The sequence below is a fragment of the Pseudomonas songnenensis genome (assembly GCF_003696315.1).
Taxonomy (GTDB): domain Bacteria; phylum Pseudomonadota; class Gammaproteobacteria; order Pseudomonadales; family Pseudomonadaceae; genus Stutzerimonas; species Stutzerimonas songnenensis.
Map to the genome: position 1 here is coordinate 1 of NZ_RFFN01000011.1, position 57,414 is coordinate 57,414.

The window sequence follows — 57,414 nt, forward strand, 5'->3', positions numbered from 1 at the left end:
TGAGCGAGAACGACGGCTTGCGCACATCGTCGCCGTCGGTCTTCAAGGTGATCTTGTCGCTGAGGCCGGCGATGTCCTGCAGCAGGCTCAGCAGCTCCCGGGATTTCTCGCCGTCATCGAGGGACGCGACGATCTCGAAGGGCTGGCTGACCTTCTCCAGGTAGGCTTTCAACTGGGTCTTGAGATTGGTGTCCAACATGAGCAGCGGTACCCCGTTCGGAATTCAGGAAATAAAACGCCCGGACGGTTCGCGTCCAGGCGTTGGGTTGCCAGAGGGCGGTGAACAGCCCTCCGGCACGCAGGGCAGATAGGCGAAAGCCTTAGATCTTGCCGACCAGGTCCAGCGAAGGAGCCAGGGTCTTCTCGCCCTCTTTCCACTTGGCCGGGCAGACTTCACCCGGGTGAGCGGCGGTGTACTGAGCGGCCTTCAGCTTGCGCAGGGTCTCGGACACGTCACGAGCGATCTCGTTGGAGTGGATCTCGACGGTTTTGATCACGCCTTCCGGGTTGATCAGGAAGGTGCCACGCAGCGCCAGACCTTCTTCTTCGATGTGCACACCGAAAGCGCGGGTCAGCTGGTGAGTCGGGTCGCCGATCAGCGGGAACTGCGCCTTGCCAACGGCAGGGGACGTTTCGTGCCAGACCTTGTGCGAGAAATGGGTATCGGTGGTGACGATGTACACCTCGGTACCGGCCTTCTGGAATTCGGCGTAGCTGTTGGCAGCGTCTTCGATTTCAGTCGGGCAGTTGAAGGTAAAGGCAGCCGGCATGAAGATCAGCACGGACCACTTGCCCTTCAGGGATTCTTCGGTGACTTCGATGAACTTGCCATTGTGGAAGGCATTGACTTTGAAGGGTTGAACTTGAGTGTTGATCAGCGACATCTGCTAACTCCTTTAGGGGGTTCAGAAACTTAACGGGGCCTACGATAACGCAGTCAGCAGCATACCGTTAATTGATTAAGGGCATGGCCGCGATTGCTTTCATCTATCGAAGACACACTTATCGGGTTTACAGCAGCATCGCCAGTGACCTGCATCAGCGCCAGCGGTTCAATCCGGCCAGAACGCTCGAATCGCAGCGACACCCTGCGCACCGGCCTGGCGTGCCGCGGACAGGTCGGATGCCTGAAGTCCGCCCAACAGGTAGGCCGGTCGGTCGAAGCCTAGCAGTAAATCCGCGACCTGCGGCCAGCCCAACGGTGAGGCATCCGGATGGCTGGCGGTCGCCAGCACTGGCGACAACGTGACGAAATCTACTCCCAATGCGGCCGCCAGCGCCAGCTCCTCGGCATCGTGACAGGACGCCGCCAACCAGCGATTCATCGCGATCGGTCGTTCCCGCCCAGCCTGCTCTCGCAGCTGCTCAGCGGTCAGATGCCAGCCAGCCTCGGGATAGTCGCACGCCCACTGTAGCGGGCCCTTGAGCATCAGCTGAGCCCGCCCCTCGCACAAGGCCAGCGCCTGCTCTGCCATTGCACGGTAGTCGGCAGGCGGTAGCGACGGCACACGCAGCTGGATCAGCCGAATGCCGTCATCCAGCGCTCGCATGAGCCCATCGAGCAATCGTTGCGGGGCGATGCCATCCGGCGTTATCAGGTAGCGGTGCGGCAAGCGCGCAGCCGCGACGATCGGCTGGTTCGCAGCCGGGAAGCTGTAGCTCGTCAATTGATCCGCCGTCACCCACATCAGCGGCTGGCCTTCCGCCCCATGGGGTTCACCGGTAAACGCCTGCACCTCCCAGACATCGAGCAGCACCTGCTTGTCCGGATAATCGTGGCGCACCTGGATCAACGGCTGCGCCGCGGTAACGACGATGCCCAGTTCCTCCTGCAGCTCGCGCGCCAGCGCCGCCTCGACGCGCTCATCAGCCTCGACCTTGCCGCCTGGGAACTCCCACAACCCACCCTGGTGCTTGTCGAGCGGGCGCTTGGCGATCAGCACGCGCGCGTCGGCGCCACGAATGACGGCTGCGGCTACATGGATTCGTTTCACTTTCGCACGTCCTGCAGAGCACTCTGATGCCAGCGCTGAAAAGCCGGCCACTGATGAATCGTCTCGACGTAGCTCGCTGCAACCGCCGGCAATGCCACTCGATAGCTTCGCAGGCGCGACGCCACCGGGGCATAGAACGCATCAGCGATGCCTGGTTGGCCAAACAGATAATCACCGCTCTGGCCAAAGCGCTCGCGGCAATCGCTCCAGATGGCGCAGATTCGCTCAACATCTGCCCGCACTGCCTCGGGTAACTCGGGCAAGGCCTGATCGCGCGCCATATCCATCGGCAGATGACTGCGCAGCGCCTGAAAACCGCTGTGCATCTCCGCGCAGATACTTCGCGCCAATGCGCGCGCGTAGCGCTCGCGTGGCCAGAGGTGTGCATTGGGGAACTGCTCGGCAAGGTATTCGGCGATTGCCAGCGAATCCCACACCGGGCCGTCCTCGGTCAGCAGCACCGGCACCTTGCCGGTCGGCGAGTAAGCCAGCAGCCGGGCTCGGCTGTCCGGCCGATAGAGCGAGACCGGAACCTGTGCGCACGCAGCGCCGGACAGTTCTACTGCCAGGGCGGCGCGCAGCGACCAGGATGAGTAGTTCTTGTCGCCGATTACCAATTGCAGAGCCATGACCGATGCACCTCGAGTGGCCTTCGGAAGAGTCAGCGGACGTTAAAGCGCGGCAAGCGGAAATGGCAAATTCCCGTTGCACATGGGGCCATGCGCAACGGGAATGGCTAAGGGCAGGGTTCGATCAGGTCCGGTACTCGGCGTTGATCTTCACGTACTCGTGGGACAGGTCGGTGGTCCAGATGGTCTCGCTGCAATCTCCACGTCCGAGCTCGATACGGATGGTGATTTCCTCACGGGCCATTACTGCCGCGCCCTGCTCTTCCGTGTAGCTGGGCGAGCGCCCGCCCTGGCTGGCGATGCAGACCTCGCCGAGGAACACATCGATCTTGCTCACGTCCAGGTTCGGCACGCCCGCGTAGCCGACCGCAGCGAGAATGCGGCCCCAGTTCGGGTCGGAGGCGAACAGCGCGGTCTTGATCAGCGGCGAGTGCGCGACGGCGTAGGCGACGTCCAGGCACTCCTGATGATTGCCACCGCCGTTGACCTGCACCGTGACGAACTTGGTCGCACCTTCGCCATCGCGGACGATGGCCTGGGCCACTTCCATGAAGACGTCCAGCACCGCCTGCCTGAGCTTGCCGAACAGCTCGCCGGTGGCTTCGGTGATCTCCGGCAGCGCCGCCTGGCCGGTGGCGATCAGCATGCAGCAATCGTTGGTGGAAGTATCACCATCGATGGTGATGCGGTTGAACGACTTGTTCGCCGCATCGCGCACCAGATCCTGCAGCACGCTGCCGGCCACCTTGGCATCGGTGGCGATATAGCCAAGCATGGTCGCCATGTTCGGCCGGATCATCCCCGCGCCCTTGCTGATACCGGTGACGGTCACCGTCACGCCATCGTGCTGGAACTGACGGCTGGCACCCTTGGGCAGCGTATCGGTGGTCATGATGCCGGTCGCGGCCTCGGCCCAGTGGTCCGGCGACAGATCATCGAGTGCAGCCTGCAGCGCCGCTTCGATCTTCTGCACCGGCAGCGGCTCGCCGATCACGCCAGTCGAGAAAGGCAGCACGGCGGTCTCGTCGACGCCGGTAATGGCAGCGAGGGCCGCGCAGGTATGCCGCGCATCAGCCAGGCCCTGCGGCCCGGTTCCGGCATTGGCATTACCGGTGTTGGTCAGCAGATAACGCACCAGCCCGTGCATACGCTCGCGGGTCACGATGACCGGAGCGGCGCAGAAGGCATTGGTGGTGGTAACCCCGGCGACACGCGAGCCCTCGGCACAGCGCATGATCACCACATCCTTGCGGCCCGGTCGCTTGATGCCCGCCGAAGCAATGCCGAGTTCGAAACCGGGTACCGGGTGCAGCGTGGGTAAAGGACCAAGACCGACAGCCATGGATGCGCTCCTTCAGACAATAAATGGCCAACAGGCCGAGAAAAGAGATTGCGACAAAAACGCCGCGAGCGGCAGAAGCCGGTCGCGGCGCGGACTCATCAGGCGAGGTCGGACTTACTGAACCTGCCCGTGGCAATGCTTGTACTTCTTGCCCGATCCGCATGGGCAAGGCTCGTTGCGGCCGATCTTCGGCTCGGTACGCACCGGAGTCGCGGCGACGTCGGCCTGGCCTTCAACCTCGGGCTCCTCCTCCGGCTGATCCAGCGCCGACACCTCGGCGTGCTGGAATTGCATGCGCTTGGCCAGCTCTTCGGCTTCGCGACGCAGGCGGGCTTCCTCTTCGGCCGGATCTTCGCGACGCACCTGAACGTGGGACAGCACGCGAATGCTGTCACGCTTGATGGATTCGAGGAGGTCCTGGAACAGCGTGAAGGACTCGCGCTTGTATTCCTGCTTCGGGTTCTTCTGCGCGTAGCCACGCAGGTGGATGCCGTGACGCAGGTGGTCCATGGTCGACAGGTGGTCTTTCCACAGGTCATCCAGCACACGCAGCACGATCTGCTTCTCGAAGGAACGCAGCGCCTCGGCGCCAGCCAGCTCTTCCTTCTCGTTGTAGGCGGCCAGCAGCGCTTCGAGAATCCGCTCGCGCAGGGTTTCTTCGTAGAGCTTCTCATCCTCGTCGAGCCACTGCTGGACCGGCAGGCGCGTACCGAAATCGCTGTAGAGCACCGCTTCCAGGCCCGGAATATCCCACTGTTCCGGCAGCGACTGCGGCGGAATGTGCGCGCTGATCGCGGCGTCCAGCGCTTCCTGGCGGAATTCGGCGATGGTCTGGCCGATTTCATCGGCGGCGAGCAGGCTGTTGCGCATGTGATAGATCACCTTGCGCTGCTCGTTGGCCACGTCGTCGTACTCGAGCAGCTGCTTGCGCATGTCGAAGTTGCGGCCTTCGACCTTGCGCTGCGCCTTTTCGATGGCATTGGTGACCATGCGGTGCTCGATGGCCTCGCCGGACTCCATGCCCAGTGCCTTCATGAAGTTCTTCACCCGGTCGGAGGCGAAGATGCGCATCAGGCTGTCTTCCAGCGACAGGTAGAAACGGCTCGAACCCGGATCGCCCTGACGACCGGCACGACCGCGCAACTGATTGTCGATACGACGGGATTCATGACGCTCGGAGGCGATCACATGCAGGCCGCCCGCTTCGAGGACCTGCTGGTGACGCTTCTGCCAATCCGCCTTGATCTGCGCGACCTGTTCTTCGGTCGGGTTCTCCAGGGCTGCGACTTCCACTTCCCAGTTGCCGCCCAACAGGATGTCGGTACCACGACCGGCCATGTTGGTGGCGATGGTCACGGCCCCGGGGCGGCCAGCCTGGGCGATGATCTCGGCTTCCTTGTCGTGGTGCTTGGCATTGAGCACCTTGTGCTCGAAACCTTCCTTCTCCAGCAGACGGGACACGTACTCGGAGGACTCGATCGTGGCCGTACCTACCAGCACCGGACGCCCCTGCTCGCGGCACTCCTTGATGTCCGCGATGATCGCGGCGAACTTCTCTTCCTGGGTCAGATAGACCAGGTCGTTGAAGTCCTTGCGCGCCAGCGGGCGGTTGGTCGGAATGACCACCACCGGCAGGTTGTAGATCTGCTGGAACTCGAACGCTTCGGTGTCCGCAGTACCCGTCATGCCGGAGAGTTTCTTGTACAGGCGGAAGTAGTTCTGGAACGTGGTGGAGGCCAGGGTCTGGCTCTCCGGCTGAATCTGCAGGCCTTCCTTCGCTTCGATGGCCTGGTGCAGGCCTTCGGAAAGACGACGGCCCGGCATGGTACGACCAGTGTGCTCGTCGATCAGCAGCACCTGATTGTTCTGCACGATGTATTCGACGTTGCGATGGAACAGCTTGTGCGCACGCAGGCCTGCATACACATGAGTCAGCAGACCGAGGTTGTGCGCGGAGTAGAGGCTCTCGCCCTCGGCGAGCAAACCAGCCTGGGTCAGCAACTCCTCGATGTACTGGTGGCCCGCCTCGTTCAGTTCGACCTGACGGGTTTTCTCATCGATGGAGAAATGCCCTTCCTGGGTAACGACGCCCTCTTCTTCCTCGATGTGCTGGGTAAGACGAGGAATGAGCAGGTTGATCTGCTGGTATAGCTTGGAGCTGTCCTCAGCCTGACCGGAGATGATCAGCGGCGTACGCGCCTCGTCGATCAGGATGGAGTCGACTTCGTCGATCACGGCGAAATTGAGTTCGCGCTGGTTCTTCTCCTGCAGGCTGAAGGCCATGTTGTCACGCAGGTAGTCGAAGCCGAACTCGTTGTTGGTGCCATAGGTGATATCGGCGGCGTAGGCAGCGCGCTTTTCTTCCGGCGGCTGGAACGGCGTGACGATACCGACCGAAAGGCCGAGGAATTCGTACAGCGGGCGCATCCAGTTGGCGTCGCGGCGGGCCAGGTAGTCGTTGACCGTGACCACATGCACACCCTTGCCAGCCAGTGCGTTGAGGTACACAGCCAGGGTAGCGACCAGCGTCTTGCCTTCACCGGTGCGCATCTCGGCGATACGGCCTTCGTGCAGGGTCATGCCACCAATCAGCTGCACATCGAAGTGACGCATGCCCATGACACGCTTGCCGGCTTCACGACAGACAGCGAATGCTTCGGGGAGGATCTGATCGAGGGTTTCGCCTTTCTCGAGACGGGCCTTGAACTCTTCGGTCTTGCTGCGCAGTTGCTCGTCGGAGAGCGACAGCATCTGCTCTTCGAGTGCATTGACGGACTGAACCGCCTTGAGCATGCGTTTGACCTCACGCTCATTCTTGCTTCCAAAGAGTTTCTTCAATAAAGGCGCAAACATATCGACAAAGACTTCCATGCTGGGGATGGAGGCACGTCCGCGGGGTCACGGTAACGTGCAAAGCGGCCATTCTACTCGGAAACGACACTGAGGAAAGGTGCCTAACCACGCAGCGCTGCGACGCAACAGCTGTGCTTGGACGCGACCATTGGGTCGATTTCACCAGCCATAACAGCGTTGGCAGATGCGTTTTCCCGGGCTGAAATACGGCTCAGCACAACGCCATGAGGACAAGGGCACACTATGGGCTTCTGCTACCATGGCCACTCTACCTCTGCTCTGTGGACCATCATGGCCTTCCGTCCGTCGCCGGCCCGAGTTCCGGCCTCTCTGCTGCGTGAAGCGAAGCCGCTCCGAGCGTTGTTCGGAGAAGCCCTTCGCCTCGACCGCCTGCAACAGCTGCTGGAAAGCCAGCTGCAGCCAGCCGCACGTGAGCACTGTCGCGTGGCGTCCTGGCGCGAGGGATGCCTTCTGCTGATCGTCACCGATGGCCACTGGGCGACGCGGCTGCGCTACCAGCAAAGGCGACTGCAGCGCCAACTCGAGATGCTCGAAGAGTTTGCCGGGCTGACACGCATTCAATTCAAGGTGCAACCGCCACCGCCACCAAGGCACACCCCGGCTCGCACGCAACCGCTTTCGAGCAGTGCAGCCAACAGCATCCAGGCCGCAGCCGATGGCATCCGTGATCCCAAGCTGCGGGCCGCCCTGGAACGCCTGGCCAGCCGTAGCAAAAAGGAAGGCTGACATCCTGCTACAAATGCTTGCCGCATCGTTGCACGGAGCCCACCTGCACGGGGTAGCATGGACTGCGTCGCAAAGGAGGACTGCCATGCTGTTTAGCCACCTGTCCGGCAGTACCCAATCATGCTGATTGGCGCCCTGCTCATTCTGACTTGGCTTGTATTGCTGATTCGCTACCCGCTCAGGGCAGTGCCCATTTCGCTGGGCGCCGTACTTGGCCTTGCGCTGGTGGCAGGCTGGGTGCTCTGGCAAGAACATCGGGAAGAGCAACTGCTCGCCCGCCTCGAAATTCAGCTGATTCACGACCCCCAGCGCTGCCCGGCCGCGCAGCCGCTGCATGTGCGGCTGCACAACAACACCGGCAAGAAACTGCAGAGCCTGCAGTGGGAAGTGGCGGCCTACTCGCCCGGCTCACGCACCAACTTGGCCCGACGCGCCTATGACGCTCCAACGTACCAGGGGCCCGGTGACTTGCAGCCTGGAGCCAGCTGGGAGTCATGCTTGCCATTACCGCTGCTGCGTAGCGGTTATCGCGCAGCTACCCTGGAATTTCAGGCTGAACGCTTGCAGGGGCATTTCACAAACTGATCCTGCGGCTCTGCCAATCGCCCACTATCAATCTTCGCTCCGCCCGCTTATGCTGTACAAATAAACAGTATCAATCTGCCAATGACCGAGGTGGTAAATGGCCGTCGAAGTGGTGTACCGCAGCAGTCGGGACCTGGAGCGTTTGTTCATGGATAAAGCCGAAGCCGATCGTCATGACAAGATGCTGGAGCTTGCCGAAGCCCTGGCCGCCGTTCTGCAGCAAGCGTCTCCATCGCTGAGCGAAAAACAGGCCGAAGATATCGGGATCTACATGGCCCGGCATCGCGAACTGTTCGCCAAGGCCTTCAAGAGCAGCCCCGAAGCGCTCGCGGAACTGACTGCGCAGGCATGAGGCGCAGATTGCCGATCACCTGCGATGTTTCGAGGCAGCTTGGAACGTTTCGCTTGGGAAACTTGTCACCGCCTCCCCGGGTCCATTGCTGGCAACCCCTCAAACAGGTATCAGGTAATGACGAGTCCATTTCAGAAGATCAGCGATGTGTTTCGTCCCCGCTATAACGTCAACTTCAGCATCGAGAAGCCGGACGGCAGCATTCTGTTGACCCTCACCGGCGCGGAAGGCGTCGCGGTAAAACGCTATATCAGTGCCGACCAGTGGCGCGACCAACAGCAGCTGCAGCGTCTGATCACCAGCCTGCAAGTCAGCCTTGCCATCGAACGCGGCGACCAGATTTCACCGAGGATGGCCCGCGGAGGTTTCCACCCGTCCCCTGTGTAATGCCATCGACCTGACTGCCTGCAGGTTGCCGCCGCTCACTCCCAGCCCCATCCGAAAAACAACAATAAGAACTCATTTTTCGCCTGCCGGCCGCAAGACCAGCAGCGCATCGCTGCGCCTGGCGCGCTCTATGCCAGGTGCAGCGACAAATGCCTCCAGCCGGTTAGTTAAGCGTCGCTCACAACCACGCAAGCGCCTTCGCCTTCGCCACTGCCTGGGTACGACGGGCTACCCCGAGCTTAGTGTTGATCCTGCGCGCATGCGTCTTCACGGTATGCAGCGATATGAACAGTTGCTCGGCAATCTCCTGGTTCGAACAGCCCTGAGCGATCAGGCGCAAGACCGTCAGTTCGCGATTGCTGAGCACCGTTTCGTCCGGTGCCGGCAACACCATTTCAGGTTCGCGCTCATATCTCAGCAGTCGCTGCCGTAGCGACTCGCCCCTGAGCGCGGGGAGCATGGCGGCCAGCCATTGCGGCTGACGGTAGTGCAGCTCATACAACGGCTTTACCAGATGCTGCCGTGCAGCCTCCCCTAGCGCCAGACGCACTTCCAACTCCGCCTCGACCGTCTGACCATCGGCGTGTAGCGCCTCCGCCAGGCTGAAACGGCACTCGCATGCCAGGCCCAACCGCTGGGACTGCAGATTCTGTTCGACCTGCTCGCGGAGCGCGGCGATGGCCCTTGCTGGCTGCCCATCGAGCATATCGATCACAGCAAGATAACGGCGGACCCTTGGCAGCAGCTCGTAAAAGCCGGACGGCGACAGGTAGCCCTGCCCTTCGTACAGTTCCAGTACCTGACACAGTGCACTGCGCGCTTTGCGCAGCTCCCCCTGGTGCAACCAGGCCACCCCATTTATCAACGGCAGGATGCCGCGGAATCGCGCCTCCGGCACATGCCGCCATTGCGACAAGCGCTCAGCATCGCGCAACCAATGGTAGGCACAGGCGAACTCATGATTACGTGCGGCAAGCTCGGCGAGCCCGACGTAGCCAAAGAAACAATAGGAGTCGCCGCAGGTTTCAGTCTCGGACTTACCGAGCTGATAGGCCTCCTGCGCCGGCTCATCCAGCCCCTGATAGGCCAGCAGATGCCCTTGCAGCAACTGCAGCCGACCAATAAGAGGACTATGCTGAACCGATTCACGCAGTGCCTGCAGCGCCTCGTTCAGCACCCCCACCGCGCGCTCGAACTCACCAGTCAACTCCAGCAGCTGAATGCGATCGACGCTGAGCATCACTTCGTAAAGCACGCTGCCCTTTAGCCGCGCGAGCTTCATTCCTTCGCTGTTGTAGTGCTGAGCAAGCTCCAGCTCGCCCTCGGCCATCGCCTGCTGAGTCAGAACCTGATAGCACAGCACGCGTTGGGCCCATGCGTGGTCGGATAGCACCTCAAGCGCCTGCAGACAGTTCTGCCGCGCCTCGGGCTCACCCCGCAACCGGGCAAGGAACCCGCGAAGCGCCTGCCATTGCGCCAGCAGCTGCGCCTGCCGGCGCGCATCGGGCTGCGGAAAGAACTTGGTCAGCTCAGCCAGACAGTCATCCACTTCATCGAGACGCGCCGAAATGATCAGCGCCCATCCCTGCAAGACAATCAGGCGCGTAGTACTGGCAAACAGGTCCTGAGGCAACTCGCTTCGCCATTTCAAGAAACGGGACACGTTGTCCCCGATCAGCAGCTGTTCCTGTCCGTAACGCTGCAGATAATTCGCTGCCACTTCCGGCTGCCCCGCCCACAGCGCGTGCTCCACCGCTTCACGCATTTCGCCGCGACTGGCGAACCACTGGCAGGCACGCAGGTGTACCTGGGTCGGCACGGTGTTTTCACTGGAGCGTTGCAACATCTGCGCGAGCGGCTTCCACAACCGAAACCACTCGCCACAATTATCGATCTGCCGGATAAACAACTGACGGGTCTTGAGAACATCGACAATCTCGCGACCGATGCCGTCAAGTACATGATCGCAAAGTTCTGCAGAGAAACGAGGCATTCGCGCCAATGCCAGCAAAGCACGGCGCACCTCATCAGTCAGCCCGACCATCACTTCACGCTTAACGTAATCACGAAGCAGCGGGGTCCCGGCAACGAGCCGTTCGCGCAAGGCCTGTTCATCGGCATTCAGCAACATCAGACAGACGCCAGCGGGCCATCCCTCCATGCCGCGCTGCAACTGCTGAAAACTCTCGGGAGACAATGTAAGCCGATGCACCCTGAGTATCTGGTCGAGCTCCTCGGCAGTGAATGCCAGCGCCTCGGCCTCTAATTCAAACAGATGCCCTTGCAGCAGCAGCCTTGGCAACTTCCACGCCGGCTGGCGCCGGCTCGAGACCCACCAACTGACAGGTGCCGGCCCCATGTCCAGCAGCATGTCGAGGCATGCATCCAGCGCGGGGCAGTCATCGCGGGGATAATCATCGAGCATGATCCACAATGGCTGGCCGACGCGCCGCAACAAAGCAAGCATGTCATTCTCGGAGCCCGCCTCTTTGCAAGCCGGCTCACCCAGCGCAGCGCACAATTGCTCGTAAAGCATGTGAACCGTGCTCATGCGACCGCCTAGATCCAGCCACACCAAGCGCGTACCGGGCGGTACCAGCCGAGCGCATTCGCTCATCAGCACGGTCTTACCGAACCCTGCCGGCGCGCAGATCAGCCGCAGGCGACAATCTGTATCAAGCAAAGCCTGAACCAGTCGTGGCCGCCCGACATGCAGCGGAGGCAGCCGTGGGATCGATGCGTGTTGCCCCGCGGCGTTGGCCTCTGTGCTGAGCGCATCAGGAATGAAGCGTACGGACATGGCAACGGTTCTCTTGTTCTAGTCAGTCCATTGAAACACAGCGCGATGCATGTCAGGCGCTACGCTCGATAGTGGCCCCACAAGCCCCAACGCCGTCGCTGTAGAAGTCGGGCTACCGATGGCACGGCACCCCAGTAACACAAGGCCCGGAAGAGAAATTATCATCCACCGGTTCGCAGCAAAAAAAAAGGCGGCCAACTTGGCCGCCTTATTCACCCGCTAAATGCAGCTAAATCAGCGCACCCCAGCGTTGCGCAACGCAGCCGGCGTGAAGTCACGAGCGGATGCGCGGTAGCCGTACTCGTGAGGCTTCTCTTCATTGCTCATGCCGATCGCAATATAGCGGCCGGAAATGATGTCGTAGAGCGCCTCGAAGGCATAAGCCGGCACTTTGTGCTGGTAGTACTGCAGCGAATGGGCCTCACCGACACGCCAGAGCTGACCACGACCGTCATACAGCTCCGACTGAACGATGGTCCAGCTGTCTTCGTCGACGAAGAAGCGACGCTTGGCGTAGATGTTGCGCTCGCCGCTCTTGAGCGTGGCTTCGATCTCCCAGACGCGATGAAGCTCGTAACGCGCCAGGTCCTGATTGACGTGGCCAGCCTTGATGACGTCCTTGTATTTCAGATCGCTGGATGCAATTTCATAGCTGTTATAGGGGATGAACAGCTCTTTCTTGCCGACCAGCTTCCAGTCATAGCGATCCGGCGCGCCGCTGAACATGTCGAAGTTATCGGTGGTGCGCATGCCGTCCGAAGCGGTACCCGGGCCGTCATAGGCGACCTGCGGCGCGCGGCGAACACGACGCTGGCCAGCGTTGTAGATCCAGGCCTGCCGCGGCTCCTTCACCTGATCCAGCGAGTCGTGCACCAGCAGCACGTTACCCGCCAGGCGAGACGGGGCGGTCACACGCTGCTTGAAGAACAGCAGCGCGTTCTTGGCGCGCTCCGGGTCCAGATCGGTCATACCCAGCGGGAACGCCACCTCGTCCTCGAAATGGACCATGGTGTAGCTGCCGTTGGTTTGCGGAGTAGCCTGGACGATATTGCGCCGCACGTTGCCACCGCGATAACGGGTGATGTGGTTCCACACCACTTCCAGCCCGTTTTTCGGGATCGGGAACGCGTAGTAGCGGCTGTCGGTGAAATTGGCGATACCGTTGCCACCCTCGACAAGTTCGGTATTTACCGCGCTCTTCTTCGCAGCTTCGTAGATCTCATCCGGTACGGCGACCGAGCGATGGGTGGGGAATACGCGGATTTTGTAGGTTTCCGGATACCGCTTGAACATGGCCATCTGACCCGCGGTCAGCTTGTCCTTGTACTGCTCGGCGTTCTGCGCGGTGATAACGAACTTCGGCTGCTCGTCCTTGAAGGGATTGGTCAGATGCCCATTCTTCAGCGGAGCCGCGTCGGCCTTGAGACCGCCAGTCCACTCGGGAATGCTCCCATCGGCGTTACCCGCCTTTTCCGCACCCAGCGGGGTCAGCGAGGTACCAAGCTTGGCCGCTTCCTCAGGGGAAACGGCAGCCATCACACTGCTTGCGAGCAGAGAGAAGGCCAAGACACTGAATAGCTTTCTTGTTGTTTTCATACGATTCCAGTTCCTCTTGATCTTGTTATACGGCCGGAGGCCATGCCTACCGCTATCGTCCGACCGGCGCTTCCTCGCCGGTCGGACGCCAGGCTGCTCTCCTTAGAAGTTCACGCCGACGCTGAACGCGAGGAAGTCGCGATCAACCAGTGTGTTGTAATCGCCGCCGAAGAAGTCGGTGTAGGACAGGCTGGCGGTGTAGGTGTTCTGGTACTCGGCGTCCAGGCCAATGCTGACGGCCTTGGAGCCTTCGTTGAACAGACCGTTCGGGCCGTAACCGTCGACGTCGTGGGAGAAGGACAGGTTCGGCTTGAGGTTGATACCAGCGAAGACATTGCTGTAATCAGCAATGGCGCGGAGGCGATAACCCCAAGCGTCCTTGGTTACGAAACCATGGTTACCGTATTCCGGCGTATCCAGACCAAAAATCGAATCGCGCCCATAGCGCAACTCGCTTTTACTCTCTAGACCGCCTACATGCACGTACCCAAGCTCACCGACAACAGTCACCCGATCCGACCCCAGGACTTGGTCGAAGAAGTGCGTAAACGAAGTTTGGAACTGTGTAATTTCTTTACGGTTATATCCACGATGCATCTGCCCTGCTTGGGCCAGAGCACCCTCCAAGTCGCCCGTTCCGAGAGACCCACCGATCCCAGCTGCTAGGAGCCCCGTCAAATATGTTCCGTTCAACTGTAGCGGTGCATTCGGGCGATAGCTAAGCTCGCCTGCCCATGCAGTGCCGGTAGGCAGGGTAGTGGAGAAACTTGCACCGTATAGGCGAATATCCTCTGGATAGTCTACAAAGTATTCGCCATTGCTTAGCAGCACTGGAAGGCCTAATGCGGAAAAAGCACTCCCGCTTGGAGTTCCTGGAACAGGGAACGGGGTGCCAGGCACTACCGGCTGCGGCAGAACAGCAAGATCTGCTAGCTGTTGGATAGTTTGGGCGCCTGCATTACGATAGCTAACAAACGGGCTCCGACTATGGTAATTCATGAAATACAAGCCGTATTCTGTAGAGTCACCAAGCCAGCGGAACGCAAATCCGTATTGCCCCGAATCCCTAGCATCGTTATCGCTGCCTCGCCTTACCCGAACACCCTCAGGCCCAACGTTCAAGCCCAAGTCCGCATAACTCGGGTAATAACCATTCGGATACAATCCGGCGAGCGCATCGTTCAACTGATCAATTATCGCCCCGTTAGCGATTAAAGCGTCGCGCGTCCCGCCTGGAAGAATGTCATATCCAGTGCAGCCGTCAGCGAGAAAGTCTGCACCAGAAAAGAAGGTTCCGCAGTTATCTGCGATCGTCTGGTCCCATTCGAGTTGATAGAAGGCTTCCATACTGAGCCGATCAGTTAGGCTCTGAGAAAGATAAAGCATGTTAACGGGTATAAGACCTTCTTTAATTTCTGCACCAGGCCTGCGAAAGGCGGCCGCATCTAGCGGGTTTATCGAGTTTATACTGTTACCGATAAAAGTACTTTCGCCCCAACTAACTACTTGCTTACCTACGCGAACGGTACCCGGCAAATCACCAGCCACATAGTTGTGATAAACAAACGCATCCAGGATCTGCGCACCAGACGACTGAGCGGCCTCTTTACGATTACTATCGCTAACATCCTTATGCAGCCGACTTTCGTCCTTGAGTTCGAAGTCGTACCAATACTTACCGCGAATGAACGCACCGCTATCGCGATAGCGAAGCTCAAGATCGTGCACACCTTTAAAGATCTTTGAGAAAGTTTCGCCACGCTTGAAGTTCAGGCGGCCGTCATCGCCAGTTTGGGTATAGCCTGTTCCGCCGTTAGCATTACCCACAAGATCCATATCCGGCTTATCCATAGCCCAGCTGGCACCGATGGACATGGACGAGTCGAATTGCCCTTCGATCTCGCCGATATTGAAGTTCACAGCGTATGCCGGGGCAGCGATGCTCAGCGCGACGGCGAGAGCTAGAGACTTCGGCTGGAAGATTCCTTGCCTTGTTGTTTTTGTCATGAGGCGCTCCTGGTTGGTTCGAAGTGCGTCAACCCTACCCAGACGCCGAGGGAGGGTTAAGCGCACTAAGGTTTGATTTAGCTTGTAATCCTTTAGTGTTAATAGCCTTTCCAGCAGTGGCTTTCAGCGTGATTGGCCTTGGCCATGCGTATTAAGGTCCTCCAGAGCTTAGCCGCGATTGCCAGGGCCGCAAAGCCCGTCGCAGAGCCTTCGCCACCATGGGCGCAAAGATTTGTCGGCCAGTTATCCTAAAGTGCAATTCACGCGAGCGATAAGGCTTTCGAAATCTGCCGAATATGGCCCCCGGGGCTGAGACACAGCGACGCCAATCGCATCCATGGATGCACCTCATGCAATAAGAGGCGATGCGCATAGAGCGTTACCGCAAAGGAAAGATGAGACGAAAGGAAACAGGCGAGACGGGCGCCAGCGGTTACAACCGCAACCTGCGCCAAGGATCAGTCGGTCAAAGCCGCTAGGAGCCAGCCCAGACCCGCAAACTGCGACGTTGCGTCACAGCCCAGCATGCGCATTGCTGGAGGGGTGCATGGCTCGACGAGGGAGCCATGCCAGATATCCCGTTTACAGCCCTTTTACTGCGTAGATGCCCGGTGCGTTACGCCAGTAGCCTTTGTAATCCATGCCGTAGCCGAAAATGTAGCGATCGATGCAGCTCAGGCCAACGTAATCAGCTTTCAGATCAGGGCGCGCCTTGCGCTGGTGGTCCTTGTCGATAAGCACGGCGGTATGCACCGCGGAAGCCCCGGCGTGGCGACAGAAATCAATGATCGCGCCCAGCGTATGCCCCTCATCCAGAATGTCATCGATGATCAGCACGTCGCGATCGATGAAGGATATCTCCGGCTTGGCCTTCCAGAACAGCTCGCCACCGCTGGTTTCGTTGCGGTACCGAGTCGCATGCAGGTACGACAGCTCCAGTGGGAAATTCAGTTTCGGCACCAGCTTGCCGGAGAAGATCAGGCCGCCGTTCATGACACAGAAAACCACCGGATTGCGATCCGCCAGCTCTCCGTTGATGGTTTCCGCGACCTTGGTGATCGCGGCTTCCACTTGCTCTTCGGTGTAAAGGCAGTCTGCCTCGGCCATGACTTGGCGGATATGCGCGAGATCGACGGACATGATGCGATTCCCCTCAGAATGATGAGTGTTAGAGCGCCAGATGACACCGGCAGCCCAAGCGGTTGAATCGCCGTACCTGAACAGCGAAAAACCTGACCGAACAGCCGATTTTCAGCCGTCCGAGAAAGGGCGTGGAAGATACCCACCCGCGCCGCGCGCAGCAAGTCAGGCGGCTGGATGACGCGCGAATAGCCGCTGACCCAGCGATGCTTTAATCTAAGCCGGTTTATTTGCCCGCCGGAGCCCACAATGCCCATTCGAGAGATCCGCCACCCGCTGATCCGCCACAAGCTCGGCCTCATGCGCCGCGCCGATATCAGCACCAAGAACTTCCGTGAACTGGCTCAGGAAGTGGGCTCGATCCTCACTTATGAAGCAACGTCTGACCTGCCACTGGAACACTACAACATCGACGGCTGGTGCGGCCCGGTGCAGGTCGAGAAAATCTCCGGCAAGAAGATTACCGTCGTACCCATCCTGCGTGCAGGCATCGGCATGCTCGACGGCGTGCTCAGTCTGATTCCGGGCGCCAAGGTCAGTGCAGTAGGCATCGCCCGTAACGAGGAAACGCTGCAGGCGCAGACCTATCTGGAAAAACTGGTTCCGGAAATTGAACAACGCCTGGCCATCATTATCGATCCGATGCTCGCCACCGGCGGCTCGATGGTCGCCACGATCGATATGCTGAAAAAGGCCGGCTGCAAGGAGATTCGTGCGCTGGTGCTAGTCGCTGCTCCGGAAGGTATCGCCGCCGTGGAGAAAGCACATCCCGACGTGCTGATTTTCACCGCGTCTGTCGATGAGCGTCTCGACGAGCACGGCTACATCGTCCCCGGCCTGGGCGATGCAGGCGACAAGATCTTCGGCACCAAGCAGAAGGACATCTGAGCATGTCGCATACCGACGAGCCGCTTGGCCGGCAGGTACTGGCCGGCGCACAGATGCTATTCGTCGCCTTCGGCGCCCTGGTGCTGATGCCGCTGATCACCGGCATGGACCCCAACGTGGCCCTGTTCACCGCGGGCCTTGGAACACTGTTGTTCCAGGTGATCACACGGCGCCAGGTGCCGGTCTTCCTGGCATCAAGCTTCGCCTTCATCGCGCCGATCATTGCCGCGAAGGGTGAGTTCGGCCTGCCAGCCGTCATGGGTGGCGTGGTCGCCGCGGGCCTTGTCTACATGCTGCTCGGCTTCGCTGTTCGGCTGAAAGGGCCAGGCTTCATCGATCGCCTGCTGCCGCCGGTGGTGATCGCGCCAGTGATCATTTCCATCGGCCTGGCGCTGTCCCCTGTGGCCGTGAACATGGCCATGGGCAAGGCTGGCGACGGCAGCGCACAGTTGATTCCGTACCAGACGGCGATGCTCATTTCGATGCCGGCGCTGGTCACTACCTTGCTCGTGGCCGTGCTGGGCAAAGGGCTGTTCCGTCTGGTGCCGATCCTCGCGGGCGTTGCAGTCGGCTACGGACTGTCCTTCGCCTTCGGCGTAGTCGATACCAGCGGAATCGCTGCAGCGCCCTGGCTGGCCATGCCGAATTTCGTGACACCCGAATTCAACATCGGCGCAATTCTGTTCATGGTTCCGGTCGCACTGGCGCCAGCCATCGAGCATATCGGTGGCGTGGTGGCCATCGGCAGCGTGACCGGTAACAACTACGTCAAGAAACCCGGCCTGCACCGCACGCTGCTGGGCGACGGAGTAGCCACCTCCGCGGCAGGACTGTTCGGCGGCCCGCCTAACACGACCTACGCCGAGGTGACCGGCGCGGTGATGCTGACCAAGAACTACAACCCGAAGATCATGACCTGGGCTGCCGTGTTCGCCATCGCCCTGGCCTTTATCGGCAAATTCGGCGCAGGCCTGCTCAGCATCCCGGTACCGGTGATGGGCGGCATCCTCTGCCTGCTGTTCGGGTCAATCGCAGTAGTCGGCCTGAGCACACTGATTCGCCATCAGGTCGACCTCTCCGAGGCTCGCAACCTGATCATCGTCTCGGTGACGTTGGTGTTCGGCATCGGCGGTATGGCCATCGGCTACGGTGAGTTCACCCTCTCGGGTATTTCGCTGTGCGCCATCATCGCCTTGCTGCTCAATCTGCTGCTTCCGGGCGGTGAAGGCTGGCGCAACAAGCAGCTGAACGAAGAGCTGTGAAAGATGCGGCACCGGCCCAGCGCTGGTGCTGCCGTTCGCCATCTAGTGCACGTCCGGCTGGACGTATCGACTAGACTGGCGCAATGAACGACTCGACTATCCCCCACCAGCAACTCGAAGACACCTCGGTGAGCTGCGCTACCTGCGCGGCGTGCTGCTGTCGGCTCGAAGTGTTGCTGTTCAGCGATACCGGCGTCCCTGAACGCTTTATCGATACCGACAGCTGGGGCGGCGAAGTCATGCTTCGACTGGAGGATGGCTGGTGCGCTGCGCTGGATCGCGACAGCATGCGCTGCACGATCTATGAGAATCGCCCCCTGATCTGCAGAGAGTTCGAACTGGGCTCGGAAGATTGCCACGAAGAGCGCAAGGGCAGCGCCACGGCGTATGTCTGAGGTCGCCTCAAGCAGGATTACAGCAGGGCCGGCGAAAGCCCTGCAGTACTGAAACGGTCTCGCTTAGAACGCCATCCGATAATGCAGGGCGTAGCTTTCGACCCCATCGTTCGGCTTCTTGATGCCGGCATTGGAGTAGTGGATCGCACGCACTCCGACTTCATGGCCGCCCGCGAAACGCAGGCCGGCGCCGATCCGGTCCTCGAACTGGAACGACGAACCCAGGCGGTTGCCTTCAACCTCGGTATTCTCGAACGCCGCGACGCCGATGCCTGCCTCGACATACGGCTTGACCGACTCACCCGCGAACTCGTAGACGAAGACCGGAGCCAGCGAAATACTGTGGTTGCTCGACGACTCGTCACCTGCCCAGTAGGTGTAACCGGCGTCCCAGTAGCCAGTCAGCCGACCCACGCTGGTCTGGAACCAGCTCCTGTTGAAGTCGAATTGCGCACCCAACCGATAGGTCATGGTCGACTCGTCGGTCTGGCCGACAGCAACAGTGAAGTCCACCGCGTGGGCAGTTGCCATTTGCCCCACCGAAAGCGCGGCCACTGCAGCCAGGGAAAACAGTTTTTTCATGGGAACATCCTTATAAAAAACACTGCGTTTGTTTGGTTGTTTATTGCCAGCATCAGTTGAGAAACCCGGCCGCGTTGGGAGTTCCTAGCCAGGAAAGAACTCGACCTCGGCGTTTTCACCCCAAAGTATAGGCAGCACGCGGGCCATTCGCCGCGGATCGCCACTGCTATAGAAACGTTGCGTGGCTTCCCCACTGGCAAGCAGATGGCGCTCCGCCAGCATCTCTTTCAAGTGTCGCGCGACAGCAGCCCCGGTATCAATAAGACGCACGTCACTAGGCAGCAGTTGCTTCAACAACGGGCGAACAAACGGGTAATGAGTGCAGCCCAGGATCAGCGTGTCGCACCCCTGCGCCAGCAGCGGCTCGACCCAGCCGAGTAGCATGGCGCGGGTTTCGGCGCTACCCAGCTCGCCAGCCTCTATACGCTCGACCAGGCCGGGACACGGTTGGGTGATGACACGCACATCGGCAGCGAAGCGATCGAGCAACGCTGCGAACCTTGCACTCTTCAGCGTCCCGGTTGTGGCAAGTACGCCGACGACGCCGCTGCGCGTGGCCTGAGCGGCCGGCTTGACAGCCGGCTCCATGGCGATGATCGGCATCAGCGGGTAACACTGGCGCAGCTCGGCGACCCCCGCAGCGGTTGCGGTATTGCACGCTACCACCAGCGCCTTTGCGCCCTGCTCGACAAGAAAAGCCGCGATGACGCGGCAGCGCTCCCGGATGTACTCCGGACTCTTTTCGCCGTACGGCACATGCGCGCTATCAGCCAGGTAGAGCAGCGACTCATGCGGAAGACACTGGCGGATCTCGCGCAGCACGGAGAGCCCACCCACGCCAGAATCGAATACACCGACGGGCGCGTTACAGTCAGTCACGACCACACACCGCGCAATGCGGGTCCCGCTTGACGCGCAGCTCGCGGAATCGGCTGCTCAAGGCATCGATCAAGAGCAGCCGGCCAATCAGCGGCTCACCGAAACCGGCCAGCAATTTGAGCGCCTCCAGCGCCTGCAGACTGCCAACCATCCCCACTAACGGGCCGATCACGCCGGCCTCACTACAGGTAAGTTCGGCTTCGCTGCCGTGCCCGTACAGGCAGTGATAACACGGGCTGGTTTCGACGCGAGGATCGAATACCGACAGCTGTCCCTCCAGACGGATCGCCGCGCCACTGACCAGCGGCTTCCTGGCCTTCACGCAGGCAGCGTTGACCGCCTCGCGAATCCCGAAGTTGTCCGTGCAATCGAGTACCAGATCGACGCGAGCAACTGCCGCATCCAGCGAGTCGGCGTCCAGCCCGCTGCGGTGAGGAATCAGACGCACATTCGGATTCAGCGCCTGCAGCCGGGCCATGGCCGAGTCGACCTTGTGCAGCCCAAGCGACGGGGTATCGTGGGCGATCTGCCGCTGCAGGTTGGTGAGGTCCAGCGTATCGAAGTCGGCCAGATGCAGTTCGCCGACCCCTGCGGCCGAGAGATACAACGCCACCGGCGAACCGAGGCCGCCGAGGCCGACGATCAGCACCCGGCTCTGCTTAAGGCGCAGCTGCCCATCGATATCCACCTGCTTGAGCAGGATCTGCCGGCTGTAGCGCAGCAGCTCTTCGTCACTCAGCATCCAGCACCTCACGAAACAGAATCATGGCAGGCGGCCAAGGCTGATGCGCTCATACCCACTCAGATCGAGCCGGCTCTGCACATCTGCGAAACCATGGTGAACCAGCAGCGCGCGAACCGCTTCACCCTGATCGTAGCCATGCTCAAGCAGCAGCCAGCCACCGGGGTGCAGGTGTGTCGAAGCCTGGCTGATGATCAAGCGAATGTCGTCCAGTCCATCCGCGCCTGCTACCAGCGCACTCTGCGGCTCGAAACGTACATCACCTTGCTGCAGATGCGGGTCGCTGGCCGGGATGTAGGGAGGATTGCTGACGATCATCTCGAAACGCTCAGCGCCCAGCGCCGCGAACCAGTCACTAACGGAGAATGCGGCATTGCCCAGCCCGAGACGCAGCCGATTGCGCTCGGCCAGCGCTACAGCCGCCTCGACCCGGTCCACACCGCAGACCTCCCAGCTCGGCCGCTCGACTGCCAGTGCCAGCGCGATTGCGCCGGTGCCAGTACCCAGATCAAGCACCCGAGCCGGGGTGGCGGGGAGCAGTTGCAGCGCGGTTTCGACAAGCAACTCGGTGTCCGGCCGTGGAATCAGCGTATCCGCTGCCACTTCCAGCTCCAGACTCCAGAAGCCCTGACGCCCGAGGATATAGGCAACCGGCTCCCCCTGCCGACGCCGCGCCAGATCGGCGGCGAAGCGTTCGGCGCAGTCAGCCGGCACCTCACGCTCGGGCCAGGTGCGCAGATAGCTGGTGGACTTGCCCAGCGCGGCAGCGAGCAACCACTCGGCATCCAGCCTGGCGCTCGGCGAATCCGGCAGATCGGCACTGTGCAGCAGGGACTCGATGGTAGGCATGGGGTGCTCGTGAATGTGGCCAGCGTAAAGCCAGGATGGGAAATCAGTCGCCCAGCGCGGCCAGCTGATCGGCCTGATATTCCTGCAGCAAGGGCTCGATGACCTGCTCCACGGAGCCTGCGATCACCTCGTTGAGCGAATACAGCGTCAGGTTGACCCGATGATCGGTGACCCGGCCCTGGGGGAAATTGTAGGTCCGGATACGCTCGGAGCGATCGCCGGAGCCAACCAGCAGCTTGCGCGTCTCGGAGATTTCCTTGTGCGCCGCGGCGTCCTGCCGATCCTGCAGCTTGGCGGCGAGCCAGGCCATGGCCTTGGCGCGGTTCTTGTGCTGCGAACGCTCTTCCTGACACTCGACGACGATGCCAGTCGGCAGGTGAGTGATGCGGATCGCCGAGTCGGTCTTGTTGACGTGCTGCCCGCCGGCACCGGAGGAGCGATAGGTGTCGATACGCAGCTCGGCCGGGTTGATCTCCACCGCTGCCTGCTCATCCGGCTCGGGCAGAACCGCGACGGTGCACGCCGAGGTATGGATACGCCCCTGCGACTCGGTTTCCGGCACACGCTGCACACGGTGCGCGCCGGACTCGAACTTGAGCTTGGCGTAGACGTTGTCGCCCTCGACGCGGGAAATGACTTCCTTGTAGCCGCCGTGCTCGCCCTCGCTTTCGGAGAGGATCTCGACGCGCCAGCCCTGCTTCTCGGCATAGCGCGAATACATGCGGAACAGATCACCGGCGAAGATCGCCGCCTCGTCGCCGCCAGTACCGGCACGAATTTCGAGGAACACGTTGCGCCCGTCGTTGGGGTCCTTGGGCAGCAGCATGCGCTGCAGATTGGCTTCCAGGGTTTCGAGCTGGGCCTTGGCTTCGCCGACCTCTTCTTCGGCCATCTCGCGCAGGTCCGGATCGCTGTCCTTGAGCAGCGCCTGGGCGCCCTCGAGGTCCTGCTGGACCTTGCACAGCTGGCGATAGGCGACGATCACCGGCTCGACTTCGGCGTATTCGCGGGAGTAGGCGCGAAAACGGGTCTGGTCGCTGATGACTTCGGCATCGCCAAGTAGTGCGGTGAGTTCTTCGAAACGGTCCTGCAGGATGTCCAGCTTGTTGAGCAGTGAAGCTTTCATGGTTTTTCCGTGCCCTCGTGCAGGGCGAAGAGTTCCTGGGCCATGCTCAGCGCCTCGACGCGGCCCTCGGCGGAGAGTTTCTTCAGCTGCACGCTCGGGGCATGCAGCAGCTTGTTGGTCAGTCCGCGGGCGAGCTGGGCGAGCACATCCTCGGCACTGCCGCCATTGGCGAGCAGGCGCTGGGCCTTGCTCAGCTCGTCGTCGCGAATTCGCTCGGCATGCTGCCGATAGGCCTTGAGCACGTCGACCGCGGCGAGTTCACGCAGGCGCTGCATGAAGTCTTCGGTGCCCGCGGCGACCAGTTCCTCGGCGGCCTGGGCGGCGCCCTGGCGGCTCTTGAGGTTCTCCGCAACCACCTCGTGCAGGTCATCGACGGTATACAGATAAACGTCGTCCAACTCGCCGACCTGCGACTCGATATCCCGCGGCACCGCGATATCGACCATGAACATCGGTTTGTGCTTGCGCCGCTTCAGCGCCTGCTCCACCGCACCCTTGCCGAGGATCGGCAACTGACTGGCGGTAGAACTGATGACGATGTCGCTGTTGTGCAATTCGTCGGGGATGTCGGCAAGCAGGATCGCCTGCGCGCCCAGTTCCGCCGCCAGTGCGCTGGCGCGTTCGAGGGTGCGATTGGCAACGACGATCTTCTTCACGCCCTGCTCGTGCAGGTGGCGCGCCACCAGCGTGATGGTCTCACCTGCGCCGATCAGCAGCGCCTGACTGCGCTGCAGATTGCTGAAGATCTGTCGGGCCAGGCTGACCGCGGCGAACGCGACGGAAACCGGGTTCTCGCCGATGGCGGTGTCGGTGCGAACGGTTTTTGCGGTGCTGAATGTCGCCTGGAACAGGCGGCCAAGCAGCGGGCCGACACTGCCGGCTTCCCGCGCGACGGCATAGGCAGACTTCATCTGCCCGAGAATCTGCGGCTCACCCAGCACCAGCGAGTCGAGCCCCGAGGCGACCCGCATCATGTGGCGTACGGCCTGATCGTCGACATGCACATAGGCGCATGCCTTGAGTTCTTCGAGGCTGAGACGATGATAATTGGCCAGCCAGGCCAGCACGGCATCGGCTTCGACCTGATCCTGTTGCAGGTAAAGTTCGCTGCGATTACAGGTCGAGAGGATCGCCGCCTCACGGGTCGGCGTAACGCGACACAGCTGGCGCAAGGCCTCGACCATCTGGTCGGGCGTGAAGGCTACGCGCTCGCGGACGTCCACCGAAGCGGTCTTGTGATTGATGCCAAGCGCGAGGAAAGCCATGCAGAATCGCTGATTGATAACAGAGCGCGCAATTCTCCTACTTCGTCAGATGGAGAACAACCATTGCCCTCGATTGTCGGATGCGATTGGTAGGGCCACTGCCTGCCGAACCGGCCCGCGCGCGCCCAACAGGGGCCATGGGCTTGACCTGCGGCTTGTGTCATCATGCCGCGACCGCATACAGCCGTACATTTCCCCTATGAAAAGACTCGCCGCACTTGCCGCCCTGCTGTTGATCGGCGGCTGCCAGACCTTCACGCAGCAAGCACCCGAAAGCAGCCCGCCGGTCGAGGACGCTGCGCCGGAGAGCTCCGTCAGCGACGCGGCAGAGTATGGCTCGTTCAGCCGCCAGTCCCTCTATGCGCTGCTGGTTGCAGAGCTGGCCGGCCAGCGCAATCGCTTCGATATCGCCTTGGGCAACTACGTCCAGCAAGCCCATGCGACTCAGGATGCGGGCGTCGCCGAACGCGGTTTCCGCATCGCCGAATACCTCGGCGCGGAGCAGGCCGCGCTGGACACAGCGATGATCTGGGCGCGCAACGCCCCGCAAAGCCTCGATGCCCAGCGCGCCGCTGCCGTGCAGCTGGCCCGCGCCGGTCGCTACGAGGAATCCATGGAGTTCATGGAAAAGGTTTTGCAGGGCCAGGGCGATACGCACTTCGATTTCCTTGCACTTTCGGCATCGGAAACCGATCCGGACACCCGCGCCGGCCTTCTGCAAAGCTTCGACAAACTGCTGCTCAAGCACCCGGACAACCCTCAGCTGACATTCGGCAAAGCCGTTCTGCTACAGCAGGACGATCGCAGCGAAGAGGCCCTTAGCCTGCTGCAGAAGCAGCCGGCCAAGCAGCGGCAGATCCCCTCGATCCTGCTTGAAGCGCGCCTGCTGCACAGCCTGCAGCGCAGCGATGAGGCGCTGCCGCTGCTCGAGAAAAGCCTGCGCCAGCATCCCGAGGACAAGCGCCTGCGCCTGACCTATGCACGCCTGCTGGTCGAGCAGGAACGCCTGGAAGACGCCATGGGCGAGTTCGCCACCCTGGTCCAGCAGCATCCGGCCGATGACGATCTGCGCTTTTCCATGGCGCTGGTCTGCATGGAAGCCGAAGCCTGGCGTGAGGCCACCGTCTACCTGGAAGAGTTGATCGAGCGCGGCAGCCATGTCGACGCGGCCTATTTCAATCTCGGCCGTGCCTACCAGGCCATGGGGCGAAACGCCAAGGCCCTGGATGCGCTGGCCCAGGTCGGCCCAGGCAATGAATACCTGCCGGCGAAGCTACTGCAGAGCCAGCTGCTGTACTCCGCCAAGCGCGACCAGGAAGCCTCTGCGGTCCTCGCCGACGCACGCCAGCAGCAGCCCGACTACGCCATTCAGCTGTACCTGATCGAGATCGAAGCGCTCTCGGAACACAATCGCATCGAGCAGGCATGGAAACTGGCAGAGCAGGCACTCGAAGACTTCCCCGACGATCTCAACCTGCTCTATACCCGCGCCATGCTTGCGGAAAAGCGCGGCGATCTGGCCCAGCTGGAACGCGACCTGCGCTTCATCATCGAGCGCGAACCGGACAATGCCATGGCTCTGAATGCACTCGGCTACACCCTGGCCGATCGTACCAACCGCCATGACGAGGCCCTGCAGCTGATCGAGCAGGCCTACCAGCTGAATCCGGATGACCCGGCAATTCTCGACAGCCTCGGCTGGGTCAACTTCCGCCTGGGCAACCTGACCGAGGCAGAAGCCTTGCTGCGCAAGGCCCTGCAGCGCTTCCCCGACCATGAGGTAGCGGCACATCTGGGTGAAGTGCTGTGGACCAGGGGTGAACGCAGCGAGGCCCGCGCGGTCTGGACCAAGGCACTCAAAGCACAACCCGACAGCGAGATCTTGCGCGAAACGCTCAAGCGGCTGACCGGCTCGGAGAAGCCCTGACCCATGTCCCTGCTGAAAAAACTCGTCGCCCCCTGCCTGGCCCTCCTACTCGCCGGCTGCGCCGGCATGGGCCCGCAGGAGTCGGTCGAAGGCCCCGGCAACGCCGCCGCCTGGAAAGAACACCGCAGCCAACTCGAGACGCTCGACGGCTGGCAGATCAGCGGCAAGATCGGCATTCGCGCGCCGCAGGAATCAGGCAGCGGCACGCTGTTCTGGCTGCAACGTCAGGACTATTTCGACATTCGCCTGTCTGGCCCGCTAGGTCGTGGCGCCACGCGACTCACCGGCCGGCCGGATGCCGTGTCGCTGGAAGTTGCCGGCCAGGGCCGCTTCGAAGCGGAGTCCCCGGAAGCTCTGGTCGAAGCGCAACTCGGCTGGCAGTTGCCGGTCTCCCACCTGCTCTGGTGGGTGCGCGGACTGCCGGCACCGGACAGTCGCAGTCGCCTGAGTCTGGATAGCGACAGCCGTCTGGCACGCCTGGAGCAGGACGGCTGGCAGGTCGAGTATCTGGCCTATGCCGAACACAACGGCTTCGTCCTGCCCGAACGCATCCGCCTGCAAGGCCGCGACTTGCAGATCACCCTGGTGGTCAAGGACTGGCAACCGAGACAGCTGGGCCGCTGAATGCAGACACTCACCCTGCCGGCACCGGCCAAGCTCAATCTGATGCTGCACATCACCGGCCGCCGCGCCGATGGCTATCACGAATTGCAGACGCTGTTCCAGTTTCTCGACCATGGCGACGAACTCAGCTTCAGCCTGCGGGCTGACGGCGAAATCCGCCTGCATACCGAACTGCCGGGGGTCGATCACGACAGCAACCTGATCGTTCGCGCGGCACGCCTGCTCCAGCGCGAGAGCGGCTGCCCACTGGGTGCCGACATCCGCCTGCTCAAGCGCCTGCCCATGGGTGGCGGCATCGGCGGCGGCAGCTCCGACGCCGCGACCACCCTCCTCGGTCTCGACTACCTGTGGAACCTGCACCTCGGCGAAGAATGCCTCGCCGAGCTGGGACTCAGCCTGGGCGCCGACGTACCGGTATTCGTCCGCGGCCGCGCGGCATTTGCGGAGGGGGTTGGCGAGCGCCTGCAACCGGTCGATTTACCCGAGCCTTGGTTCCTCGTAATCGCGCCGCAAGTCTCTGTTAGTACAGCGGAAATATTTGCCGACCCAGAGTTGACACGTAATACCTCGGCCATTACAGTTCGCAGCCTTCTTGCAGGGGGCGGTCATAACGACTGCCAGCCGGTCGTCGAGAAGCGTTATCCAGAAGTTCGTAACGCTTTGAGCTTGTTGAACAAATTCGTTCCGGCAAGGATGACTGGCACTGGAGCTTGTGTGTTTGGGAGCTTCCCAAACGAAGGCGAGGCTGATAAAGTCCGCCGCCAACTTCCAGACACTTTGCCAAGTTTCGTGGCGCGCGGTCGTAACGTTTCGATGTTGCACCGATGCCTTGAGAAACTGGCGCAGGAAGTAAGTGCGTAGCACACAGGTTGTACGATACAGGGGCGTCGCCAAGCGGTAAGGCACCAGGTTTTGATCCTGGCATGCGTTGGTTCGAATCCAGCCGCCCCTGCCATAACCTCCCAAGGTTCGTATGATCGAAAGCGCACTGGATATATAGAAGTTGACCCTACAGGGGCGGCGCCAAGCGGTAAGGCCCCAGGTTTTGATCCTGGCATGCGTTGGTTCGAATCCAGCCGCCCCTGCCATACACTTGAAGCTGTTCAAGAGCTTGCCTTTTGAACAGCTTTTTATTCATCGGACCCACCCTCAGGCAGGTACTGCGCGTGTCCAAGATGATGGTCTTCACGGGGAACGCCAACCCCGACCTGGCCCGGCGTGTCGTACGTCAGCTGCATATCCCCCTCGGTGATGCCTACGTCGGAAAGTTCTCCGACGGCGAAATCAGTGTCGAGATCAACGAGAACGTTCGTGGTAAGGACGTCTTTCTGATCCAGCCGACCTGTGCTCCGACCAACGACAATCTGATGGAACTGGTGGTACTGGCCGATGCCTTCCGCCGCTCCTCGGCGTCGCGAATCACCGCCGTGATCCCCTACTTCGGTTATGCCCGCCAGGATCGTCGCCCGCGCTCTGCGCGTGTACCGATCAGCGCCAAGGTCGTGGCCGACATGCTCGACGTCGTTGGCGTCAACCGTGTTCTGACCGTCGACCTGCACGCCGACCAGATCCAGGGCTTCTTCGATATGCCGGTAGACAACATCTACGGCTCGCCGGTACTGGTCGACGACATTCAGGCTCAGCGCTTCGAAAACCTGATGATCGTTTCCCCGGACATCGGTGGTGTGGTCCGCGCCCGTGCCGTGGCCAAGTCCCTCGGTGTGGATCTGGCGATCATCGACAAGCGTCGGCCGAAGGCCAACCAGTCCGAAGTCATGCACATCATTGGTGATATCGAAGGCCGTACCTGCATCCTCGTCGATGACATGGTCGATACCGCCGGTACCCTGTGCCATGCAGCCAAGGCACTGAAGGATCATGGCGCTGCCAAGGTCTACGCCTACTGCACACACCCGATCCTGTCCGGCCGCGCCATCGAGAACATCGAAGGTTCGGTGCTCGACGAGCTAGTGGTGACCAACACCATTCCGCTGTCGGCAGCCGCACAGTCGTGTACCCGAATTCGCCAACTGGACATCGCGCCAGTGGTGGCTGAAGCGGTTCGCCGCATCAGCAATGCCGAATCGATCAGCGCGATGTTCCGCTAAGCGAAAGCTACGCAAATCGCACTGAACGTAATGTGCCCCGCCTCGCGCGGGGCTTTTTGCCCAACAGCCCGAGCGCTGGTCGCAAGCGCGACAGGTAATGTTGCTACTGGAGAATCACCATGAACGATTTCACTCTGAATGCCCAAGTGCGTTCCGACCTGGGGAAAGGTGCGAGCCGCCGCCTGCGTCGTAACGCCGCCCTGGTTCCGGCCGTCATCTACGGTGGCGACAAGGCCCCGCAGTCCATCAGCATCCTGGCCAAGGATTTCGCCAAGCTGCTGGAGAACGAGGCTTCCTTCAGCCACGTTCTGAACCTGAACGTCGACGGCCAGAACGAATCCGTTCTGATCAAGGCGCTGCAGCGTCACCCGGCCAAGAGCTACGTGCTGCACGCCGACTTCGTTCGCGTCGTTGCCGGCCACAAGCTGACCGCTACCGTTCCCCTGCACTTCATCAACCAGGAATCTTCCATTGGCGTGAAGAAGCAAGGCGGCGAGATCCTGCACAACCTGAACGAAGTCGAAGTTTCCTGCCTGCCGCAAGACCTGCCGGAATTCATCGAAGTCGACATGGCCAACGTCGAAGTTGGTCAGGTTCTGCACATGACCGACATCAAACTGCCGAAAGGCGTTGAGCTGGTCGCCCTGGCCCACGGCAGCGACCTGCCGGTTGCCAACGTTCACGCTCCGCGCGTGAGCAAGGAAGACGCTCCGAAAGAAGAAGGCGCTGCCGAGTAATCCACTCGCATAGCCAAAGAAGAGGCCCCCGTCGTGACTGCCGTAAAACTGATCGTCGGCCTGGGAAATCCAGGCCCTGAATACGACCAGACCCGGCATAACGCGGGGGCTCTTTTCGTTGAGCGTCTGGCTGCCCGCGAGGGCGTCTCGCTCAGTAACGATCGCAAGTACTTCGGCCTGGTCGGCAAGTTCAGCCATCAGGGCGAAGATGTCCGCCTGCTCATCCCCACCACCTACATGAACCGCAGCGGTCAGGCGGTGGCGGCACTGGCCGGCTTTTTCCGAATTCCCCCCGAGTCCATCCTGGTCGCCCATGATGAACTCGACATGCCCCCCGGCGTCGCCAAGCTCAAGCAGGGCGGTGGTCATGGCGGGCACAACGGGCTGCGCGACATCATCGCCAAGCTCGGCAATCAGAACAGCTTTCATCGCCTGCGCCTGGGTATCGGCCATCCGGGCCACGCCAGCCTGGTCAGCGGTTACGTGCTGGGACGTGCGCCGCAGGCCGAGCGCGAAAAGCTCGACGCCAGCATCGACTTCGCGCTCGACGTCGTGCCGGAAATCCTTACCGGCGACTGGACCCGCGCGATGCAGCGCCTGCACAGTCAGAAGGCCTGAACCTAACTCCGAGGCAAGATCACCATGGGATTCAACTGCGGCATCGTCGGTCTGCCCAACGTCGGCAAGTCCACCCTGTTCAACGCCCTGACCAAATCCGGCATCGCGGCGGAGAACTTCCCGTTCTGCACCATCGAGCCGAACAGCGGCATCGTGCCGATGCCTGATCCGCGTCTCGACGCGCTGGCGGCCATCGTCAAGCCGGAGCGGGTGATCCCGACCACCATGGAGTTCGTCGACATCGCCGGCCTGGTGGCAGGCGCCTCGAAGGGTGAAGGTCTGGGCAACAAATTTCTCGCCAACATCCGCGAGACCGACGCCATCGCCCACGTCGTGCGCTGCTTCGAAGACGAGAATGTCATCCACGTCGCCAACAGCGTCGATCCCAAGCGCGACATCGAGATCATCGACCTCGAGCTGATCATGGCCGACCTCGACAGCTGCGAGAAGCAGCTGCAGCGCGTCGCCCGTACCGCCAAGGGCGGCGACAAGGAAGCGGTTGCGCAGAAGGGTCTGCTGGAAAAGCTGATCCCGCACCTCACCGAAGGCAAGCCGGCGCGCAGCCTGCTGAAGCACTTCAGCGACGAGGAGAAGCGTCTGACCAAGACCTTCCACCTGCTGACCACCAAACCGGTGATGTACATCGCCAACGTCGCCGAAGATGGCTTCGAGAACAACCCGCATCTGGACGTGGTCAACGCCATTGCCGAGGAAGAAGGCGCCATCGTCGTGCCGGTCTGCAACAAGATCGAGGCCGAAATCGCCGAACTGGACGATCTGGAAGAGATGCAGATGTTCCTCGAGACCATGGGCATGGACGAGCCGGGCCTGAACCGTGTGATCCGCGCCGGTTACGAGCTGCTCAATCTGCAGACCTACTTCACCGCCGGGGTGAAGGAAGTCCGTGCCTGGACCGTTCGCATCGGCGCCACCGCCCCGCAGGCGGCAGCGGTGATCCACACCGATTTCGAGAAGGGCTTCATCCGCGCCGAGGTCATCGCGTATGACGACTTCATCCAGTACAAGGGCGAAGCCGGCGCCAAGGAAGCCGGCAAGTGGCGCCTGGAAGGCAAGGAGTACATCGTCAAGGACGGCGACGTAATGCACTTCCGCTTCAACGTCTGAGTCCGTCAGGCACTCGGCAAAAGGCCCCGACTCGTCGGGGCCTTTTCGTTTCCGGTAGGCAAAGCTCTGGAGCTACAGCGGTCCCGGATCGGGGATCGGCTCGGGCGGTGGCGCGACTTTCTCCAGCTGTTCGAGCACTTCTTCCGGCAGCTCATCCGGGCCGTCCAGTTCGGTGTCGCTCTCGGCATCGTCCAGATCGTTGAGCGGCGATTCGTCGGCCCGCCACGGCCAGAGCGGCGGCGAGGGTTGGCGCGATTCGATACCAGGCATGATGGTGTCCTCTCGAGGGGTCTGCAGGTTAGGCACGCATCTGACCGCCGGGTTCGGAAGGCAAGACACCGCCCGGCGTAATCCGGGCGGTGTCGTACCGGGTCGCTACTTGAAGTTGCGCTTTACCAGCCGTTCCAGCCAGCCGACGATGCCGGAGCGGAACAGCAGCACGCAGAGCACGAAGATCACCCCGAGAATGACGTGCACCCACTCCCCCAGCGGACCGTTGGACAGCGAGCTCTGCAGCGTCACCACCACGGTGGCGCCGACCAGCGGCCCGAGGATGGTGCCGACGCCGCCGAGCAGGGTCATCAGGATGACCTCACCAGACATGTGCCAGTGCGCATCGGTCAGCGAGGCCAGCTGGAACACCACGGTCTTGGTCGCGCCGGCCAGGCCGGCAAGCGCCGCGGAGATCACGAACGCCAGCAGCTTGTGCCGGTCGACGTTGTAGCCGAGCGATACCGCGCGCGGCTCGTTCTCGCGGATGGCCTTGAGCACCTGGCCGTACGGTGAGTGAATGGTGCGCTGGATGATGGCGAAGCCGAGGACGAACACCGCCAGCACGAAGTAGTACATCGCCATGTTGTTCTTCATATCGACCAGGCCGAACAGATGCCCGCGCGGCACGCCCTGCAACCCGTTTTCGCCACCGGTGAACGGCGCCTGGACGAAGACGAAGAACACCAGCTGCGCCAGCGCCAGGGTGATCATGGCGAAGTAGATGCCCTGCCTGCGGATCGCCAGCATGCCGAACAGCGCACCGAGCACCGTCGAGGCCAGGGTGCCGGCGAGGATGCCCAGCTCGGTGCTGAGCCCACTGTAGCTGCTCAGCATGTAACCGGTGATGTAGCCGCCGGTGGCGAAGAACGCCGCATGGCCGAAGGACAGCAGTCCCGCGTAGCCCAGCAGCAGATTGAAGGCGCAGGCGAACAGGGCGAAGCACAGCAGCTTCATCAGGAACACCGGGTACACCGCCAGCGGCGCCAACAGCGCGATCACCAGCAGCACCGCATAGAAGATCTTCTGCCGCCGCGCGGCCGCGTGCCTGCGCTCGCGTACCACGCTGGCCTGCCGCACCGCTGCGGCCTGCACGTTTGCCGGATTCGTCATGCTCATGCCTCCTTACCAAAGAGTCCCGCAGGACGAATGAGCAGCACCGCCACCATGACCAGGAACACCACGGTATTGGCCGCTTCCGGATAGAACACCTTGGTCAGCCCCTCGATCAGACCCATGGCGATACCGGTGATGATGGCGCCGAGGATCGAGCCCATGCCGCCGATCACCACCACGGCGAACACCACGATCAGCAGGTTCGAACCCATGCCCGGAGTCACCGCGTAGATCGGTGCCGCCAGCACGCCGGCGAAGGCCGCCAGGGCCACGCCGTAGCCATAGGTCAGGGTCACCAGCAGCGGCACGTTGATGCCGAAGCCCTGCATCAGTTTCGGGTTCTCGGTGCCGGCGCGCAGGTAGGAACCCAGCCGCGTGCGCTCGATCACGTACCAGGTCGCCAGGCACACCACCAGCGCGGCGACGATCACCCAGGCGCGGTAAGTCGGCAGGAACATGAAGCCGAGATTGAAGCCGCCACGCAGCAGCTCCGGCATCGGATAGGACGAGCCGGACACGCCGAACAGCTTGACGAAGCTGCCCTCGACGATCAGCGCCAGGCCGAAGGTCAGCAGCAACCCGTAGAGGTGATCCTCACCGGCGATGCGCCGCAGCAGGCCGCGCTCGATGGCCATGCCCAGGCAGCCCACTACCAACGGCGCCAGCACCAGCGCGAACCAGTAGCTTACGCCCAGGTAGTTCAGCCCGAGGAACGCCACGAAGGCGCCCAGCATGTACTGTGCGCCATGGGCGAAGTTGATGATGCGCAGCAGGCCGAAGATGATCGCCAGGCCCAGGCTCAGCAGCGCGTAGAACGCCCCGTTGATCAGGCCGAGCAGCAGCTGCCCGAGCAGCACGCTCAGGGGTACGCCGAATACGAGAGTCATGGTTCACCACCCAAAGGAAGTCCGTGGCACCCGGCCGTTGCCGACCGGGTGATGGCGCGGATCAGCCGGTCAGTCCTTGGCGACCAGCTTGGTGCATTGGGTTTCGGCGATCGGCCGGTAGGCCTGCTCGCCAGGAATGGTCCGGACGATCTTGTACAGATCCCACTCGCCGGTGGATTCGGCCGGCGTCTTGACCTGCACCAGGTACATGTCATGCACCATGCGGCCGTCCTCGCGGATGCGACCGTCCGTAGCGAACATGTCGTTGACCGGCGTTCTGGCCATCTGCGCACGTACCGCGACGGTCTCGTCGGTGCCGGCGGTCTTCACCGCGTTCAGGTAGTGCGTGGTCGCCGAGTAGATACCGGCGTGCACCATGGTCGGCATGCGTTTGGTGCGCTCGTAGTAGCGCTGGGCCCAGGCGCGGGTGTCATCATTCATGTCCCAGTACCAGCCGGTGGTCAGCATCAGGCCCTGCGTCACATCCAGGCCCATGGCGTGGATGTCGTTGAGGAACACCACCATGCCGGCGAGCTTCTGCCCGGACTGGGTAACGCCGAACTCGCTGGCAGTCTTCAGCGAGTTGACCGTATCGGCGCCGGCGTTGGCCAGGGCGATCACCTCCGCGCCGGAGCCCTGGGCCTGCAGCATGTAGGAGGAGAAATCGCTGCTCGGGAACGGATGGCGAACCTTGCCGACGACGCTGCCGCCATCGCCTTCCACGACCTTGGTGATGTCGGCTTCCATGGCGTGGCCGAAGGCATAGTCGGCGGTGAGGATGTACCAGCTCTTGCCGCCATCGGCGAGCACCGCCTTGGCCGTGCCGTTGGCCAGCGCATAGGTGTCGTAGGTCCAGTGAATGTGATTTGGCGAGCAGAACTCGTTGGTGATGCTGGACGCCGCGGCACCGGAGATCAGCGCCAGCTTGCCGCCCTGCTCCACCACCTTGCTTGCCGCGAGCACCACGGAGCTGGCGACCATGCCGGTCACCATGTCGACATTGCGCTCGTCGATCCACTGGCGCACGGTGTTGGCGCCAACGTCAGGCTTGTTCAGGTCGTCGGCATGGAAGACGACGATCTTCTTGCCGTCGACCTTGCCGCCGAAATCCTCCACCGCCATCTTCAGCGCCTCCAGGCCGCCCGGGCCGGACAGGTCGCGATAGGTGCCGGACATATCGGCCAGGTAGCCGATCCGGATTTCGTCGTTGCTGATCTCGGCCTGGGCGGCCGAGGCGATCAGGGTTGAAGCCAGGATGGCGCTCGCACTCTTGCGGAAAAAACTCATGTATTCACCACTCTCGATTGTTTTTGTTGTGGTTCGGGCCGGCATCCACTGCGGCCGGTTGCTGCTTCCTGAGTCGTCCAGGGCTTACACCCCGAGACAGGAATTGAGGAAATCCTTCTTCGAATCCAGCTCCGCCGCCTCGATCTCCTCGATGATGCGGCCGTGTTCCATGACGTAATGGCGGTCGGCCAATGGCGCAGCGAAGCGGAAGTTCTGCTCCACCAGGACGATGGTCAAGCCGCGCTGCTTGAGCTTGATCAGCACCTCGCCGAGCTTCTGCACGATGACCGGCGCCAGGCCTTCGGTGATCTCGTCGAGCAGCAGCAGGTTGGCGCCGGTGCGCAGGATGCGCGCCATGGCCAGCATCTGCTGCTCGCCACCGGAGAGCCGGGTGCCCTGGCTGAAACGGCGTTCGTAGAGGTTGGGAAACATCTCGTAGAGCTCGTCCAGGCTCATCCCGCCACTGCGCACCGTGGGCGGCAGCAGCAGGTTTTCCTCGACGCTCAGGCTGGCGAAGATGCCGCGCTCTTCCGGGCAGTAGCCGACGCCAAGGCGCGGAATCTGGTGGGCCGGCATGCCGATGGTCTCGTTGCCGTTGACCACGATGGAGCCGGTGCGGCGCCCGACCATGTTCATGATCGCCCGCAGCGTGGTGGAGCGCCCGGCGCCGTTGCGTCCGAGCAGAGTCACCAGCTCGCCGCGGCCGACCACCAGATCGACACCATGCAGAATGTGCGACTCGCCGTAGAAGGCATGCAGATCACTGACGCGCAGCTGATCGCGGTCCATGGGTGGGGTCATGCGTGCGCCTCCTCGAGTGTCGCGGCTTCGCTGCCGAGATAGGCTTCGCGCACCTGCGGGTTGGCCGAAACGCTTTCATAATCGCCCTCGGCGAGAACCGAGCCACGCGCCAGCACGGTGATGCGATCGCACAGGCGGCTGACCACGCTGAGGTTGTGCTCGACCATCAGCACCGTGCGGTTGGCGGCCGCCTTGCGCACCAGCTCGACGACCATGTCGACGTCCTCGCTGCCCATGCCCTGGGTCGGTTCGTCGAGCAGCAGCACGAAGGGGTCTAGCGCCAGGGTGGTGGCCAGCTCCAGCGCGCGCTTGCGGCCGTAGGGCAGCTCAACGGCGAGGGTCTGGGCGAAAGACTGCAGGTCGACCTCGGCGAGCAGCTGCATCACCTTGTCGTCCAGCTCGCGCAGGCTGCGTTCGGACTTCCAGAAGTGGAAGGAATTGCCCATCTTCTGCTGCAGCGCGACACGCACGTTCTCCAGCACGCTCATGTGGCCGAACACCGCCGAAATCTGGAACGAGCGCACCAGCCCGAGCCGGGCGATCTCGTTGGCCTTCATCGAGGTGATGTTCTTGCCGCGATAGAGGATCTCGCCGCGAGTGGGCGTGAGGAATTTGGTGAGCAGGTTGAATACGGTGGTCTTGCCGGCGCCATTGGGGCCGATAAGCGCATGGATGTGACCCTGACGGACCTTCAGATCGACGGAATCCACTGCGGTGAAGCCGCGGAATTCCTTGGTCAGGCCGCGCGTTTCAAGCACGAACTCTGGTTCCATTGGGTGCCCTCTAACCTTGATTTGTTGTTGTTGGTTATGGCGCAGGTCGCTGCATGACCTTTACGTAAACGATAACAACCAGTTTCCGTATACGGCAAGTGGCTTTTTCAAACGGGTGATTGAGCGGTAAAAGCGTACAACTTGCAGGCAAATAGCCAGCATGTTGCCCACTTTTCACCATTGCCCAGTCCCCTCGGCGTCTCGTTTTCGTGCCGCCGGAATGCCGAAGTCAGCGCCTCGACGACGCAAAAAAGCCGGGCCTGTGCGGCCCGGAAATTCCAACGAGGAGGTTCACTGCAGCGTTGTGGTTACCACAACGGCAGGCTGTAGCTGACGATGACGCGGTTCTCGTCCAGGTCGTTCTGGAAGTTGCTTCGCGTGGTGGCGTTGCGCAGCTTCAAGCCGAGATTCTTCAGCGGGCCGCTCTGGATGACGTAAGCGATGTCGGTGTTGCGCTCCCAGGTCTTGCCTTCACTGGCGCCGGCGCCGCGGTCGACGTTGTCACCGGAGACGTAACGGGTCATCAGCGTCAGCCCGGGGATGCCCATGACAGCGAAGTCGTAGTCATAGCGGACCTGCCAGGAGCGCTCGTCCTCGTTGCCGAAGTCGTTGATCTGCAGCAGGTTGATCAGCGCGTTGTCACCCCCGGCGACATAGGCGAAACCGGTGTCGCCGCGCATCTGCTGATAGCCACCGGTGAAGCCGTGGCCGCCGAGCTTGTAGGTGAACAGTGCGCCGAAGGCATCGTTGTCGACATTGCTGCCGCCATCGTCGGTCGAACGCACGTAGCGCAGGTCGGTCTTGAAGCTCTGCTTGTCGCCGAGCGGCAGCACATGGACGAGGTTGAAGTTGTGCTGGTCGTAAATGCCATCCAGTCCGCCGTAGTAGTAGCTGGTGACCAGCTGCGGCGACCAGTCGTAGCGACCGCCGGCGAAGAGGAACTCGTCGCTGGTGGTGCCACCGCTGCCGAAGGTGATGTTGCGCAGGCCACCGTTGAAGACGGTCATTTCCTCATTGTCCGAGGAGTCACGCTGATTGACCCGGTCCAGCTTGCCCAGGTCCAGCGTCAGACCACTGACCTCCTTGCTCTGCAGCCAGGCGCCACGGTAGGTCTGTGGCAGCAGGCGGCTGTCGTTGCGCATCAGCACGGGCACCACCGGCTGCAGGGTACCGACGTGCAGGGTGGTGGCTGACAGCTTGGCCTTTGCCGTCAGGCCGGCCGAGCCGTAATCATCCTGGGCGCGGTTAGGCGCGTTGCGATCACGCTGCAGGAGCCCGGTGCCGGTACGGTCAGGACTGGAATCGAGCTTGACGCCCAGCAGGCCGACGGCGTCCAGACCGAAGCCGACCGGTCCTTCGGTGTAGCCGGATTCCATTTTCAGGATGAAGCCCTGGGCCCACTCCTCGGCCTTGGACTGAGTGGCGCCCGATTGGCGGAAGTCGCGGTTCATATAGAAGTTGCGCAGTTCGACAGCGGCCTTGCTGTCTTCGATAAAGGCGGCCGAGGCCACGTTCGATGCACCGAGGGCGATGGCCGCGATGCTGGCGGACAGGACGGTTCGGCTTGCTGGTTTCAGTTGCATAGCTTTCTCTCTTGTTGTTGTGATCGTTGATGCAGCTGTTGAGCCCGACTGCGAACTGCCCGGGCTCGGATTACCACGTCATGCGGTAATGCGGTGCTCGCGCTCAGCGCGCGGTGCTTCTGGGCACGCGGCCCAGCAGATAGAACTCGTCGTTGGGCGGGGTGCGCGCCATGGACACCAGGCGGTTGGAGAGGCCGAACAGCCCGGCGATGGCGCCGATGTCCCAGATGTCGTCGAGGCTGAAACCCTGGGCTTCCAGCCGCGCCTGCCAGGCGTCGTCCAGCACGCCGCGCCCGGCGGCCAGGTGCAGGGCGAAATCGAGCATGGTGCGCTGACGTTCGGAGATCGGCGCGGTGCGGTAGTTGACGGCTATCTGGTCGGCCAGCTGCGCATCCTTGGCGAGGATGCGCAGGATCGCGCCATGGGCGACCACGCAATACAGGCAGCCGTGATCGGCGCTGACCGCGACCACGATCATCTCCTTCTCGGCCTGGGTCAGGCTGTCGGCTTCACGTTCCATCAGCGCATCGTGATAGGCGAAGAAGGCACGGAACTCCGCCGGCCGATGGGCCAGCATGAGAAACACGTTGGGAATGAAACCGGCCTTTTCCTGCACGGCGAGAATCCGTTCGCGCAGGTCGGAGGGCAGTGTGTCGAGGCTGTCGGGCAGCGGGAAACGGCTGATCGACTGAGTAGTAGGCAGCGCCATGGAAAGCTCCATTTCGGATGAGCGAATGGCCGGCCGGGCGAACCCGGCCGGTGCCGGTCAGTGCTGTTCGCTGATGCCCAGCTCGACCACGCTGATCTCGCGCATGCGGAACTTCTGGACCTTGCCGCTGATGGTCATCGGGAAGTCGTCGACGAACTTGATGTGCCGCGGCGTCTTGAAGTGGGCAATGCGGCCCTTGCAGAACTCGCGCAGCGCCTCGGCCTCGACCTGATGGCCCGGGTGCAGCTTGACCCAGGCGACGATCTCCTCGCCGAACTTGCTGTCCGGCACGCCGATCACCTGCACGTCGGCCACCGCCGGGTGGGTGAAGAGGAATTCCTCGATCTCGCGCGGGTACACGTTTTCGCCGCCGCGGATGATCATGTCCTTGTTGCGGCCGACGATCTTGATGTAACCCTCGTCGTCCATCACCGCGAGGTCGCCAGTGTGCATCCAGCGCGCGCCGTCGATGGCCTCGCGGGTGGCATCCGGGTTGTTCCAGTAGCCGAGCATCACGCTGTAGCCGCGGGTGCAGAGTTCGCCGATCTGCCCGCGCGGCACCACCGCGCCGTGCTCGTCGACGATCTTGCTTTCCAGATGCGGCTGCGTGCGGCCGACGCTGGTCACGCGACGCTCCAGGTCGTCGTCGGCGCTGGTCTGGGTCGAGACCGGGCTGGTTTCGGTCATGCCGTAGGCGATCTGCATTTCGGCCAGGTGCATGTCGTCGATGACGCGCTTCATGACCTCGATCGGGCAGGTGGAACCGGCCATGATGCCGGTGCGCAGGCTGCTCAGGTCCAGCGACTGGCGCTCCGGATGGTCGAGCATGGCGATGAACATGGTCGGCACGCCGTACATGCCGGTGGCCTTTTCCTCGGCCGCAGCCTGCAACGCGGCCAGCGGCTCGAAGGCGGCGCTCGGGTAGATCATGGTGGTGCCGTGGGTGACACAGCCAAGATTGCCCATGACCATGCCGAAGCAGTGGTACAGCGGCACCGGGATCACCAGGCGGTCGTGCTCGGTCAGCCTGAGGCTCTCGCCGACCATGTAGCCGTTGTTGAGGATGTTGTAGTGGCTGAGCGTGGCGCCCTTGGGAAAGCCCGTGGTGCCAGAGGTGTACTGGATGTTGATGGGGTCGTCGAACTGCAGGCGCTCACCGCACTGGCGCAGCTGCTCGGGGCCGACCTGCTCGGCCATCTCCATCAGCGCCTGCCACTGCAGCATGCCGTCCACCGGCTTGTCACACAGGCTTATCACGCCGCGCAGCTCGGGCAGCATATGGCTTTGCAGGGCGCCGACGGCGGCGCTTTCCAGCTCCGGCAGCAGCTCGTGGAGCATGGCGTGGTAATCGGACGTCTTGAAGGCATCGGCGCAGATCAGCCAGCGGCAGCCGGACTGCTTCAAGGCGTACTCGAGTTCGCTGAGGCGGTAGGCGGGATTGATGTTGACCAGCACCACGCCGATCTTCGCGGTGGCGAACTGGGTGATGCACCACTGGGCATTGTTCGGCGACCAGATGCCCACTCGTTCGCCAGCTTGCAGTCCGAGGGCCAGCAGGCCACGCGCGCAACGGTCCACCGCCTTCGCCAGTTCCGCCCAGGTGTAACGCAGCTGCTGATGGCGCACCACCAGGGCCTCACGCTGGGGGAAGCGCTCCACGGTACGGTCGAACGCCGCGCCGATGGTCATGGGCAACAGGGGTTTGCTCTGCGGTCCGCAGGTATAGCTCGGAAGACTCATGACGATTTTCCTCAGTCTTATGTTTGTTATGAGGCGTGCTCGCAAGGGCGCTGGCGCTGGCGCTGGCGCTGCTGACAGTCACCCTAGGTCACGATTACGTTAACGTAAAGGTAACTAGCTGACAATATGTCGCAGGGTAGGCGAAAGTCGAGGGCGCGAGGAGGCAAATAGCCAGCATCTCGCGGTGTGGCGCGGGGCCAGTTGCGGGTCAGATCAGGCTGTACGGCACACCTGGATGCTGGCAATCGCGGCGCGGATTCGGTGCTTCGCCATGATGCCGCGCCCGCCCCGTCAGGTACTTTCGTGCTGGTACTCGTGATGGAAGTCCAGCGCAGCGAGGTTCTTGTCCTTGGCTTCGAGCATGATGTCGAAGCGATCCAGAAACTGAAACGCATAGCGATTCGTCCAGCGGTTCCACATGCGTTTGCTATGCGCATAGAGGTCGCGCTTGCTGACCTTTTCCAGCAACTCGGGGATTTCCAGCTTCTGCTCCGGCGCGAAGCCCAGATCCATCAGGCTCTCCTGCGGCTGCGAGTAGTGCATGGTCGGCCGCACACCGCGCCAGCTTTCCAGAACACGCTCGATGCGCGGGTCGTCCGGCTCGATATAGCGGTTCTCGTGAATCCAGCAGTGATGGATATCCAGCACCACCGGCGCGAGGTCCGCGAGACTCAGGCAGTCGTCCAGGCCATAGGTCTTTTCATCGTTCTCGAAGGTGAGGCAGTGGCGCGCCTCGCTCGACAGGCGCGGCCACACGGCACGCACGCCGTCGGCGCCGAGCCGCCCGGCGATATGCAGGTTGCACTTGAAGTCCTGGAAGCGCCGGCCGTAACCCATCATGCGGATCATGTCGGCGTGGTATTCGAATTCCGCCAGGCTGTTTTCCACCACCTGGGGCTTGTCCGACCCCAGCACGCAGTACTGGCCGGGATGCATCGACAGGCGGATACCGTGGGCCCGCGCCAGTTCGCCGATCGCGGCGAAACCCGCCTCGAGGCGGCTCTGCATTTCAGCGCGGCGATAGAACGGCGCGATCTCGGCATGGCTGTAGAACGGCAGCAAGTCGCTGGACAGGCGCAACATGCGCAGCATCGGCGGCAATGTGGCGACGTATTCGAGCAATACCCGCTGAGCGCTCAGGTTGTGCGCGACGATCTCCTCGAGCTTCGCTTCCGCCGCCTCGCGCCCCGCCGAGGCCATCCAGCGCAGCGTGGTGCTGCGCGGATTGAAGGTGCGCTCGATGCGCTCCAGCTCCTTCAGCGAGAGGCTCTGTTGCGGGTGGCGATACATGCAGGCGAAACCGATGCGGGGCATGGGGTTCCTCGTCGGGTGGCAGGCCGGCATTGCGGCCACTGCCTGTTTAGTCCCGCCAGCCTCGCGGCGAGTGCCCCGCCACCGACGAAACACCACCACAGGACCGACTACCGACGACCGCATCTTGGCAGGCCTATGCTTGCAGCATGCCGGCTCGGTGGTGTGTTGACAGACCGAGAGCGGACCTTTACGTTAACGTAAAGCAGCGAACGATCATCCATGGCGATGACCTCGAACCGCTACCAGAGCGTCGGCCTGCACTCCGCCGGACGAACGAATCCTCTGAAAACAGAACAATTACAAGACAAGCAGGTGGCCCCATGAATTACTCCAGCCTCAATTTCGCCCTCGGTGAAACCATCGACATGCTGCGCGAGCAGGTGCAGGCCTTTGTCGCCGCCGAGATTGCTCCGCGCGCCGAAGCCATCGATCAGGACAACCTGTTCCCGGCGGACATGTGGAGAAAATTCGGCGAGATGGGCCTGCTCGGCGTGACCGTCTCCGAGGAGTACGGCGGCGCTGGCCTCGGCTACCTGGCCCACGTGGTGGCGATGGAAGAAATCAGCCGCGGCTCGGCCTCGGTCGCCCTCTCCTACGGCGCCCACTCCAATCTGTGCGTCAACCAGATCAACCGCAACGGCAACCCCGAGCAGAAGGCCCGCTACCTGCCCAAGCTGATCAGCGGCGAACACGTCGGCGCGCTGGCCATGAGCGAGCCGAATGCCGGCTCCGACGTGGTCTCCATGAAGCTGCGCGCCGAAAAGCGCGGCGACCGCTACGTGCTCAACGGCAGCAAGACCTGGATCACCAACGGCCCGGACGCCAATACCTACGTGATCTACGCCAAGACCGACCTGGACAAGGGGCCGCACGGCATCACCGCGTTCATCGTCGAGCGCGACTGGAAGGGTTTCTCGCGCGGCAACAAGTTCGACAAGCTCGGCATGCGCGGCTCCAACACCTGCGAGCTGTTCTTCGATGACGTCGAGGTGCCGCAAGAGAACGTGCTGGGCGTCGAGAACGGCGGCGTCAAGGTGCTGATGAGTGGCCTGGATTACGAGCGCGTGGTACTGGCCGGCGGCCCGACCGGGATCATGCAGGCGTGCCTCGACGTGGTGGTGCCCTACATCCACGACCGCAAGCAGTTCGGCCAGAGCATCGGCGAGTTCCAGTTCATCCAGGGCAAGGTGGCGGACATGTACACCCAGCTCAACGCCAGCCGCGCCTATCTCTACGCCGTCGCCCAGGCGTGCGACCGCGGCGAGACCACCCGCAAGGACGCCGCCGGGGTGATCCTCTATACCGCCGAAAACGCCACGCAGATGGCCCTGCAGGCGATCCAGATCCTCGGTGGCAACGGCTATATCAACGAATTCCCCACCGGCCGCCTGCTGCGTGACGCCAAGCTCTATGAGATCGGCGCCGGCACCAGCGAGATCCGCCGGATGCTGATCGGCCGCGAGCTGTTCAACGAATCCAGGTGAGCCTGCGGGCGGAAAGAATGCCCCCAGCCTCGTAGGGTGGAAAACCGAGAAGCGTTTTCCACCGCAGTCGGTGGATGGCAGAGCCATCCATGATGGAATTGAACGGAGCCAACCATGGCCATCCTGCACACCCAGATCAATACCCGTTCGCCGGAGTTCGCCGCCAACAGCGCGGCGATGCTCGAACAGGTGAACAACCTGCGCGCCCTGCTCGGTCGCGTCAGCGAAGGCGGCGGTGCCACCGCCCAGCAGCGCCATGTCTCGCGCGGCAAGCTCCTGGTGCGCGAGCGCATCGATACCCTGCTCGACGCCGGCTCGGCCTTTCTCGAACTCGCACCGCTGGCCGCCCATGAGGTCTATGGCGAAGACGTCGCCGCCGCCGGCGTGGTCGCCGGTATCGGCCGCGTCGAAGGCGTCGAGTGCATGATCATCGCCAACGACGCCACCGTGAAAGGCGGCACCTACTACCCGCTGACGGTGAAGAAGCATCTGCGCGCGCAGACCGTCGCCCGCGAGAACCGTCTGCCCTGCATTTACCTGGTGGATTCCGGCGGCGCCAACCTGCCGCGACAGGACGAGGTGTTCCCGGACCGCGAACACTTCGGTCGCATCTTCTTCAACCAGGCCAACATGAGCGCCATGGGCATTCCACAGATCGCCGTGGTGATGGGCTCCTGCACCGCCGGCGGCGCCTACGTGCCGGCGATGGCCGACGAGACCATCATGGTGCGCAACCAGGCGACCATCTTCCTCGCCGGCCCGCCGCTGGTGAAGGCTGCCACCGGTGAGGTGGTAACCGCCGAGGAACTGGGCGGCGCGGACGTGCACTGCAAGACCTCGGGCGTCGCCGACCACTACGCCGAAAACGACGAGCACGCCCTTTCCATCGCCCGCCGCTGCGTGGCCAACCTCAACTGGCGCAAGCTCGGCCAGCTGCAGACCCGCGAACCGCGCACGCCGCTGTATGCCGCCGACGAGCTGTACGGCGTGATCCCGGCGCAGGCCAAGCAGCCCTATGACGTGCGCGAGGTGATCGCGCGGCTGGTGGACGGCAGTGAGTTCGATGAATTCAAGGCGCTGTTCGGCACCACCCTGGTCTGCGGCTTCGCCCACCTGCACGGCTATCCGATCGCCATCCTCGCCAACAACGGCATCCTCTTCGCCGAGGCGGCGCAGAAAGGCGCGCACTTCATCGAGCTGGCCTGCCAGCGCGGCATCCCGCTGCTGTTCCTGCAGAACATCACCGGTTTCATGGTCGGGCAGAAATACGAGGCCGGCGGCATCGCCAAGCACGGCGCCAAGCTGGTCACCGCGGTGGCCTGCGCCCAGGTGCCGAAGTTCACCGTGCTCATCGGCGGCAGCTTCGGTGCCGGCAACTACGGCATGTGCGGCCGCGCCTACGACCCGCGCTTCCTCTGGATGTGGCCCAACGCGCGCATCGCCGTGATGGGTGGCGAACAGGCCGCCGGGGTGCTCGCGCAGGTCAAGCAGGAACAGAGCGAGCGCGCCGGCAAGAGTCTCGGCGACGACGAGGTGGCGGCCATCAAGCAGCCGATCCTCGAACAGTATGAGCGCCAGGGCCATCCCTATTACTCCAGCGCGCGGCTGTGGGACGACGGCGTGATCGACCCGGCGCAGACCCGCGAGGTGCTGGGGCTGGCGCTGTCCGCCGCGTTGAATGCGCCGATCGAGCCGACCCGCTTCGGCGTGTTCCGCATGTAATCCGTGCCGCTGGCAGCCGAACGCGCCGGCGACTGCAGTCCCCTCGAGGATGCCGAGATGACCGATTTCCAGACCATCGAACTGAACAAAGACGCGCGCGGCGTGGCCACTCTCTGGCTCAACCGCGCGGACAAGAACAATGCCTTCGACGCCCGGGTGATCGGCGAACTGAACGCAGCACTGGCCCAGGTGCAGGACGATGCGGGCATCCGCTTCCTCATCCTGCGCGGGCGTGGCAAGCACTTCTCCGCTGGTGCGGATCTCGGCTGGATGCGCGAGTCGGCCAAACTCGACTACCAAGCCAATCTCGCTGATGCCCATGAGTTGGGCGAGCTGATGCAGCGCCTTTACCAGCTGCCGCAGCCGACCCTGGCCGTGGTACAGGGCGCGGCCTTTGGCGGCGCGCTGGGGTTGATCGCCTGCTGCGACATGGCCATCGGCGCCCGCGACGCACTGTTCTGCCTGTCGGAAGTCCGCATCGGCCTGGCGCCGGCGGTGATCAGCCCGTACGTGGTCAAGGCCATCGGCGAGCGCGCCACCCGCCGCTACGCGCTGACCGCCGAACGCTTCGACGGCACACGTGCCCGCGAACTTGGCCTGCTCGCAGAAACCTACCCGGCCAGTGAGCTGGACGCCGCGCTGGAGCAATGGGTCGACAACCTGCTGCTCAACAGCCCGCAGGCGCTCAAGGCCTGCAAGGACCTGCTGCTGGAAGTGGGCGATGGCGATTTCAGCGCCGACCTGCGCCAGACCACCGAACAGGCCATCGCGCGCCTACGCACCAGCCCGGAAGGTCAGGAAGGCCTGAGCGCCTTTCTGGAAAAACGCACGCCCGCCTGGCAGGAGAAGAAGTGATGAATCGCCATATCGATACCCTGCTGGTCGCCAACCGCGGCGAGATCGCCTGCCGCGTGATGCGCACCGCCAAGGCCATGGGCCTGACCACCGTTGCGGTGCACAGCGCCATCGACGCCAGCGCGCGCCATGCCCGCGAAGCCGATATCCGCATCGACCTGGGCGGCGCCAAGCCGGCCGAGAGCTACCTGCGCATCGACAAGCTGATCGAGGCGGCCAAGGCCAGCGGCGCCCAGGCGATCCACCCGGGCTACGGCTTTCTCTCGGAGAACGCCGAGTTCGCCCGCGCCATCGAACAGGCCGGGCTGATCTTCCTCGGCCCGCCCGCCTCCGCCATCGACGCCATGGGCAGCAAGTCCGCCGCCAAGGCGCTGATGGAAGAAGCCGGCGTGCCGCTGGTGCCGGGCTACCACGGCGAAGCGCAGGACGTGGAAACCTTCCGTGCTGCCGCGGAAAAGATCGGCTACCCGGTGCTGCTCAAGGCCACCGCCGGTGGCGGCGGCAAGGGCATGAAGGTGGTCGAGCGCGAGGCGGACCTGGCCGAAGCACTGGCGTCCGCCCAGCGCGAAGCGCAGTCGTCGTTCGGCGACTCGCGCATGCTGGTCGAGAAATACGTGCTCAAGCCGCGCCATGTGGAAATCCAGGTCTTCGCCGACCAGCACGGCAACTGCCTGTACCTCAACGAGCGCGACTGCTCGATCCAGCGCCGCCATCAGAAGGTGGTTGAAGAGGCGCCAGCGCCAGGCCTGTCCCCCGAGCTGCGACGTGCCATGGGCGAAGCCGCAGTGAAGGCGGCCAAGGCCATCGGCTACGTCGGCGCCGGCACCGTGGAGTTCCTGCTGGATGCCCGTGGCGAGTTCTTCTTCATGGAAATGAACACCCGTCTGCAGGTCGAGCACCCGGTTACCGAGGCCATCACCGGCCTCGATCTGGTCGCCTGGCAGATTCGCGTCGCCCGCGGCGAGCCGCTACCGATCAGCCAGGAGCAGGTGCCGCTGATCGGCCATGCGATCGAGGTACGGCTGTACGCCGAGGACCCGGACAACGATTTCCTTCCCGCCACCGGCACCCTCGAGCTCTACCGTGAAGCCGCGGATGGTCCGGGCCGTCGCGTCGACAGCGGCGTCGCCGAGGGCGATACGGTGTCGCCGTTCTACGATCCGATGCTGGGCAAGCTGATCGCCTGGGGCGAGAACCGCGAGGAAGCGCGGCTGCGCCTCTTGGCCATGCTCGACGAGACCGCCGTCGGCGGCGTGCGCACCAACCTCGCGTTCCTGCGCCGCGTCGTCGGCCATCGCGCGTTTGCCGAGGCCGAGCTGGATACCGGCTTTATCCCGCGCCACGAAAGCGAACTGCTGCGTCCGGCCGGCGAGCTGTCCGATGCCTTCTGGCAACAGGCTGCCGAGTACTTCGTACAGAGCGAGCCGACCACCGTTCGCGACGACGATGCCCATTCGCCGTGGTCCAAGCGCAGCGGGCTGCGTTTCGGCATGCCGGCGCAGATCAGCCTGCACCTGCAGTGCAATGGCGAGAGCCGCCGGCTGAAGGTCGACCCGGCAGCGCCGCGGCAGAACGTCCGCACGCCCAGGGCGATCCGCCAGGGCGATGCACTGTACCTGCAGTGGAACGGCGAATGGCTGGCCGTGCGCGCCTTCGACCCCATCGCCGAAGCCGAGGCCAGCCACCAGCATCACGGCGGCCTGACCGCGCCAATGAACGGCAGCATCGTGCGTGTACTGGTGGAGGCCGGTCAGCATGTCGAGGCCGGCACCGCATTGATCGTGCTGGAAGCGATGAAGATGGAACACAGCATCCGCAGCGCCCAGGCTGGCGTGGTCAAGAGCCTGTTCTGCAGCGAAGGCGAAATGGTCAGCGAAGGCGCAGTGCTGCTGGAGATGGAAGAGGCGTGACGGTCGCCAAGGTGGACAAGGCTTCGCCGTTGTCCACCCTATGCACGAACGCAAGGCCGTAGGGTGGAAAACGCCGCAGGCTTTTCCACCGGTAGCCGGACGCCTCGGCTGACACACATGAACCGGCGAGCCCGCCAATCGCGCTCGCCCCTGGAGGACATATGAGCCTGCCCAAACAGGTCCGGCTGGTGGAAGTCGGCCCGCGCGACGGCCTGCAGAACGAGCAGCAGCCGATCAGCGTGGCGGACAAGGTGCGTCTGGTCGACGACCTGAGCGCCGCCGGGCTGTCCTATATCGAAGTCGGCAGCTTCGTCTCGCCCAAGTGGGTGCCGCAGATGGCCGGCTCCGCCGAAGTCTTCGCGCAGATCCAGCGCAAGGCCGGGGTCACTTACGCGGCGCTGACGCCGAACATGAAGGGCCTGGAGGCGGCCATCGAGGCCGGCGTGAAGGAAGTCGCGGTGTTCGGTGCGGCGTCCGAAGCCTTTTCGCAAAAGAACATCAACTGCTCCATCGCCGAGAGCCTGGCGCGCTTCGCCCCGCTGATGGAGGCTGCCCGCGAGCAGGACATTCGCGTGCGTGGCTACGTTTCCTGCGTGCTCGGCTGCCCTTACGAGGGTGAGGTGGCGCCAGCCAAGGTCGCCGAAGTCGCCCGCGAGCTGTATGCCATGGGCTGCTACGAGGTTTCACTGGGCGACACCATCGGCACCGGCACACCGGGCAAGACCCGCACGCTGTTCGATACCGTGGCCCGCGAAGTGCCGCGCGAACGGTTGGCCGGGCATTTCCACGACACCTACGGCCAGGCGCTGGCGAATATCTATGCGAGCCTCTTGGAAGGCATCGCCGTGTTCGACAGCTCGGTCGCCGGCCTCGGCGGTTGCCCTTACGCCAAAGGCGCCAGCGGCAATGTCGCCAGCGAAGACGTGCTGTACATGTTCAACGGGCTGGACATAGCCACCGGCATCGACCTCGACGCGCTGATCGCTGCCGGCCAGCGCATCAGCCAGCTGCTGGGGCGTGCCAACGGTTCGCGGGTCGCCCGCGCCAGACATGCCGGTTAGCGGCACCGTTCTTGCTAAACCCTATTCGTCGGGCGCCCATTCAGGTAGCGCCCGGCACGGACAGAACAACAAGTAGAGGTAATTCATGAACAAGATTTACCCCAACGCCGCCCACGCCCTGGAAGGGTTGGTTCAGGACGGCATGACCATCGCCGTCGGCGGCTTCGGCCTGTGCGGCATCCCCGAGCAGCTGATCGGCGCGCTGCGCGACAGCGGCAAGAAGGACCTGACTGCCATCAGCAACAACGCCGGTGTCGACGGCTTCGGCCTCGGCCTGCTGCTGGAGACGCGGCAGATCAGCAAGATGGTTTCCTCCTATGTGGGTGAGAACAAGGAGTTCGAGCGCCAGTACCTGGCCGGCGAACTGGCCCTGGAATTCACCCCGCAAGGCACCCTGGCGGAGAAGCTGCGTGCCGGCGGCGCGGGTATCCCGGCGTTCTACACCAGGACCGGCTACGGCACCCTGGTGGCCGAAGGCAAGGAAACCCGCCAGTTCAACGGCGAGTGGTACGTGATGGAAGAATCGCTGACCGCGGACCTGGCCCTGGTCAAGGCGTGGAAGGCCGACAAGGCCGGCAACCTGCTGTTTCGCAAGACCGCGCGCAACTTCAACCCGCTGGCAGCGATGGCCGGCGAGGTCTGCGTCGTCGAGGTGGAGGAGATCGTCGAGACCGGCGAGCTGGACCCGGACCAGATTCACCTGCCGGGTATCTACGTGCATCGCATCGTGCACAACCCGAACCCGGAAAAACGCATCGAAAAACGCACGGTGAGGAGCTGAGACCATGGCCTGGACACGTGAACAGATGGCGCAACGCGCCGCCCAGGAGCTGCAGGACGGCTTCTACGTCAACCTCGGTATCGGCCTGCCGACCCTGGTCGCCAACTACATCCCCGAAGGCATGGACGTCTGGCTGCAGAGCGAGAACGGCCTGCTCGGCATCGGCCCCTTCCCGAGCGAGGAAGAGATCGACCCGGACCTGATCAACGCCGGCAAGCAGACCGTCACCGCCCTGCCCGGCTCGAGCTTCTTCGACAACGCGCAGAGCTTCGCCATGATCCGCGGCGGTCACATCAACCTGGCCATCCTCGGCGCCATGCAGGTGTCGGAAAAGGGCGACCTGGCCAACTGGATGATCCCCGGCAAGATGGTCAAGGGCATGGGCGGCGCGATGGACCTGGTAGCCGGCGTCAAGCGCGTCGTGGTGCTGATGGAGCACACCGCCAAGGGCGGCGCGCACAAGATCCTGCCGGCCTGCGACCTGCCGCTCACCGGCCTCGGCGTGGTCGACCGGATCATCACCGACCTCGGCGTGCTGGACGTCACCGAGCAGGGCCTGAAGCTGGTGGAGCTGGCCGAAGGCGTCAGCTTCGATGAGCTGCAGGAGGCCACCGGCAGCCCGATCCAGCGCTGAAGCCAGCGTGCGGGAAGCACGCCGGAGCCTCCCTTGCCCGCCGCCTCTTCCCGCCTGCCCCGAACGCCCTCGAGCCTGCTGCCCGCCAGCACTGGCCAGTCACCCAGGCGCCCGTATACTGCGGCATCGACCGGTCTGCCAGCGCGCTGACCAGCGGCTTGCCCCCTGTCGTTCGAGGGCACCCTTTCCCGGAGCCAGGCCGCGTGCCTGGTCCTCGCGTTACGCCCCGGCGTAGCGCTTTTTTATTCGGAGTCCGTCATGCAAGACGTCGTCATCGTAGCTGCAACCCGCACCGCCATCGGCAGTTTCCAGGGCTCGCTGGCCAATGTGCCGGCAGTCGAACTGGGCGCCACCGTGATCCGCGCCCTGCTGGAAAAGACCGGCATCGGGCCGGCCCAGGTCGATGAAGTCATCCTCGGCCATGTGCTCACCGCCGGCGCCGGGCAGAACACCGCACGCCAGGCCTCGATCAAGGCCGGCCTGCCCCACGCCGTACCGGCCATGACACTGAACAAGGTCTGCGGCTCGGGCCTCAAGGCCGTGCATCTGGCCGTGCAGGCGATCCGCTGCGGTGATGCCGACGTGGTCATCGCCGGCGGCATGGAGAACATGAGCCTGGCGCCCTACGTGCTGCCCGGCGCACGCACCGGCCTGCGCATGGGTCACGCGCAGATGGTCGACAGCATGATCACCGACGGCCTGTGGGACGCCTTCAACGACTACCACATGGGCATCACCGCGGAGAACCTGGCCGACAAGTACGGCATCGGCCGCGCCCAGCAGGACGCCTTCGCCGCGCAGTCGCAGCAGCGTGCCGCGGCGGCCATCGAAAGCGGCCGCTTCGATGCCGAGATCACCCCGGTCATGATTCCCCAGCGCAAGGGCGATCCGGTTGCCTTCGCCCGTGACGAGCAGCCGCGCGCCGGCACCACGGCCGAATCCCTCGGCGGCCTGCGTGCAGCCTTCAAGAAAGACGGCAGCGTCACCGCCGGCAACGCCTCGACCCTCAACGACGGCGCCGCCGCGGTGGTGCTGATGAGCGCCAGCAAGGCCGAGGCTCTGGGCCTGCCGGTGCTGGCCAAGATCGCCGGCTACGCCAACGCCGGCGTCGACCCGGCGATCATGGGCATCGGCCCGGTCACCGCCACCCGTCGCTGCCTGGAAAAGGCCGGCTGGACGCTGGCCGAGCTGGACCTGATCGAAGCCAACGAAGCCTTCGCCGTGCAGGCGTTGTCGGTCGGTAAGGAATTGGGCTGGGATGCCGATAAGGTCAACGTGAACGGCGGGGCCATCGCCCTCGGTCACCCGATCGGCGCCTCGGGCTGCCGCATCCTGGTGACCCTGCTGCACGAGATGCAGCGCCGCGACGCGCGCAAGGGCCTGGCGACACTGTGCATCGGTGGTGGTCAGGGAGTAGCCTTGGCAGTCGAACGCCCCTGAGCGAATCACACGGCGCGGGGCAGACATACGCGCCCGGATCACCGGGCGTGACAGAGGATGATCGGAAGGAATCATGGCTAAACAGACCTACAGCATTTCCGACCTGGCCAACGAGCTGGACATCACCACCCGCGCCATCCGTTTCTATGAAGAACAGGGCATGCTCACGCCGACCCGCCGCGGCCAGGAGCGCATCTATTCGCCCAAGGATCGCGTCGCGCTGAAGCTGATCCTGCGCGGCAAGCGCATCGGCTTCTCGCTGGCCGAATGCAAGACGCTGATCGAGCTCTACGACCCCAAGGCCGGCAACCAGAAGCAGCTGAATATCATGCTGCAGATGATCGCCGATCGCCGCCAGCAGCTGGAGCAGCAACTGCTCGACATCCAGCAGATGCAGCTTGAGCTGGACACCGCCGAGGAGCGCTGCCGCACCGCACTGGAAAGCACACTGGCCAAGCAAGCCGCCAGCTGATCGACCGCCTTTCTCGCCTGCCTCTCATCCGGCGTTGCGCCCTGCGCACGCCGATTCGTTTGTCCGCCAGTTCGTTATCGCGCCGTCCACAGAAATGGACATGTTCCAGAATTTCGGACACTGTCGGATATCCACCCGGGCAGTGTCTGCCGCAGCGGACACCGCTATCGTCCTGCAATCACTCCAATAGCGCTGCAGCGCGCGCCTTTCCTCGTTCGCGGGCGATAGGCACAGAACCTGCAATCCACCCCGCGACGCCAGAACAAACCAAAGAACAAGACTGGCGCCGGATCGGCAGCATCGGCTCGGCCTCTGTTCTTGTTCTGGCCTGTTAACGCCCTCGACCCACGGGCGGTTACGCGTCCGCCCTCGGGCACAGAACAACAACAAGAAGGAAAATCTGCATGTCGACCAAGAACAAGCTTTCCCGTATCGCTTGCGCCATCGGTGCCACCACCCTGCTCGGCGCCAGCCTGCTCAGTGGCGTCGCCAGTGCCGCGGAGAAGATCCGCTGGCAGGTGCCGCTGGCCTTCCCCTCGCACCTGATCGGCCTCTCCACCCCGGTCAAGCATCTTTCCGAATCGCTCAAGGCCGTCTCAGGCGGCGATATCCAGCTGCGCTACTACGAGCCGGGCGAGCTGGTGCCGCCGTTCGAGATCATGGATGCGGTAAGCAGCGGCAAGTACCCGGCTGGCTACACCTGGATCGGCTACGACCAGGGCACCATCCCGGCCCTGCCGCTGTACTCCGGCGCGCCGTTCAACATGGAGCCGCCGGCGCACCTGGCCTGGTACTACCAGGGTGACGGCAAGAAGCTGCTGGAGGAAATCTACGCCCAGCGCAACATCCACCCGATGCTGTGCAGCATCATCGGCCCGGAAGGCGCCGGCTGGTTCGCCAAGCCCATCGAGAAGCTGGAGGACTTCGACGGCCTGCGCATCCGCTTTGCCGGCATCGGCGGCAAGGTGCTGGAAAAGCTCGGCGCCTCGGTGACCATGGTGCCCGGCGGCGAGATCTACCAGGCGCTGGAACGCAAGACCATCGACGCCACCGAGTTCTCGCAGCCGGCGGTGGACAAGATGCTGGGCCTGGACCAGATCATCAAGAACTACATCATGCCCGGCTGGCACCAGACGCTGACCACCTCGCACCTGCTGGTGAACAAGGACGTCTGGGACAAGCTCAAGCCGGAAAGCCGCGCGCTCATCGAGATGGGTTGCGAGTCGGCCACGCTCAAGGGCTTCGCCGAAAGCGAGTGGGCTCAGCCGACCGCCCTGCGTGACTACCAGAAGCAGGGCGTGAAGGCCCAGGTGCTGCCCGAGCCGGTACTGCGCGAGCTGCAGAAGGTCACCGATGAGGTGCTCGACGAGATGGCTGCCAAGGACGAGATGTTCAAGCGCGTGCTGACCAGCCAGCGCGACTTCATGAAGCACCACTCGATCTGGCACGGCATGGGCTACCTGCCGCGCGACTTCTACAAGTACGACTGACGGCTGCGCGATGTGGCCTGTGCGGTGAGTGGGTTGAGGCAATGAGCGGCAACGCCGTATCGGGGCCATGGGCGCCGAAATTGACCAACCAGACTTACCAAACAGGCCACTAACCCGCGGGCACGGCGACGTGCCCGCCTCCTATCCCTGTGCCGAGATTCCGAGGTCCGCCGTGTCCTTCAAGCCCGTCTCTCCCGATGCGCCAGCGCCCGACGCGCTGCCGTACAACCGTATTTCGCGGCCGCTGGACCGCCTGCTGGTCGCCATCGGCCAGGCCAGCGCCTGGCTCTGGCTGGCGGTTCTGTTGGTCGTGCTGGCCAACGTGTTCAGCCGCTTCGCCCTCTCGCGCGGCTCCATTGCGCTGGAGGAACTGTCCTGGCACCTGTTCGGCGCCGCCCTGATGCTCGCCCTCGCCTACGCCGTGGTGCGCGACGACCATGTGCGCGTCGACGTGCTACGCGAGCGCTTCAGCCTGCGCAGTCAGGCCTGGATCGAGCTGATCGCCATCGCCCTGCTGGCGCTGCCGGTGATCGTGCTGATGATCGATGCGCTGATCCCCTACGCCTACAAGGCCTACCTCTACAACGAACGCTCCCAGGCGCCCAGTGGGCTGCCCTACCGCTTCATCTTCAAGAGCGTGCTGCCCATCGGCCTCGTGCTGGTGGCACTGGCGCTGCTGTCCCGCGCGCTGCGCTGCAGCACCCTGCTGTTCAATTTCCCGCGGGCCCTGACGGCCCCCTCGGACGAGCGCGACCGCACTCGTTCGCAGCCCTGATGGAGTAGTCGCAATCATGGGTCTGGAAGAAATCCTCGTCATCGCCATGTTCGCCAGCTTCATGGGCCTGCTGCTGCTCGGCTTCCCGGTCGCCTGGTCGCTGGCCGGCATCGGCCTGCTGTTCGCCGTGCTCGGCTATGTGCTGGTGGAACACTTCGACGCCAATCTCTGGTTTACCTGGGACGGCACCATCGGCGTGCTCGACGCGCGCATCTACGGCATCGTCGCCAACGAACTGATGGTGGCCCTGCCGCTGTTCATCTTCATGGGCATCATGCTCGACCGCTCCGGCATCGCCGAACGCCTGATGCACAGCCTGGTACGCGTACTCGGCCCGCTGCGCGGCGGCTACGCGGTGACGGTGGTAGTGGTCGGCATCCTGCTCGCCGCCTCCACCGGCATCGTCGGCGCCTCGGTGGCGCTGCTCGGCATGCTCTCCATCGGGCCGATGCTGCAGGCCAACTACAACAAGAGCCTGGCGGTGGGCACCGCCTGCTCGGTGGGCACGCTGGGCATCCTCATTCCGCCGAGCATCATGCTGGTGCTGATGGCCGACCGCCTCGGCACCTCGGAAGCCTCGGTGGGCAAGCTGTTCATGGGCGCGCTGATCCCGGGGATGATGCTCGCGCTGATGTACATCCTCTACATCGTGATCGTCGCCTGGCTGAAGAAGGACTTCGCCCCGGCCCCGGCCAACCGGCCGAAACTCGACGCCCGTGCCCTGCTCGACGTGTTCTGGGCCGTGGTGCCGCCGCTGGCGCTGATCTTCGCCGTGCTCGGCTCGATCTTCTTCGGCATCGCCACCACCACCGAGGCTTCAGCGGTCGGCGCCTTCGGTGCGTTGCTGATGGCCGCGGCCAGCCGCCGCCTGAATCTGCCGGTGCTCAAGGATGCGCTGTACCAGACCAGCCGCACCGCCGCGTTCATCTTCGGCATATTCATCGGCGCCACGGTGTTCGCCGCCGTGCTGCGTGGCCTGGGTGGCGACGACGTGATCCGTGCGGCGCTGACCGGCCTGCCGTTCGGCCAGACCGGCGTGCTGCTCACAGTGCTGGCGATCACCTTTCTGCTGGGGTTCTTCCTCGACTGGGTGGAGATCACCCTGATCATCCTGCCGCTGGTGGCGCCGGTGCTGTTCTCCATGGGCATCGATCCGCTGTGGTTCGCGATCCTCTTCGCGCTCTGCCTGCAGACCTCGTTCCTCACGCCGCCGGTGGGCTTCGCGCTGTTCTACATCAAGGGCGTCTGCCCACCGGGCATCACCACCCGCGATGTCTACCTCGGCGTGCTGCCCTACATCGTCATCCAGCTGATCGGCCTGGCCCTGGTGTTCTATTTCGCCCCGCTGGCCACCTGGCTGCCCAACGAAGTGTATTCCCAGCCCTGAGCATGCCCGGCTGCCTTGCCCGTGGCAGCCGGGGCCAACCATAATCGGTCGCCCCAGAACGGACCTGACTGCCCATGAGCATTGCCCGCGACGCACTCGACAACCACGGCCTGATCGTCGGCGTTTCCCCGGAACGCTTCCGTGCCGTGGCCATGCCGCTGCTGTTCGATCACCTGAACGCGCAGTGCGAGGGCACCATCGCGGTCAACCGTCAGGCGCGCATCGTCTGGATCAACGACAAGTACGCCGAGAAGGTTGGCATTCGCGATCCGTCCAGCGTGCTCGGCAAGGAGATCGAGGAGGTGCTGCCGGCCAGCCGCCTGCGCGAGGTGGTGGAAAGCGGCCAGCCGAGCATGATCGACCTGATGGCCTTTGGCGACGAGCACTTCGTGGTCACCCGCATTCCGCTGCGCGACGAGGACGGCACCCTGGTCGGCGCGCTGGGCTTCGTGCTGTTCGACCGCGCGCGCCACCTCAAGCCGCTGATGTCCAAGTACACCAGCCTGCAAACCCAGCTGGTGGCCACCCAGAACGAACTGGCCAAGGCGCGCCGGGCGCGCTACACCATCGCCGGTTTCATCGGCAACAGCCCGGCCGCCAGCGAGATCAAGCGCCAGGCCCGGCGCGCCGCGCAGCTCGATGCCACGGTGCTGCTGCGTGGCGAGACCGGCACCGGCAAGGAGCTGCTGGCCCAGGGCATCCACAACCTCTCACCGCGGGCACGCGGGCCCTTCGTCGCGGTCAACGTCGCGGCGATTCCGGAAAGCCTGGTGGAGGCCGAACTGTTCGGCACCGCTCCCGGCGCCTTTACCGGTGCCGACCGCAAGGCGCGCATCGGCAAGTTCGAGGTGGCCAACGGCGGCACGCTGTTCCTCGACGAGATCGGCGACCTGCCGCTGCCGCTGCAGGCCAAGCTGCTGCGCGTGCTGCAGGAGCAGGAGGTCGAGCCGCTGGGCTCCAACCAGGTCAAGGCGCTCAATGTGCGGGTGATCGCCGCCACGCATATCGATCTGGAAGCCAAGGTCGCCGCCGGCCAGTTCCGCGACGACCTCTACTACCGCCTCAACGTCCTCGCACTGCGCGTGCCACCGTTGCGCGAGCGCGCCAGCGACATCCCCGCCGTGGTCGAGCACCTGCTCGACGACATCGCCAACCGCTCCGGGCAGCCGCCGATGGAGCTGAGCCCCGAGGCGCTGGCGCTGCTCTGCGCGCAACCCTGGCGCGGCAACGTGCGCGAGCTGGGCAACCTGCTGGAGCGTGCGCAGCTGTCCGCCGATGGCCCGCAGTTGCAGGCGGCGCATTTGATGCCATTGCTTGGCGATCAGGCCCGTTCCGCGGACGCACCGGCCTATGTCGCTGCTGCA

52 protein-coding genes, 2 tRNA genes and 1 pseudogene (1 of these 55 only partly in view) are annotated in these 57,414 nt (G+C 63.2%); 29 read left to right on the plus strand and 26 right to left on the minus strand.

Annotation, left to right across the window (positions count from 1 at the left end; all coding sequences use genetic code 11):
• The 6 genes and pseudogenes from EA798_RS19870 to secA form a co-directional block, all read right to left on the minus strand.
• Positions 1-199, minus strand: a pseudogene (locus tag EA798_RS19870) (alkyl hydroperoxide reductase subunit F); the annotation flags it as partial.
• Between the two features lie 121 nt (positions 200-320).
• Positions 321-884: an alkyl hydroperoxide reductase subunit C gene (ahpC, locus tag EA798_RS19875; protein WP_003284760.1), complete on the minus strand. Its 564-nt coding sequence runs from the start codon at positions 882-884 to the stop codon at positions 321-323.
• Between the two features lie 168 nt (positions 885-1,052).
• On the minus strand, positions 1,053-1,994 hold the full coding sequence (locus EA798_RS19880; protein ID WP_122100057.1) for a Nudix family hydrolase: 942 nt from the start codon (positions 1,992-1,994) through the stop codon (positions 1,053-1,055).
• Positions 1,991-2,623: a glutathione S-transferase family protein gene (locus EA798_RS19885; protein WP_122100058.1), complete on the minus strand. Its 633-nt coding sequence runs from the start codon at positions 2,621-2,623 to the stop codon at positions 1,991-1,993. The genes EA798_RS19880 and EA798_RS19885 overlap by 4 nt, the downstream gene beginning before the upstream one ends.
• 124 nt (positions 2,624-2,747) lie before the next feature.
• Positions 2,748-3,965: a bifunctional glutamate N-acetyltransferase/amino-acid acetyltransferase ArgJ gene (gene argJ, locus EA798_RS19890; protein ID WP_106157829.1), complete on the minus strand. Its 1,218-nt coding sequence runs from the start codon at positions 3,963-3,965 to the stop codon at positions 2,748-2,750.
• Between the two features lie 114 nt (positions 3,966-4,079).
• The gene (gene secA, locus EA798_RS19895; protein ID WP_106157828.1) at positions 4,080-6,818 is read right to left on the minus strand and encodes a preprotein translocase subunit SecA; all 2,739 of its coding nucleotides are present in this window, start codon (positions 6,816-6,818) and stop codon (positions 4,080-4,082) included.
• Between the two features lie 291 nt (positions 6,819-7,109).
• Between secA and EA798_RS19900 the strand changes: the two genes are divergently transcribed.
• The 4 genes from EA798_RS19900 to EA798_RS19915 all read left to right on the plus strand — a co-directional run bounded on the left by EA798_RS19900 (position 7,110) and on the right by EA798_RS19915 (position 8,889).
• Positions 7,110-7,565, plus strand: coding sequence for a DciA family protein (locus tag EA798_RS19900; protein WP_122100102.1), 456 nt, complete (start codon positions 7,110-7,112; stop codon positions 7,563-7,565).
• Positions 7,566-7,685: 120 nt separating this feature from the next.
• The gene (locus EA798_RS19905; RefSeq protein ID WP_106157827.1) at positions 7,686-8,150 is read left to right on the plus strand and encodes a multidrug transporter; all 465 of its coding nucleotides are present in this window, start codon (positions 7,686-7,688) and stop codon (positions 8,148-8,150) included.
• A gap of 97 nt (positions 8,151-8,247) precedes the next feature.
• On the plus strand, positions 8,248-8,502 hold the full coding sequence (locus EA798_RS19910) for a YebG family protein (RefSeq protein ID WP_106157826.1): 255 nt from the start codon (positions 8,248-8,250) through the stop codon (positions 8,500-8,502).
• A gap of 117 nt (positions 8,503-8,619) precedes the next feature.
• The gene (locus EA798_RS19915; protein ID WP_106157825.1) at positions 8,620-8,889 is read left to right on the plus strand and encodes a DUF3509 domain-containing protein; all 270 of its coding nucleotides are present in this window, start codon (positions 8,620-8,622) and stop codon (positions 8,887-8,889) included.
• Positions 8,890-9,067: 178 nt separating this feature from the next.
• On the opposite strand, the gene EA798_RS19920 is transcribed toward EA798_RS19915, so the two are convergent.
• From EA798_RS19920 to EA798_RS19935, 4 genes are all read right to left on the minus strand, one after another.
• On the minus strand, positions 9,068-11,689 hold the full coding sequence (locus EA798_RS19920; protein WP_122100059.1) for a LuxR C-terminal-related transcriptional regulator: 2,622 nt from the start codon (positions 11,687-11,689) through the stop codon (positions 9,068-9,070).
• 234 nt (positions 11,690-11,923) lie between these two features.
• Complete coding sequence (locus EA798_RS19925; protein WP_122100060.1) at positions 11,924-13,285, minus strand: DUF1329 domain-containing protein; 1,362 nt, start codon at positions 13,283-13,285, stop codon at positions 11,924-11,926.
• Between the two features lie 102 nt (positions 13,286-13,387).
• A complete protein-coding gene (locus EA798_RS19930) occupies positions 13,388-15,292 on the minus strand; it encodes a DUF1302 domain-containing protein (RefSeq protein ID WP_122100061.1) in 1,905 nt (634 codons plus the stop codon).
• Between the two features lie 582 nt (positions 15,293-15,874).
• Positions 15,875-16,432, minus strand: a complete 558-nt coding sequence (locus EA798_RS19935; RefSeq protein WP_106157821.1) for a hypoxanthine-guanine phosphoribosyltransferase — start codon at positions 16,430-16,432, stop codon at positions 15,875-15,877.
• A gap of 249 nt (positions 16,433-16,681) precedes the next feature.
• Between EA798_RS19935 and upp the strand changes: the two genes are divergently transcribed.
• From upp to EA798_RS19950, 3 genes are all read left to right on the plus strand, one after another.
• The gene (upp, locus tag EA798_RS19940; protein WP_122100062.1) at positions 16,682-17,320 is read left to right on the plus strand and encodes a uracil phosphoribosyltransferase; all 639 of its coding nucleotides are present in this window, start codon (positions 16,682-16,684) and stop codon (positions 17,318-17,320) included.
• A 2-nt stretch (positions 17,321-17,322) separates the two neighbouring features.
• Positions 17,323-18,582, plus strand: coding sequence for a uracil-xanthine permease family protein (locus tag EA798_RS19945; protein WP_106157820.1), 1,260 nt, complete (start codon positions 17,323-17,325; stop codon positions 18,580-18,582).
• An 83-nt stretch (positions 18,583-18,665) separates the two neighbouring features.
• Positions 18,666-18,977, plus strand: coding sequence for a YkgJ family cysteine cluster protein (locus tag EA798_RS19950; protein WP_106157819.1), 312 nt, complete (start codon positions 18,666-18,668; stop codon positions 18,975-18,977).
• A 63-nt stretch (positions 18,978-19,040) separates the two neighbouring features.
• Here the strand turns inward: EA798_RS19950 and EA798_RS19955 are convergent, their stop codons facing one another.
• The 6 genes from EA798_RS19955 to hemA form a co-directional block, all read right to left on the minus strand.
• Positions 19,041-19,559: an acyloxyacyl hydrolase gene (locus EA798_RS19955; RefSeq protein ID WP_122100063.1), complete on the minus strand. Its 519-nt coding sequence runs from the start codon at positions 19,557-19,559 to the stop codon at positions 19,041-19,043.
• Positions 19,560-19,643: 84 nt separating this feature from the next.
• Positions 19,644-20,438, minus strand: coding sequence for a glutamate racemase (gene murI / locus EA798_RS19960; RefSeq protein WP_122100103.1), 795 nt, complete (start codon positions 20,436-20,438; stop codon positions 19,644-19,646).
• On the minus strand, positions 20,431-21,180 hold the full coding sequence (locus tag EA798_RS19965; protein WP_122100064.1) for a molybdopterin-synthase adenylyltransferase MoeB: 750 nt from the start codon (positions 21,178-21,180) through the stop codon (positions 20,431-20,433). The genes murI and EA798_RS19965 overlap by 8 nt, the downstream gene beginning before the upstream one ends.
• 21 nt (positions 21,181-21,201) lie before the next feature.
• Positions 21,202-22,029, minus strand: coding sequence for a peptide chain release factor N(5)-glutamine methyltransferase (gene prmC / locus EA798_RS19970; protein ID WP_122100065.1), 828 nt, complete (start codon positions 22,027-22,029; stop codon positions 21,202-21,204).
• Between the two features lie 43 nt (positions 22,030-22,072).
• The gene (gene prfA / locus EA798_RS19975; protein WP_106157815.1) at positions 22,073-23,155 is read right to left on the minus strand and encodes a peptide chain release factor 1; all 1,083 of its coding nucleotides are present in this window, start codon (positions 23,153-23,155) and stop codon (positions 22,073-22,075) included.
• Positions 23,152-24,420, minus strand: a complete 1,269-nt coding sequence (gene hemA / locus EA798_RS19980) for a glutamyl-tRNA reductase (RefSeq protein ID WP_106157814.1) — start codon at positions 24,418-24,420, stop codon at positions 23,152-23,154. Before hemA ends, prfA begins: the two co-directional genes overlap by 4 nt.
• A 199-nt stretch (positions 24,421-24,619) precedes the next feature.
• Here hemA and EA798_RS19985 point away from each other — a divergent pair, with 199 nt between their 5' ends.
• The 9 genes from EA798_RS19985 (at position 24,620) to ychF (ending at position 31,559) form a co-directional block, all read left to right on the plus strand.
• On the plus strand, positions 24,620-26,347 hold the full coding sequence (locus tag EA798_RS19985) for a tetratricopeptide repeat protein (RefSeq protein WP_122100066.1): 1,728 nt from the start codon (positions 24,620-24,622) through the stop codon (positions 26,345-26,347).
• Positions 26,348-26,350: 3 nt separating this feature from the next.
• A complete protein-coding gene (lolB, locus tag EA798_RS19990; protein WP_122100067.1) occupies positions 26,351-26,971 on the plus strand; it encodes a lipoprotein insertase outer membrane protein LolB in 621 nt (206 codons plus the stop codon).
• Positions 26,972-27,832: a 4-(cytidine 5'-diphospho)-2-C-methyl-D-erythritol kinase gene (ispE, locus tag EA798_RS19995; RefSeq protein WP_122100068.1), complete on the plus strand. Its 861-nt coding sequence runs from the start codon at positions 26,972-26,974 to the stop codon at positions 27,830-27,832.
• A 19-nt stretch (positions 27,833-27,851) separates the two neighbouring features.
• Positions 27,852-27,926: transfer RNA gene (locus EA798_RS20000), tRNA-Gln, on the plus strand.
• A gap of 58 nt (positions 27,927-27,984) precedes the next feature.
• A tRNA-Gln gene (locus tag EA798_RS20005) sits at positions 27,985-28,059 on the plus strand.
• 78 nt (positions 28,060-28,137) lie between these two features.
• Positions 28,138-29,079 carry a ribose-phosphate pyrophosphokinase gene (locus EA798_RS20010; RefSeq protein WP_003294564.1) on the plus strand — a complete coding sequence of 314 codons (942 nt, stop codon included), beginning with the start codon at positions 28,138-28,140 and terminating at the stop codon, positions 29,077-29,079.
• Between the two features lie 119 nt (positions 29,080-29,198).
• Entirely contained in the window at positions 29,199-29,816 is a 618-nt protein-coding gene (locus EA798_RS20015; RefSeq protein WP_122100069.1) for a 50S ribosomal protein L25/general stress protein Ctc, read from the plus strand.
• 33 nt (positions 29,817-29,849) lie between these two features.
• Positions 29,850-30,434 (plus strand): aminoacyl-tRNA hydrolase, encoded by a 585-nt coding sequence (pth, locus tag EA798_RS20020; RefSeq protein WP_122100070.1) that lies wholly within the window; start codon positions 29,850-29,852, stop codon positions 30,432-30,434.
• 24 nt (positions 30,435-30,458) lie between these two features.
• Entirely contained in the window at positions 30,459-31,559 is a 1,101-nt protein-coding gene (gene ychF, locus EA798_RS20025) for a redox-regulated ATPase YchF (RefSeq protein WP_106157810.1), read from the plus strand.
• 72 nt (positions 31,560-31,631) lie between these two features.
• Here the strand turns inward: ychF and EA798_RS20030 are convergent, their stop codons facing one another.
• The 10 genes from EA798_RS20030 to EA798_RS20075 form a co-directional block, all read right to left on the minus strand.
• The gene (locus EA798_RS20030; protein WP_106157809.1) at positions 31,632-31,829 is read right to left on the minus strand and encodes a hypothetical protein; all 198 of its coding nucleotides are present in this window, start codon (positions 31,827-31,829) and stop codon (positions 31,632-31,634) included.
• A gap of 105 nt (positions 31,830-31,934) precedes the next feature.
• Positions 31,935-32,942, minus strand: a complete 1,008-nt coding sequence (locus tag EA798_RS20035; RefSeq protein ID WP_102821610.1) for a branched-chain amino acid ABC transporter permease — start codon at positions 32,940-32,942, stop codon at positions 31,935-31,937.
• Positions 32,943-32,944: 2 nt separating this feature from the next.
• Positions 32,945-33,832, minus strand: a complete 888-nt coding sequence (locus tag EA798_RS20040; protein ID WP_003280114.1) for a branched-chain amino acid ABC transporter permease — start codon at positions 33,830-33,832, stop codon at positions 32,945-32,947.
• Positions 33,833-33,901: 69 nt separating this feature from the next.
• Positions 33,902-35,119 (minus strand): ABC transporter substrate-binding protein, encoded by a 1,218-nt coding sequence (locus tag EA798_RS20045; protein ID WP_122100071.1) that lies wholly within the window; start codon positions 35,117-35,119, stop codon positions 33,902-33,904.
• An 84-nt stretch (positions 35,120-35,203) separates the two neighbouring features.
• The gene (locus EA798_RS20050) at positions 35,204-35,920 is read right to left on the minus strand and encodes an ABC transporter ATP-binding protein (protein ID WP_038662714.1); all 717 of its coding nucleotides are present in this window, start codon (positions 35,918-35,920) and stop codon (positions 35,204-35,206) included.
• Complete coding sequence (locus EA798_RS20055) at positions 35,917-36,693, minus strand: ABC transporter ATP-binding protein (protein ID WP_038662717.1); 777 nt, start codon at positions 36,691-36,693, stop codon at positions 35,917-35,919. The genes EA798_RS20050 and EA798_RS20055 overlap by 4 nt, the downstream gene beginning before the upstream one ends.
• A gap of 308 nt (positions 36,694-37,001) precedes the next feature.
• Positions 37,002-38,276 carry an OprD family porin gene (locus EA798_RS20060; RefSeq protein WP_122100072.1) on the minus strand — a complete coding sequence of 425 codons (1,275 nt, stop codon included), beginning with the start codon at positions 38,274-38,276 and terminating at the stop codon, positions 37,002-37,004.
• Positions 38,277-38,379: 103 nt separating this feature from the next.
• Positions 38,380-38,985, minus strand: coding sequence for a peroxidase-related enzyme (locus tag EA798_RS20065; protein WP_003280108.1), 606 nt, complete (start codon positions 38,983-38,985; stop codon positions 38,380-38,382).
• Positions 38,986-39,042: 57 nt separating this feature from the next.
• The gene (locus EA798_RS20070; protein ID WP_122100073.1) at positions 39,043-40,725 is read right to left on the minus strand and encodes an AMP-binding protein; all 1,683 of its coding nucleotides are present in this window, start codon (positions 40,723-40,725) and stop codon (positions 39,043-39,045) included.
• A gap of 291 nt (positions 40,726-41,016) precedes the next feature.
• Positions 41,017-42,039: an apurinic/apyrimidinic endonuclease family protein gene (locus EA798_RS20075; protein ID WP_122100074.1), complete on the minus strand. Its 1,023-nt coding sequence runs from the start codon at positions 42,037-42,039 to the stop codon at positions 41,017-41,019.
• A 320-nt stretch (positions 42,040-42,359) separates the two neighbouring features.
• Here EA798_RS20075 and EA798_RS20080 point away from each other — a divergent pair, with 320 nt between their 5' ends.
• From EA798_RS20080 to EA798_RS20140, 13 genes are all read left to right on the plus strand, one after another.
• Positions 42,360-43,523: an isovaleryl-CoA dehydrogenase gene (locus tag EA798_RS20080; RefSeq protein WP_122100075.1), complete on the plus strand. Its 1,164-nt coding sequence runs from the start codon at positions 42,360-42,362 to the stop codon at positions 43,521-43,523.
• Positions 43,524-43,637: 114 nt separating this feature from the next.
• Positions 43,638-45,245 carry a carboxyl transferase domain-containing protein gene (locus EA798_RS20085; protein ID WP_122100076.1) on the plus strand — a complete coding sequence of 536 codons (1,608 nt, stop codon included), beginning with the start codon at positions 43,638-43,640 and terminating at the stop codon, positions 45,243-45,245.
• A 57-nt stretch (positions 45,246-45,302) separates the two neighbouring features.
• Positions 45,303-46,100, plus strand: coding sequence for a gamma-carboxygeranoyl-CoA hydratase (locus EA798_RS20090; RefSeq protein WP_122100104.1), 798 nt, complete (start codon positions 45,303-45,305; stop codon positions 46,098-46,100).
• Complete coding sequence (locus tag EA798_RS20095) at positions 46,100-48,010, plus strand: acetyl/propionyl/methylcrotonyl-CoA carboxylase subunit alpha (RefSeq protein WP_122100077.1); 1,911 nt, start codon at positions 46,100-46,102, stop codon at positions 48,008-48,010. The genes EA798_RS20090 and EA798_RS20095 overlap by 1 nt, the downstream gene beginning before the upstream one ends.
• A gap of 161 nt (positions 48,011-48,171) precedes the next feature.
• Positions 48,172-49,071 carry a hydroxymethylglutaryl-CoA lyase gene (locus tag EA798_RS20100; protein ID WP_122100078.1) on the plus strand — a complete coding sequence of 300 codons (900 nt, stop codon included), beginning with the start codon at positions 48,172-48,174 and terminating at the stop codon, positions 49,069-49,071.
• 85 nt (positions 49,072-49,156) lie between these two features.
• Positions 49,157-49,852 (plus strand): CoA transferase subunit A, encoded by a 696-nt coding sequence (locus EA798_RS20105; protein WP_122100079.1) that lies wholly within the window; start codon positions 49,157-49,159, stop codon positions 49,850-49,852.
• Positions 49,853-49,856: 4 nt separating this feature from the next.
• Positions 49,857-50,486, plus strand: a complete 630-nt coding sequence (locus EA798_RS20110) for a CoA transferase subunit B (protein ID WP_058065152.1) — start codon at positions 49,857-49,859, stop codon at positions 50,484-50,486.
• Between the two features lie 258 nt (positions 50,487-50,744).
• Positions 50,745-51,926 carry an acetyl-CoA C-acetyltransferase gene (locus EA798_RS20115; RefSeq protein WP_122100080.1) on the plus strand — a complete coding sequence of 394 codons (1,182 nt, stop codon included), beginning with the start codon at positions 50,745-50,747 and terminating at the stop codon, positions 51,924-51,926.
• 73 nt (positions 51,927-51,999) lie between these two features.
• On the plus strand, positions 52,000-52,398 hold the full coding sequence (locus tag EA798_RS20120; protein ID WP_122100081.1) for a MerR family transcriptional regulator: 399 nt from the start codon (positions 52,000-52,002) through the stop codon (positions 52,396-52,398).
• Positions 52,399-52,802: 404 nt separating this feature from the next.
• The gene (locus tag EA798_RS20125) at positions 52,803-53,888 is read left to right on the plus strand and encodes a TRAP transporter substrate-binding protein (RefSeq protein WP_106157797.1); all 1,086 of its coding nucleotides are present in this window, start codon (positions 52,803-52,805) and stop codon (positions 53,886-53,888) included.
• A gap of 172 nt (positions 53,889-54,060) precedes the next feature.
• Positions 54,061-54,663 carry a TRAP transporter small permease subunit gene (locus EA798_RS20130; RefSeq protein WP_106442244.1) on the plus strand — a complete coding sequence of 201 codons (603 nt, stop codon included), beginning with the start codon at positions 54,061-54,063 and terminating at the stop codon, positions 54,661-54,663.
• A gap of 16 nt (positions 54,664-54,679) precedes the next feature.
• Positions 54,680-56,050, plus strand: a complete 1,371-nt coding sequence (locus EA798_RS20135) for a TRAP transporter large permease (protein WP_122100082.1) — start codon at positions 54,680-54,682, stop codon at positions 56,048-56,050.
• Positions 56,051-56,124: 74 nt separating this feature from the next.
• Positions 56,125-57,414: the 5' portion of a sigma-54 interaction domain-containing protein gene (locus EA798_RS20140; protein WP_122100083.1), read on the plus strand. Its footprint extends 210 nt past the window's final position; 1,290 of the gene's 1,500 nt are visible here — the first part of the coding sequence; its start codon is at positions 56,125-56,127; the stop codon falls past the right edge of the window.

Bases quoted from the DNA above. Each gene is read 5' to 3' on its own strand.
- ahpC (WP_003284760.1), bottom strand. From the start codon at position 884: ATGTCGCTGATCAACACTCAAGTTCAACCCTTCAAAGTCAATGCCTTC.
- EA798_RS19885 (WP_122100058.1), bottom strand. From the start codon at position 2,623: ATGGCTCTGCAATTGGTAATCGGCGACAAGAACTACTCATCCTGGTCG.
- argJ (WP_106157829.1), bottom strand. From the start codon at position 3,965: ATGGCTGTCGGTCTTGGTCCTTTACCCACGCTGCACCCGGTACCCGGT.
- secA (WP_106157828.1), bottom strand. From the start codon at position 6,818: ATGTTTGCGCCTTTATTGAAGAAACTCTTTGGAAGCAAGAATGAGCGT.
- EA798_RS19900 (WP_122100102.1), top strand. From the start codon at position 7,110: ATGGCCTTCCGTCCGTCGCCGGCCCGAGTTCCGGCCTCTCTGCTGCGT.
- EA798_RS19905 (WP_106157827.1), top strand. From the start codon at position 7,686: ATGCTGATTGGCGCCCTGCTCATTCTGACTTGGCTTGTATTGCTGATT.
- EA798_RS19910 (WP_106157826.1), top strand. From the start codon at position 8,248: ATGGCCGTCGAAGTGGTGTACCGCAGCAGTCGGGACCTGGAGCGTTTG.
- EA798_RS19915 (WP_106157825.1), top strand. From the start codon at position 8,620: ATGACGAGTCCATTTCAGAAGATCAGCGATGTGTTTCGTCCCCGCTAT.
- EA798_RS19920 (WP_122100059.1), bottom strand. From the start codon at position 11,689: ATGTCCGTACGCTTCATTCCTGATGCGCTCAGCACAGAGGCCAACGCC.
- EA798_RS19925 (WP_122100060.1), bottom strand. From the start codon at position 13,285: ATGAAAACAACAAGAAAGCTATTCAGTGTCTTGGCCTTCTCTCTGCTC.
- EA798_RS19930 (WP_122100061.1), bottom strand. From the start codon at position 15,292: ATGACAAAAACAACAAGGCAAGGAATCTTCCAGCCGAAGTCTCTAGCT.
- EA798_RS19935 (WP_106157821.1), bottom strand. From the start codon at position 16,432: ATGTCCGTCGATCTCGCGCATATCCGCCAAGTCATGGCCGAGGCAGAC.
- upp (WP_122100062.1), top strand. From the start codon at position 16,682: ATGCCCATTCGAGAGATCCGCCACCCGCTGATCCGCCACAAGCTCGGC.
- EA798_RS19945 (WP_106157820.1), top strand. From the start codon at position 17,323: ATGTCGCATACCGACGAGCCGCTTGGCCGGCAGGTACTGGCCGGCGCA.
- EA798_RS19950 (WP_106157819.1), top strand. From the start codon at position 18,666: ATGAACGACTCGACTATCCCCCACCAGCAACTCGAAGACACCTCGGTG.
- EA798_RS19955 (WP_122100063.1), bottom strand. From the start codon at position 19,559: ATGAAAAAACTGTTTTCCCTGGCTGCAGTGGCCGCGCTTTCGGTGGGG.
- EA798_RS19965 (WP_122100064.1), bottom strand. From the start codon at position 21,180: ATGCTGAGTGACGAAGAGCTGCTGCGCTACAGCCGGCAGATCCTGCTC.
- prmC (WP_122100065.1), bottom strand. From the start codon at position 22,029: ATGCCTACCATCGAGTCCCTGCTGCACAGTGCCGATCTGCCGGATTCG.
- prfA (WP_106157815.1), bottom strand. From the start codon at position 23,155: ATGAAAGCTTCACTGCTCAACAAGCTGGACATCCTGCAGGACCGTTTC.
- hemA (WP_106157814.1), bottom strand. From the start codon at position 24,420: ATGGCTTTCCTCGCGCTTGGCATCAATCACAAGACCGCTTCGGTGGAC.
- EA798_RS19985 (WP_122100066.1), top strand. From the start codon at position 24,620: ATGAAAAGACTCGCCGCACTTGCCGCCCTGCTGTTGATCGGCGGCTGC.
- lolB (WP_122100067.1), top strand. From the start codon at position 26,351: ATGTCCCTGCTGAAAAAACTCGTCGCCCCCTGCCTGGCCCTCCTACTC.
- ispE (WP_122100068.1), top strand. From the start codon at position 26,972: ATGCAGACACTCACCCTGCCGGCACCGGCCAAGCTCAATCTGATGCTG.
- EA798_RS20015 (WP_122100069.1), top strand. From the start codon at position 29,199: ATGAACGATTTCACTCTGAATGCCCAAGTGCGTTCCGACCTGGGGAAA.
- ychF (WP_106157810.1), top strand. From the start codon at position 30,459: ATGGGATTCAACTGCGGCATCGTCGGTCTGCCCAACGTCGGCAAGTCC.
- EA798_RS20030 (WP_106157809.1), bottom strand. From the start codon at position 31,829: ATGCCTGGTATCGAATCGCGCCAACCCTCGCCGCCGCTCTGGCCGTGG.
- EA798_RS20035 (WP_102821610.1), bottom strand. From the start codon at position 32,942: ATGACGAATCCGGCAAACGTGCAGGCCGCAGCGGTGCGGCAGGCCAGC.
- EA798_RS20040 (WP_003280114.1), bottom strand. From the start codon at position 33,832: ATGACTCTCGTATTCGGCGTACCCCTGAGCGTGCTGCTCGGGCAGCTG.
- EA798_RS20045 (WP_122100071.1), bottom strand. From the start codon at position 35,119: ATGAGTTTTTTCCGCAAGAGTGCGAGCGCCATCCTGGCTTCAACCCTG.
- EA798_RS20050 (WP_038662714.1), bottom strand. From the start codon at position 35,920: ATGACCCCACCCATGGACCGCGATCAGCTGCGCGTCAGTGATCTGCAT.
- EA798_RS20055 (WP_038662717.1), bottom strand. From the start codon at position 36,693: ATGGAACCAGAGTTCGTGCTTGAAACGCGCGGCCTGACCAAGGAATTC.
- EA798_RS20060 (WP_122100072.1), bottom strand. From the start codon at position 38,276: ATGCAACTGAAACCAGCAAGCCGAACCGTCCTGTCCGCCAGCATCGCG.
- EA798_RS20065 (WP_003280108.1), bottom strand. From the start codon at position 38,985: ATGGCGCTGCCTACTACTCAGTCGATCAGCCGTTTCCCGCTGCCCGAC.
- EA798_RS20070 (WP_122100073.1), bottom strand. From the start codon at position 40,725: ATGAGTCTTCCGAGCTATACCTGCGGACCGCAGAGCAAACCCCTGTTG.
- EA798_RS20075 (WP_122100074.1), bottom strand. From the start codon at position 42,039: ATGCCCCGCATCGGTTTCGCCTGCATGTATCGCCACCCGCAACAGAGC.
- EA798_RS20080 (WP_122100075.1), top strand. From the start codon at position 42,360: ATGAATTACTCCAGCCTCAATTTCGCCCTCGGTGAAACCATCGACATG.
- EA798_RS20085 (WP_122100076.1), top strand. From the start codon at position 43,638: ATGGCCATCCTGCACACCCAGATCAATACCCGTTCGCCGGAGTTCGCC.
- EA798_RS20090 (WP_122100104.1), top strand. From the start codon at position 45,303: ATGACCGATTTCCAGACCATCGAACTGAACAAAGACGCGCGCGGCGTG.
- EA798_RS20095 (WP_122100077.1), top strand. From the start codon at position 46,100: ATGAATCGCCATATCGATACCCTGCTGGTCGCCAACCGCGGCGAGATC.
- EA798_RS20100 (WP_122100078.1), top strand. From the start codon at position 48,172: ATGAGCCTGCCCAAACAGGTCCGGCTGGTGGAAGTCGGCCCGCGCGAC.
- EA798_RS20105 (WP_122100079.1), top strand. From the start codon at position 49,157: ATGAACAAGATTTACCCCAACGCCGCCCACGCCCTGGAAGGGTTGGTT.
- EA798_RS20110 (WP_058065152.1), top strand. From the start codon at position 49,857: ATGGCCTGGACACGTGAACAGATGGCGCAACGCGCCGCCCAGGAGCTG.
- EA798_RS20115 (WP_122100080.1), top strand. From the start codon at position 50,745: ATGCAAGACGTCGTCATCGTAGCTGCAACCCGCACCGCCATCGGCAGT.
- EA798_RS20120 (WP_122100081.1), top strand. From the start codon at position 52,000: ATGGCTAAACAGACCTACAGCATTTCCGACCTGGCCAACGAGCTGGAC.
- EA798_RS20125 (WP_106157797.1), top strand. From the start codon at position 52,803: ATGTCGACCAAGAACAAGCTTTCCCGTATCGCTTGCGCCATCGGTGCC.
- EA798_RS20135 (WP_122100082.1), top strand. From the start codon at position 54,680: ATGGGTCTGGAAGAAATCCTCGTCATCGCCATGTTCGCCAGCTTCATG.